The sequence below is a fragment of the Bradyrhizobium shewense genome, from assembly GCF_900094605.1.
GTDB lineage: Bacteria > Pseudomonadota > Alphaproteobacteria > Rhizobiales > Xanthobacteraceae > Bradyrhizobium > Bradyrhizobium shewense.
This window is the reverse complement of record NZ_FMAI01000009.1, coordinates 1-57,671: the sequence shown is the minus strand read 5'-3', so window position 1 is coordinate 57,671 and position 57,671 is coordinate 1. Positions and strand designations below refer to the sequence as shown.

Annotated in this window: 46 protein-coding genes (1 of these 46 running past the window's edge); 26 read left to right on the top strand and 20 right to left on the bottom strand. The window is 66.0% G+C overall.

The window, feature by feature from the left end; genetic code table 11:
- On the bottom strand, nt 1-89 hold the start of the coding sequence (locus GA0061098_RS18570) for a hypothetical protein (RefSeq protein WP_165637455.1). 1,339 nt of this gene lie to the left of the window's left edge; the window shows 89 of its 1,428 coding nt (coding positions 1-89); it begins with the start codon at nt 87-89; its stop codon lies off the left edge, out of view.
- Nucleotides 90-164: 75 nt separating this feature from the next.
- Between GA0061098_RS18570 and GA0061098_RS18565 the strand changes: the two genes are divergently transcribed.
- Nucleotides 165-1,361, top strand: coding sequence for an MFS transporter (locus GA0061098_RS18565; protein WP_091958972.1), 1,197 nt, complete (start codon nt 165-167; stop codon nt 1,359-1,361).
- Here GA0061098_RS18565 and dgcA read toward each other — a convergent pair.
- Complete coding sequence (gene dgcA, locus GA0061098_RS18560) at nt 1,331-2,326, bottom strand: N-acetyl-D-Glu racemase DgcA (RefSeq protein ID WP_091958969.1); 996 nt, start codon at nt 2,324-2,326, stop codon at nt 1,331-1,333. The two genes, GA0061098_RS18565 and dgcA, sit on opposite strands and share 31 nt — an antisense overlap.
- A 134-nt stretch (nt 2,327-2,460) precedes the next feature.
- On the opposite strand from dgcA, the gene GA0061098_RS18555 reads away from it, so the two are divergent.
- From GA0061098_RS18555 to GA0061098_RS18545, 3 genes are read left to right on the top strand one after another with little or no spacing between them, the layout of a single operon-like run.
- Nucleotides 2,461-3,594, top strand: a complete 1,134-nt coding sequence (locus tag GA0061098_RS18555; protein WP_091958966.1) for an MlaE family ABC transporter permease — start codon at nt 2,461-2,463, stop codon at nt 3,592-3,594.
- Between the two features lie 2 nt (nt 3,595-3,596).
- Entirely contained in the window at nt 3,597-4,367 is a 771-nt protein-coding gene (locus tag GA0061098_RS18550; RefSeq protein ID WP_027545159.1) for an ABC transporter ATP-binding protein, read from the top strand.
- Between the two features lie 42 nt (nt 4,368-4,409).
- Nucleotides 4,410-5,282, top strand: coding sequence for an MlaD family protein (locus GA0061098_RS18545; protein WP_091958963.1), 873 nt, complete (start codon nt 4,410-4,412; stop codon nt 5,280-5,282).
- Nucleotides 5,283-5,674: 392 nt separating this feature from the next.
- Here GA0061098_RS18545 and GA0061098_RS18540 read toward each other — a convergent pair whose 3' ends face one another.
- Nucleotides 5,675-11,581: an apolipoprotein A-IV repeat region-like domain-containing protein gene (locus GA0061098_RS18540; protein ID WP_091958960.1), complete on the bottom strand. Its 5,907-nt coding sequence runs from the start codon at nt 11,579-11,581 to the stop codon at nt 5,675-5,677.
- Between the two features lie 398 nt (nt 11,582-11,979).
- Between GA0061098_RS18540 and GA0061098_RS18535 the strand changes: the two genes are divergently transcribed.
- A complete protein-coding gene (locus GA0061098_RS18535; protein ID WP_091959514.1) occupies nt 11,980-12,354 on the top strand; it encodes an Hpt domain-containing protein in 375 nt (124 codons plus the stop codon).
- Between the two features lie 164 nt (nt 12,355-12,518).
- Nucleotides 12,519-12,839, top strand: a complete 321-nt coding sequence (locus GA0061098_RS18530; RefSeq protein ID WP_091958957.1) for a 2Fe-2S iron-sulfur cluster-binding protein — start codon at nt 12,519-12,521, stop codon at nt 12,837-12,839.
- 36 nt (nt 12,840-12,875) lie between these two features.
- Here the strand turns inward: GA0061098_RS18530 and GA0061098_RS18525 are convergent, their stop codons facing one another.
- The gene (locus GA0061098_RS18525; protein WP_091958953.1) at nt 12,876-13,343 is read right to left on the bottom strand and encodes an acyl-CoA thioesterase; all 468 of its coding nucleotides are present in this window, start codon (nt 13,341-13,343) and stop codon (nt 12,876-12,878) included.
- Nucleotides 13,344-13,525: 182 nt separating this feature from the next.
- On the opposite strand from GA0061098_RS18525, the gene GA0061098_RS18520 reads away from it, so the two are divergent.
- From GA0061098_RS18520 to GA0061098_RS18510, 3 genes are all read left to right on the top strand, one after another.
- Nucleotides 13,526-14,554, top strand: a complete 1,029-nt coding sequence (locus GA0061098_RS18520) for an NAD(P)/FAD-dependent oxidoreductase (protein ID WP_091958950.1) — start codon at nt 13,526-13,528, stop codon at nt 14,552-14,554.
- Between the two features lie 106 nt (nt 14,555-14,660).
- Entirely contained in the window at nt 14,661-15,254 is a 594-nt protein-coding gene (locus GA0061098_RS18515) for a DUF2147 domain-containing protein (protein ID WP_091958947.1), read from the top strand.
- A gap of 271 nt (nt 15,255-15,525) precedes the next feature.
- A complete protein-coding gene (locus tag GA0061098_RS18510) occupies nt 15,526-15,882 on the top strand; it encodes a hypothetical protein (RefSeq protein ID WP_091958944.1) in 357 nt (118 codons plus the stop codon).
- Between the two features lie 53 nt (nt 15,883-15,935).
- Here the strand turns inward: GA0061098_RS18510 and GA0061098_RS18505 are convergent, their stop codons facing one another.
- The 3 genes from GA0061098_RS18505 to GA0061098_RS18495 form a co-directional block, all read right to left on the bottom strand.
- The gene (locus tag GA0061098_RS18505; RefSeq protein ID WP_091958941.1) at nt 15,936-16,205 is read right to left on the bottom strand and encodes a hypothetical protein; all 270 of its coding nucleotides are present in this window, start codon (nt 16,203-16,205) and stop codon (nt 15,936-15,938) included.
- 195 nt (nt 16,206-16,400) lie between these two features.
- The gene (locus tag GA0061098_RS18500; protein WP_091958937.1) at nt 16,401-17,765 is read right to left on the bottom strand and encodes a sensor histidine kinase; all 1,365 of its coding nucleotides are present in this window, start codon (nt 17,763-17,765) and stop codon (nt 16,401-16,403) included.
- Complete coding sequence (locus tag GA0061098_RS18495; RefSeq protein ID WP_091958934.1) at nt 17,762-18,442, bottom strand: response regulator transcription factor; 681 nt, start codon at nt 18,440-18,442, stop codon at nt 17,762-17,764. The genes GA0061098_RS18500 and GA0061098_RS18495 overlap by 4 nt, the downstream gene beginning before the upstream one ends.
- Nucleotides 18,443-18,791: 349 nt before the next feature.
- Between GA0061098_RS18495 and GA0061098_RS18490 the strand changes: the two genes are divergently transcribed.
- Nucleotides 18,792-19,670: a MipA/OmpV family protein gene (locus tag GA0061098_RS18490; protein ID WP_165637454.1), complete on the top strand. Its 879-nt coding sequence runs from the start codon at nt 18,792-18,794 to the stop codon at nt 19,668-19,670.
- Between the two features lie 6 nt (nt 19,671-19,676).
- Nucleotides 19,677-20,417 carry a hypothetical protein gene (locus tag GA0061098_RS18485; protein ID WP_091958932.1) on the top strand — a complete coding sequence of 247 codons (741 nt, stop codon included), beginning with the start codon at nt 19,677-19,679 and terminating at the stop codon, nt 20,415-20,417.
- 15 nt (nt 20,418-20,432) lie between these two features.
- On the opposite strand, the gene garD is transcribed toward GA0061098_RS18485, so the two are convergent.
- From garD to GA0061098_RS18445, 8 genes are all read right to left on the bottom strand, one after another.
- Nucleotides 20,433-21,974, bottom strand: a complete 1,542-nt coding sequence (gene garD, locus GA0061098_RS18480; protein WP_091958929.1) for a galactarate dehydratase — start codon at nt 21,972-21,974, stop codon at nt 20,433-20,435.
- A gap of 142 nt (nt 21,975-22,116) precedes the next feature.
- Complete coding sequence (locus tag GA0061098_RS18475; RefSeq protein ID WP_091958927.1) at nt 22,117-23,565, bottom strand: aldehyde dehydrogenase family protein; 1,449 nt, start codon at nt 23,563-23,565, stop codon at nt 22,117-22,119.
- Nucleotides 23,566-23,646: 81 nt separating this feature from the next.
- The gene (gudD, locus tag GA0061098_RS18470) at nt 23,647-24,990 is read right to left on the bottom strand and encodes a glucarate dehydratase (RefSeq protein WP_091958923.1); all 1,344 of its coding nucleotides are present in this window, start codon (nt 24,988-24,990) and stop codon (nt 23,647-23,649) included.
- Between the two features lie 24 nt (nt 24,991-25,014).
- Nucleotides 25,015-25,959, bottom strand: a complete 945-nt coding sequence (kdgD, locus tag GA0061098_RS18465; protein ID WP_091958920.1) for a 5-dehydro-4-deoxyglucarate dehydratase — start codon at nt 25,957-25,959, stop codon at nt 25,015-25,017.
- A 129-nt stretch (nt 25,960-26,088) separates the two neighbouring features.
- Nucleotides 26,089-26,994 carry a LysR family transcriptional regulator gene (locus GA0061098_RS18460; protein ID WP_091958917.1) on the bottom strand — a complete coding sequence of 302 codons (906 nt, stop codon included), beginning with the start codon at nt 26,992-26,994 and terminating at the stop codon, nt 26,089-26,091.
- 124 nt (nt 26,995-27,118) lie between these two features.
- Nucleotides 27,119-28,471, bottom strand: a complete 1,353-nt coding sequence (locus GA0061098_RS18455; protein WP_165637453.1) for an MFS transporter — start codon at nt 28,469-28,471, stop codon at nt 27,119-27,121.
- A 411-nt stretch (nt 28,472-28,882) separates the two neighbouring features.
- Nucleotides 28,883-30,835: an SGNH/GDSL hydrolase family protein gene (locus GA0061098_RS18450; RefSeq protein WP_091959507.1), complete on the bottom strand. Its 1,953-nt coding sequence runs from the start codon at nt 30,833-30,835 to the stop codon at nt 28,883-28,885.
- A gap of 86 nt (nt 30,836-30,921) precedes the next feature.
- Nucleotides 30,922-32,004, bottom strand: a complete 1,083-nt coding sequence (locus GA0061098_RS18445; protein ID WP_091958914.1) for a lysylphosphatidylglycerol synthase transmembrane domain-containing protein — start codon at nt 32,002-32,004, stop codon at nt 30,922-30,924.
- A gap of 429 nt (nt 32,005-32,433) precedes the next feature.
- On the opposite strand from GA0061098_RS18445, the gene GA0061098_RS18440 reads away from it, so the two are divergent.
- The 3 genes from GA0061098_RS18440 (at nt 32,434) to GA0061098_RS18430 (ending at nt 37,198) form a co-directional block, all read left to right on the top strand.
- The gene (locus tag GA0061098_RS18440) at nt 32,434-32,940 is read left to right on the top strand and encodes a YciE/YciF ferroxidase family protein (RefSeq protein WP_091958911.1); all 507 of its coding nucleotides are present in this window, start codon (nt 32,434-32,436) and stop codon (nt 32,938-32,940) included.
- Nucleotides 32,941-33,276: 336 nt separating this feature from the next.
- The gene (locus GA0061098_RS18435; RefSeq protein ID WP_091958908.1) at nt 33,277-34,686 is read left to right on the top strand and encodes an MFS transporter; all 1,410 of its coding nucleotides are present in this window, start codon (nt 33,277-33,279) and stop codon (nt 34,684-34,686) included.
- Between the two features lie 112 nt (nt 34,687-34,798).
- On the top strand, nt 34,799-37,198 hold the full coding sequence (locus GA0061098_RS18430) for an EAL domain-containing protein (RefSeq protein WP_091958905.1): 2,400 nt from the start codon (nt 34,799-34,801) through the stop codon (nt 37,196-37,198).
- Between the two features lie 23 nt (nt 37,199-37,221).
- Here the strand turns inward: GA0061098_RS18430 and GA0061098_RS18425 are convergent, their stop codons facing one another.
- Nucleotides 37,222-37,695: a hypothetical protein gene (locus GA0061098_RS18425; protein WP_091958902.1), complete on the bottom strand. Its 474-nt coding sequence runs from the start codon at nt 37,693-37,695 to the stop codon at nt 37,222-37,224.
- A gap of 93 nt (nt 37,696-37,788) precedes the next feature.
- Between GA0061098_RS18425 and GA0061098_RS18420 the strand changes: the two genes are divergently transcribed.
- Nucleotides 37,789-38,376 carry a hypothetical protein gene (locus GA0061098_RS18420; protein WP_091958898.1) on the top strand — a complete coding sequence of 196 codons (588 nt, stop codon included), beginning with the start codon at nt 37,789-37,791 and terminating at the stop codon, nt 38,374-38,376.
- 8 nt (nt 38,377-38,384) lie between these two features.
- On the opposite strand, the gene GA0061098_RS18415 is transcribed toward GA0061098_RS18420, so the two are convergent.
- Complete coding sequence (locus GA0061098_RS18415; protein ID WP_091958895.1) at nt 38,385-39,728, bottom strand: aminotransferase-like domain-containing protein; 1,344 nt, start codon at nt 39,726-39,728, stop codon at nt 38,385-38,387.
- A gap of 187 nt (nt 39,729-39,915) precedes the next feature.
- Between GA0061098_RS18415 and GA0061098_RS18410 the strand changes: the two genes are divergently transcribed.
- A complete protein-coding gene (locus GA0061098_RS18410; protein ID WP_091958892.1) occupies nt 39,916-40,152 on the top strand; it encodes a DUF1127 domain-containing protein in 237 nt (78 codons plus the stop codon).
- A gap of 858 nt (nt 40,153-41,010) precedes the next feature.
- Here GA0061098_RS18410 and GA0061098_RS18395 read toward each other — a convergent pair.
- Both GA0061098_RS18395 and GA0061098_RS18390 read right to left on the bottom strand, forming a co-directional pair.
- Nucleotides 41,011-41,436 (bottom strand): universal stress protein, encoded by a 426-nt coding sequence (locus tag GA0061098_RS18395; RefSeq protein ID WP_026201824.1) that lies wholly within the window; start codon nt 41,434-41,436, stop codon nt 41,011-41,013.
- A gap of 47 nt (nt 41,437-41,483) precedes the next feature.
- Nucleotides 41,484-42,020: a SixA phosphatase family protein gene (locus GA0061098_RS18390; protein WP_091958889.1), complete on the bottom strand. Its 537-nt coding sequence runs from the start codon at nt 42,018-42,020 to the stop codon at nt 41,484-41,486.
- A gap of 91 nt (nt 42,021-42,111) precedes the next feature.
- Here GA0061098_RS18390 and GA0061098_RS18385 point away from each other — a divergent pair, with 91 nt between their 5' ends.
- The 9 genes from GA0061098_RS18385 (at nt 42,112) to GA0061098_RS18345 (ending at nt 55,763) form a co-directional block, all read left to right on the top strand.
- Nucleotides 42,112-43,581: an NAD(P)/FAD-dependent oxidoreductase gene (locus tag GA0061098_RS18385; RefSeq protein ID WP_091958886.1), complete on the top strand. Its 1,470-nt coding sequence runs from the start codon at nt 42,112-42,114 to the stop codon at nt 43,579-43,581.
- A gap of 84 nt (nt 43,582-43,665) precedes the next feature.
- Nucleotides 43,666-44,178 (top strand): peptide-methionine (R)-S-oxide reductase MsrB, encoded by a 513-nt coding sequence (msrB, locus tag GA0061098_RS18380; RefSeq protein WP_091958883.1) that lies wholly within the window; start codon nt 43,666-43,668, stop codon nt 44,176-44,178.
- A 268-nt stretch (nt 44,179-44,446) separates the two neighbouring features.
- A complete protein-coding gene (locus GA0061098_RS18375) occupies nt 44,447-46,702 on the top strand; it encodes a flagellar hook-basal body complex protein (protein ID WP_091958880.1) in 2,256 nt (751 codons plus the stop codon).
- A gap of 34 nt (nt 46,703-46,736) precedes the next feature.
- Nucleotides 46,737-48,620, top strand: coding sequence for a flagellar hook-associated protein FlgK (gene flgK, locus GA0061098_RS18370; RefSeq protein ID WP_091958877.1), 1,884 nt, complete (start codon nt 46,737-46,739; stop codon nt 48,618-48,620).
- A 21-nt stretch (nt 48,621-48,641) separates the two neighbouring features.
- The gene (locus GA0061098_RS18365; protein WP_091958874.1) at nt 48,642-50,525 is read left to right on the top strand and encodes a flagellar protein; all 1,884 of its coding nucleotides are present in this window, start codon (nt 48,642-48,644) and stop codon (nt 50,523-50,525) included.
- Between the two features lie 71 nt (nt 50,526-50,596).
- Nucleotides 50,597-51,373: a hypothetical protein gene (locus GA0061098_RS18360; protein WP_091958871.1), complete on the top strand. Its 777-nt coding sequence runs from the start codon at nt 50,597-50,599 to the stop codon at nt 51,371-51,373.
- Nucleotides 51,363-53,012 (top strand): hypothetical protein, encoded by a 1,650-nt coding sequence (locus GA0061098_RS18355; protein WP_165637452.1) that lies wholly within the window; start codon nt 51,363-51,365, stop codon nt 53,010-53,012. The genes GA0061098_RS18360 and GA0061098_RS18355 overlap by 11 nt, the downstream gene beginning before the upstream one ends.
- Nucleotide 53,013: 1 nt before the next feature.
- A complete protein-coding gene (locus tag GA0061098_RS18350) occupies nt 53,014-54,267 on the top strand; it encodes an ATP-grasp domain-containing protein (protein ID WP_091958865.1) in 1,254 nt (417 codons plus the stop codon).
- Nucleotides 54,264-55,763 carry a pyridoxal phosphate-dependent decarboxylase family protein gene (locus GA0061098_RS18345; protein ID WP_091958862.1) on the top strand — a complete coding sequence of 500 codons (1,500 nt, stop codon included), beginning with the start codon at nt 54,264-54,266 and terminating at the stop codon, nt 55,761-55,763. The genes GA0061098_RS18350 and GA0061098_RS18345 overlap by 4 nt, the downstream gene beginning before the upstream one ends.
- Before the next feature lie 105 nt (nt 55,764-55,868).
- Here GA0061098_RS18345 and flbT read toward each other — a convergent pair whose 3' ends face one another.
- The gene (flbT, locus tag GA0061098_RS18340) at nt 55,869-56,306 is read right to left on the bottom strand and encodes a flagellar biosynthesis repressor FlbT (protein WP_028144338.1); all 438 of its coding nucleotides are present in this window, start codon (nt 56,304-56,306) and stop codon (nt 55,869-55,871) included.
- A 322-nt stretch (nt 56,307-56,628) separates the two neighbouring features.
- On the opposite strand from flbT, the gene GA0061098_RS18335 reads away from it, so the two are divergent.
- A partial coding sequence (locus tag GA0061098_RS18335) for a DUF1522 domain-containing protein (RefSeq protein WP_129590883.1) occupies nt 56,629-57,671 on the top strand: 1,043 nt, incomplete at its 3' end.

Below are 57,671 nucleotides of genomic sequence, written 5' to 3'. Positions count from 1 at the left end.
AAGGCTTCGCGGATCGCATCGTAATCCTGCTCGTTCGGCTCGGCCGCGCGGGCAGACATGGGCGAAAGGGCGAATGCTTCGTTGGCCATTGCGATCTCGTCGCGCAAATCACCGCGCGTTACAGTAACGATCACCACGATATCGACCGAATCGCAATTGGTTTGATGGCACCCGAATCACAAATCCCCACACCAGCATCGGCGAAACGGCGATTCGCCGTCAGCCTCGCCCTGTTCTATTCGGCCGTCTTCGCGGTCTCGGGCACGCATCTGCCGTTCTTTCCGGTGTGGCTGAAGGCGATCGGCATCGACGCGGCCTGGATCGGCCTCATCAACGCGCTGCCGGCGATCACGCGCTTCACCACGCTGCCGCAAGTGACCGCCTTCGCCGAAAAGCGACATGCCATTCGCGCCGGCATGATGGTGTCGGTGCTGGCGACCGCGATCGGCTTTACGGCGATCGGCCTGCAGCAGCAACCGCTGGCGCTGTTCCTGATCTATGCGATGACCTGCATGATGTGGACGCCGACGATGCCGCTGACCGATGCCTATGCGCTGCGCGGCGTCGCCCGTTACGGGCTCGATTACGGACCCTTGCGGCTGTGGGGCTCGGCGGCCTTCGCCGCCGGCTCGCTCGCCTGCGGCTATCTCGTAGACCACATCGCCGCGCGCGATCTGATCTGGGTCATCGTCGCATGGGCCATCGTTGCGGTCGCAGCCGGCCTGCTGCTTCAGCCGCTGGACGATGTCAGGCGCAAGACGACGGAGAGGCATGCCGGCAAGGCGCTGCTGCGCGATGCCGGCTTCTGGGCCGTCATCGTCTCGGCCGCGCTGATTCAGGGCAGCCACGTCGCCTACTACACCTTCTCCGCCATCAACTGGCAGCTCCATGGGATCAGTGGGCTGACGATCGCGGGCCTGTGGACGCTGGGCGTGATCGCGGAGATCGTGGTGTTCGCGCTGTCGCCGCGCTTCTCGCTGCATCCGTCCACCATGATCGCGATCGGAGGGCTCAGCGCCGTGCTGCGCTGGATCGTCACCGCGAGCGAGCCGCCGCTCGCGCTGCTCGCGATCGTCCAGCTTGGCCACGGCCTCAGCTTCGGCATGACCATCGTCGGCACGATGAATCTCCTGGTGCAGCGCGTGCCCTCGCATCAGATCGCGCGGGGGCAAGGCTATTACGCCGCGTGCAGCGGACTGCTCGGCGCCGCGACCTCGATCGCGTCAGGTGCGATCTACGCCCGCATCGGCGATGGATTGTACTACGTGATGGCTGCGATGGCGGCGGCCGGCGCGCTTCTGATCTGGTCGGCGCGGCACCGGCTCAAGCCTCAGCCCCAAAGCGAAGCGTCCGGCGGATAGACCAGGCTGTCGTCATAACGCAGGCCGTGATCGCGGTCGTGCGCCAGCAGCAGCGGGCCGTCGAGATCGACGAAGCGCGCCTGTGGCGTCACCAGCATCGCGGGCGCCATCGACAGCGAGGTTGCGACCATGCAGCCGATCATGATCTCGAAGCCGAGCGCCTGCGCAGCGTCCGCCATCGCGAGGGCCTCGGTGAGGCCGCCGGTCTTGTCGAGCTTGATGTTCACGGCGTCGTAGCGGTCGCGCAAGGGGGCAAGCGACGAGCGGTCATGCACGCTCTCGTCGGCGCAGACCGCTAGCGGCCGCTTGATCCGCGCCAGCGCCTCGTCCTTGCCCGCGGGCAGGGGCTGCTCCACGAGGGTGACGCCGACGGCGTCGCAGGCGGCGAGATTGTGCGCCAGATTGGCCTCGGTCCAGGCCTCGTTGGCATCGACGATCAGCTCGGATTCGGGAGCGGCCTTGCGCACCGCCGCGATCCGCTCCGGATCGCCGTCGCCGCCGAGCTTGATCTTGAGAAGCGGCCGGTGCGCCGCCTTGGCGGTGGCGGCGGCCATGGCCTCGGGGGTCCCTAACGAGATCGTGTACGCCGTGGTGCGCTCGCCCGGCACCGGGCGGTCGAGCAGGTTCCAGGCCCGCTGGCCCGCCGCCTTGGCCTCGAGATCAATCAGGGCACAATCCAGGGCGTTGCGGGCGGCCCCGGGCGCCATGGCGGCCTGGAGGGCTTGCCGCGTCAGCCCGTCCGCCACGGCCTGCTGCATGGCCTGGATGGCCGCCAGCGTCGCCTCGGGTGTCTCGCCATAGCGGGGGTAGGGCACGCACTCGCCGCGGCCGGTCAGGCCGTTCCGGCTGACTTCGGCCACGACCGTCACGGCCTCGGTCTTGGCCCCCCGGCTGATGGTAAAGCTGCCCGCGATCGGGAAGCGCTCGATTCGCGCCGCCAAGGCAGCAAATTTGATGGAAGTCATTTTGAACTCTGGCGAAATCTGAACCTGCTAGTTACCTCTAGCAACTAACATTAACCACTTGGGGATACCTTCTCTGGGTAAGGGCGCGTGCGCAACACTCTGATTTTCTCCGCCCCGGCACGGGAGCGGACATCTTGAGCAGCGATCCGAAGCTGGAGCGGATTGCCAAGGGCAACGCGCTGGCACTCTGCGCCACCGGGACATGGACCGCGAGCTTCGCGCCGGTCCTGGAGCGGATGGTGGCCGACGCCGAGAAGCTCGCAGGCGGCCAGCAAAGCATCTTCATCGACGTCTCCGAGGTCGCCAAGCTCGACACTTTCGGCGCCTGGCTGATCGAGCGGCTGCGCCGCAGCCTGACGAACGGGCCCGTCGAGGCGCAGATCGCGGGTCTGTCCGCCAATTATTCCAGCCTCGTGGACGAGGTGCGGCGGGTCAGGGCGACGGCCGTGGTCGACAGCGGCACGGTGACCATCACCGGCATGCTGGAGCAGATCGGCCGGACCGTGGCCGGCATCGGCGGCACCGTCGCAGGCCTCGTCGACATGCTCGGCGCCGTGCTCGCGGCGGGATTTCGCGTCCTGATCCATCCGCGCTCGTTCCGCCTGACCTCGACCGTGCATCACATGGAGCAGGTCTGCTGGCGCGCGGTGCCGATCATCGTGCTGATCACGTTCCTGATCGGCTGCATCATCGCCCAACAAGGCATCTTCCATTTCCGCCGCTTCGGCGCCGACATCTTCGTGGTCGACATGCTGGGCGTGCTGGTGCTGCGCGAGATCGGCGTGCTGCTGGTCGCGATCATGGTCGCCGGACGCTCGGGCAGCGCCTACACCGCCGAGCTCGGCTCGATGAAGATGCGCGAGGAGATCGACGCGTTGCGCACGATGGGCTTCGATCCGATCGAGGTGCTGGTGCTGCCGCGCATGATGGCCCTGGTGCTGGCGCTGCCGATCCTGGCATTCCTCGGCGCGATGGCCGCGCTCTATGGCGGCGGCCTCGTCGCCTGGCTCTATGGCGGGGTCGAGCCCGAGGCCTTCCTGCTGCGCTTGCGCGACGCCATCTCGATCGACCATTTCATCGTCGGCATCGTCAAGGCCCCGGTCATGGCGGCCGTGATCGGCATCGTCGCCTGCGTCGAGGGCCTCGCCGTGCAGGGCAGCGCGGAATCGCTGGGCCAGCACACCACGGCTTCCGTGGTGAAGGGCATCTTCTTCGTCATCGTGATGGACGGCGTGTTCGCCATCTTCTTCGCCTCGATCGGGATGTGACGATGGCTGGCGAGATCCAAAATCCGATCATTCGCGTCCGCGACATCACCGTGCAGTTCGGTAGCACACGCGTGCTCGACGGCCTCAACCTCGACGTCAAGCGCGGCGAGATCTTGGGCTTCGTCGGTCCTTCCGGTGCCGGCAAGTCGGTGCTGACGCGCACCATCATCGGTCTGGTGCCGAAGGTCGCGGGCTCCATCGAGGTGTTCGGCGTCGACCTGGATTCCTCCAACACGTCGCAGCGCCGCAACGTGGAGCGGCGCTGGGGCGTCTTGTTTCAACAGGGCGCGCTGTTCTCCTCGCTGACCGTGCGGCAGAACATCCAGTTTCCGATGCGCGAATATCTTCGGGTCTCGCAGCGGCTGATGGACGAGATCACCATGGCCAAGCTCACCATGGTCGGCCTCAAGCCCGAGGTCGCCGAGCGCTTCCCGTCCGAACTCTCCGGCGGCATGATCAAGCGCGTCGCGCTGGCGCGTGCGCTGTCGCTCGATCCCGACCTCGTCTTCCTGGACGAGCCGACCTCGGGCCTCGATCCGATCGGCGCCGGCGATTTCGACGAGCTGGTCAGGACGCTGCAGCGCACTTTGGGGCTGACCGTTTTCATGGTAACCCACGACCTCGACAGCCTTTACACAGCGTGTGACCGCATCGCCGTTTTAGGGAACGGTAAGATCATAGCGGCAGGGTCGATCGCCGACATGCAGGCCTCGCAGCATCCTTGGCTGAGGCAATATTTCCATGGCAAGCGCGCCCGCGCGGTCATGGGTTGAGTGGCTGGGTTGAATAGCCGTGATGAGTAGCCGGAGCACCTGATGGAAACGCGGGCAAACTACGTCTTGATCGGGTCGTTCACGCTGGCGGTGATCGCCGCGGCGATCGGCTTCGTGCTCTGGTTCCAGTCGCTGCACACCACCAAGCAGCGCAGCCCTCTGCGCGTCGTGTTCGAGGGCCCGGCGGCGGGCCTGCGCAACGGCGGCAGCGTCAATTTCAACGGTATCAGGGTGGGCGAGGTGGTCTCGGTGAAGCTCGACAACCCGCGGCGGGTTGTCGCACTCGCCATGATCGAGAACAACGCCCCGATCCGCAAGGACACCCTGGTCGGCCTCGAATTCCAGGGCCTCACCGGCGTCGCCGCGATCTCGCTGAAGGGTGGAGACGAAGCCGCAGCCCCGCCGCCGCTCGATCAGGACGGCATCCCGACGCTGACGGCCGACCCCAACAAGCTCCAGGACGTCACCGAGGCGATCCGCGGCACGCTGCAGAACATCAACAAGATCGTCGCCGACAATCAGGAATCGGTGAAGAACTCGCTGAAGAATTTGGAGACCTTCACCAACTCGCTCGCGCGCAATTCCGAGAAGATCGACGGCGTGATGGCCAAGGTCGACGGCGTCATGGTCAAGGCCGATAACCTCATGCTCGGCCTCAACACGCTTGCCGGCGGCAAGGACGGCGGCGAGCTGTTCCAGGCGGTGAAGTCGATCCGCGAGCTCGCCGACGATTTCGACAAGCGCTCCGGCGCATTGATGAGCGACGGCCGCCGCACCCTCGGCGACATCAGCCGCGCCGTGAACAATTTCGACCGCAACCCGACCCGCGTGCTGTTCGGCGCCAGCAACAGCAGCGCCCCACCGCCCCCGCCGCCCGAGCCGCCGAGGTCGGCCGCGCCGGAGCGCAGGCGGTAGGAGGCGTTTGGTCCACGAACCTCTCCTCCGTCATTGCGAGCAAAGCGAAGCAATCCAGACTGTCTCTGCGGAGGTAGTCTGGATTGCTTCGTCGCAAGAGCTCCTCGCAATGACGAAGAGTGCAGCCGCCGCAGCGCAATCACTCTCGTGTCCCGGACGCGCTGCAACGCTCTTCGCATAGCTGTGCAGAGCCGGGACCCAGAAGGCAACACGGTACACGTGGAGAGATGGGCCCCGGCTCTGCAGCGCACCGCTGAACCGGACGATGCTTCGCATCGCCGGGGGAAGCGCTGCGCTGCGTCCGGGGCATGGGAGCGCGGATGACTGCCCAAACAAAACGGAGGCCGTGAGGCCTCCGTTTTCATTCGCTGTTCGTTGTCGCTGCGAGCCGCTTATCCCAGCCGTCCCGCCGCGTGCGCGAGCAGCGTGTAGACCAGCCCCGTCTCCGAGGTCAGGTGGCTGCGCAGCTCCTGCGGGCCGCGGCCGTCGCGGGCGACTTCGTCGAGCAGGCGTTCGAACTCGGCGACGTAGCGGTCGACCGTGCCCTTGAAGTTGCGGTCGGCGCGGTACTTGCGGGCGACCTCGTCGAAGGCCTTCTGGCCGGCGGGCGTGTAGAGGCGCTTGGTGAAGGCCTTGTTCTCGCCGCGCTGGTAGCGGTCCCACATCTCGGCGGCGAGGTTGCGGTCCATCAGCCGGCCGATGTCGAGCGACAGCGATTCCAGCGGATTGCCGCTTGCCTGCGGCGCCTGCGGCTGTGGCGCGGGTGCGGCGCGGCCACGCGGAGCCTCACGGCCGGTCGGGGCGCCCTGATTGGCGTCCGTGCGGTTGAGGAGGTCCGACAGCCAGCCGTCACGGCCCTGGTCGTTACCGGCGGGCGCGACCGGCGGTGCGTCGGCGCGGCGCGCGGCCGGCACGCCGAGGTCCGGCGGCGGCAGCGTGGAAGCGCTGCCGGTGTCGCGCATGCGGGTCTCGGCGCTACGTCCGCTCGCAGCTGCCATGATCGGCTCCTCCTGGCGCTGGACCGCGACGGACGCGCGGCCCGTCGTGGTGACGTCGAGGCCGCGGCCATGCTGGGCCACGATGCGGTTGAGCTCGGCGAGGGCCTCGATCTGGTCGACGATCACCTTGCGCATCTGCGCAGTGCTCTCGGCGGCCTCCTGCGGCATCTCGAGCACGCCGCGGCGCAGCTCGTTGCGGGTGGCTTCGAGCTCGTTGTGCATCTCGAAGGCCATCTGCTTCATGCTGGAGACGAGGTTGGTGAACTTCTCGGTCGACTGCTTGAACATCGTATCCGCCTCGTCCGTGGTCTGGCGGTAGATGTCGTGCATGGCCTCGATGGTCTGCCGGTGCTCTTCCTCGGATGCGACGCGCACCGCCTCGAACTGGCGGGTGATCGCGGCCGAGCCTGCGCCGGCGGTCTCGGCGACGACGCGGGCGATGTCGCGGGCACGCTCTTCGGCGGCGGCCAGCGATTCATCGAGCAGGCCGGTGAAGCGCGACAGGCGCTGATCGAGATCGGCCGTGCGCAGATCGATCGTGGTGACGAGCGATTCCAGCGCCTGCTTGCGCTCGGCGAGCGAGGCGGTGGTGTTCTTGTTGCTCTGCTCGACGACTTGCGCGGCGTCGACCAGGGCCTTGCCGTGCGCGTCGAACTGGGTCGACAGCTCGCCGAGATCCTGCAGCGCCTTCGTGGTCTTGCTGTTGAAGACGTTGAGCTGCTCTTCCAGGTTCTGCGTCGCCGCGCCGTTGCGCGAGGTGACGTCGTTCATCGCCGAGACGAAGTCGGCGACGCGCGTCACCAGCGCCCGCTCGAGCGAGTTGAGGTTGTCGTGCGCACCGGTTAGCACCTCCTGAAGCAGGATGTTGCCTTCGCGCAGGCGCTCGAACAGCGCCACCGTGTCCGTACGCAGGATCTTGCTGGTCTCCTGCATCTCGGTGACGGCCGCGATCGAGACCTGGCGCGACTGGTCGATCGCCGCGCGCGAGGCCTGCTCGAGGTCCTTGAGCGACTTGCCGACCGCGCCGGTGGCGATCTCGCTCGCCGCGTTGATGGTGCGCGCGACTTCCGAGCCGTTGCCCATCATGGTCTGCGAGAAGGCCTGGCCGCGCGTTTCGATCGACTTGAGCGCGTCCGAGGTGACGCGGTCGATGTCGAGCGTGAGCTGGCTGGTCTTCGAGCCGATCGCGTCGACCAGGGCGCCGCGCTTGGAGTCGATCATGTTCGACAGACGGTCGGCCTGCTGCTGCACGTAGGTGACGATCTCGTCGGTCTTGCCGGTCATGGCCTGGCCGAAGCTGGAGCTGGCGGCGAGCACCGAACGCTCGACGTCGGACGAGCTCGACTTGACCCGCGAGCTCGCCTCGTTGGAGGCCGAGATCAGCGCGTTCTGGGCGTTGAGCGCGCTGGTCTGGATGTCGTTGGTCGCGTTCGCGGTGGCCGCGCTCAGCGTCCGCTCGATCTCGGTCGAGATCGTGCGGATCTGGCTCGCGGCGTCCGCCGAGGTCGAGGTCAGCGAGGTCTGGGCCTCACGCGCACTGTTGAGGATGGTCGAGGCGGTGTCGGCGCCGACCGCAGTCAGCGTGCGCTCGATGTCCGTGGTCAGCGACTTGATCTGGCTGGCCGCATCGGTCGAAGCGGAGATCAACGAGCCCTGGGCTTCGCGCACGCCGCTGGTGAGCGCCTCGATGGTGGCGCCGCCGGCGGTCGCCAGCGCGCGCTGCATCTCGGCCGCGAGCGAACGGACCTGGCTGGTCTGCTCGGCCGAGACTGAGAGCAGGGTGGTCTGAGCGTCGCGGGCGCTGGTGGTGATCGTCTCGGCGGTCGACTGGCCGACCTGCGAGAGCGAGCGATGCACTTCGGCCGCGAGCGACTTGACCTGGCTCGCCGCATCCGAGGATGCCGTTACCAGCATGTTCTGCGCCTCGCGCGCGCCGGAGGTGATGGTTTCGGCGGTCGAGGTGCCGGCCATCGAGAGCGAGCGCTGCACATCGGCGGTGAGCGACTTGACCTGGGCCGCCGCATCCGCAGACCCGGCAACCAGCGTGTTCTGCGCCTCGCGCGCGCCGGAGGTGAGTATCTCGGCGGTCGAGGTGCCGGCCATCGTCAGCGAGCGCTGCACGTCCGAGGACAGCGCCTTGATCTGGTTGGCGGTCTCGGTCGAGGCCGCGATCAGCGCACTCTGCGCGTCGCGGGCGCCGGCGGTGATCGATTCCGCCGTGGTGGAGCCGGCCTGCGACAGCGAACGCTGCACGTCGGCGGTGAGCGTCTTGACGTGGTTGGCCGCGTCCGAGGACGCCGTGACAAGGGTGGTCTGCACCTCGCGGGCGCCGGCCAGGATCGAGGCTGCGGTGGCAGAACCTGCCGCCGAAAGCGTACGCTCGACGTCGGCCGCGAGGCCCTTGATCTGGTTGGAGGCTTCGCCCGAGGCTGCGACCAGCGTCGACTGCGCCTCGCGGGCGCTGCTCAGGATCGAGTTCGCCGAACCGGTGCCGACCGCGGTCAGCGCGCGCTCGACCTCGACAGAGGTCATCTTGAGCTGAGCGTTGACGTCGGAGGAGACTGTCATCAGCGACTGCTGGGCGGTGCGCGCGCCGGTCTGGATCGTCTCGCTGGTGTTGACGACGAGGTTGGTGAGCGAGCGCTCGGCGTCCTCGACATGCGAGCGGATCGCGGTCGAGATCATCTCGGCGCGGGACATCATGTCCTCGCTGGCCTGGCGACCGCTGCTTTCGATGCGGCCGGCGACGGCCTCGACGCGGGAGCCGAGCAGGTCCTCGAACTGCGCCACGCGCACGTCGATGTCGCTGGCCACCGAGCCGACCCGGGTCTCGATGACCTGATGGATCTCCTGGAAGCGCGCCGTGACCGTGTCGGTCAGGTGCGTGCTGCGGCCGTCGATGATCTCGGTGACGCCGGTGATGCGGCGGTCGACCGCCTCGATCGCCTGCGCGGTGCCGTCCGTGAGGGTGGAGGTCAGGAGGGTCAGGCGCGTGTCGATCGACTGTACGGCCTGCGAGGCGCCGTTGGTGACCGCGGTGGTCAGGTAGGTGAGGCGGGAGTCGATCGACTCGAGCGCCTGCGTCGCATTGCCCGTCAGCGTCGTCGTGAGGTGCGTCAGGCGGGTATCGATTGACTGGATGGTCTGCGAGGCGTCATCGGTCAGCGTGGTGGTGAGGTTGTTGAGGCGCGCATCGATGGTCTCGATGGCCTGCGAGGCGCCGCCGGTCAGCGAGCTCGTGAGATGGTTGAGGCGCGCATCGATGGTTTCGATGGCCTGCGATGCACCGCCGGTCAGCGACGTCGTGAGGTGGGTGAGGCGGGAGTCGATCGACTGGATCGCCTGCGCGGCGCCATCCGTCAGCGAGGTCGCGAGCGTGTTGATGCGCCCGTCGATGGTCTCGGTCATGGATTGCGCGCGGGTGTCGAACGACTGTTCGAGCGCGGCGACGCGGCCGACGAGCTGCTCGTCGAAGGTCTTGATGTGACCATCGATCGTGCCGTCGAGGCTGGCGATCTTGCCGTTCAGCGAGGCGTCGAGGTGGTTGACGCGTTCGCCGACCGTGGTCTCGAACTGCACCAGGCGCTGGTCGAGCAAGGCCGTGATCTCGCCGCCGTTCGCGGTGAAGCGGGTGTCGAAATTCTCGACATAGGTCTTCAGCGACTCGTGGATGTCCTGCGTGCGCTGGCCCATGCGCTCGACGATCTCGCCGCCGAAGGTCTTCACGGTGCGGTCGAACTCGGAGATGTGGCGCGTGATCAGCGCGCCCAGCGTGCCGGAGTCGCGGGCGAACTTCTCGACCAGCTCGGTGCCCTGGTTCCTGACCAGCTCGTCGAACGCGCTCATCTGCAGCGACAGCGAGTCGTGCGCGGTCTCGGTCTGGCTGACGACCTTGGCGACGAGGGTGTTGACGGTGGCGTCGAGCGCCTCGCTTGCCTTGTCGCCGCTCGTCAGGATCTGGCCGGCGAGGCGGTTGCCGGCGTCGTCGATCTTGGCGGAGAGGTCGTTGGAGCGCAGCTCGAGCTCGAGCAGCAGCGAGTCTGAGGAATTCTTCAGGCTGTCGTGCACCTGCTCGGTGCGCTCGGAGATGCCGTCGACGATCGCGGCGGAGCGCTGCTCGAATTCGCCGGTGATCCGGTCGATGCGCTCGTTCAGCATCTCGTGGACGCGGTCGGCGAGGTCGACGAACTCGTCGTGGACGTGGCCGGTCTTGAAGTTGAGGCTGGTGGTCAGCCGCTCGCTGGCGTCGAGCACGGCGCGCGTGGTCTCGTTGCTGGCTTCCTCGAGGCGGTCGAGCAGGTCGCCGCCGCGCTCGCCGAGCGCCAGGATCATGTTGTCGCCGGCATTGCTCAGAGCGCTGGTGATGTGGGCGCCGCGCTCTTCCAGCGCGCCGGTGATGGACTTGGCGACCTCGTCGACGCGCGAGGCGATCGCATCCGAGATCAGCGCGATGTCGTGGCGCAAATCGATCTGCACGCCAGAGATGGCGCTGCGGACCTGCTCGGCCTGGCCGACCAGATTGTCGCGCTGATGCGCGATGTCCTGCAGCAGGGCGCGGATGCGCACTTCGTTGTCGGAATAGGCGCGTTCGAGCGCGGCGACCTCGTTGGCGACCAGCGTCTCGAGCTCGCCGGCGCGCGCGATGGCGCGCTCGATGCCGTCGCCCATCGCCGCGACCTCGCGGCGGATGGCCTGACCGACGGTGACCATGGAATCGGAGGCCGAGCCCTCGGGTTCGGAGAAGCGGATCGCGACCTGCGCCATCGCCTGCGCGATCATGCGCATTTCCTGGCCGCGCCAGACAAGGCTCGCAAGGAAGTAGAACAGCATGATCGGCGCGAAGAACATCGCGATCAGGCCGGCGATGACGAGCACGCCGCCGCTCTGGCCCATGGCGGCCTGGATCGAGGGCAGGAAGCCGAACGTCAGCGCGGCGCAGGCGGCGAGCCAGACGCCGGCGAAGATGGTGGCGAAGGTGTAGACGTTGCGGGCAGGGCGGCCCTTCTGCAGGGCCTGGAGCAGCTGGCCGATGGTCTCGCGGTCGTCATTGGCGGCGCGGCGCGAAGAGCGCGGCTCCTCGACCGGATCGAACACGGTCGAGCGTTCGTTGGCGGCAGGGCGCGGCTCGAAGCTCGGCTCGTCGAAGATGGGGGGCGGCGGCGCCACCGAAGGCGCGGTTTCGTTGCGCATCGCGGCGTTGCGGCTGGTGTCGGCAGCCGTGTCGCTGATGTTCAGGGCTTCCTGGATCGCAGAAAGCGCAACTTCTGTGGGGTCTTTGACCTTTTTCGGAGTGTTCGCCATGTTCAGTCCGAGCCCTCGTTACTTGTACGCGTCCCCCCGCGAGCCCTGCGCGCTGCGCAAGCCCACAGACCGGATCATGCCGCTTGCGCGGATCTCCGAGCCGTCCCCACCCGGACGGCTTGTCCGCCAATTTCCGCAACATCCTATTGGCAGAGCGTGGCGAATGAAATGCCCGCGATTAAGACAATCTTAATCATCGTTAACAGGATCGCGCCGTAAGACCTTAGCAACAAATGCAATTCTCCACCGGACTCGGCTGATTGCGGCAACTTTTCGTCAATAAGCCGGCGGAACTGCGTTCAAGACCCCAAACATTTCGTTAACCATTTCCGTGCTTGGGTGAGGTCAATCTCACCGCCGAACCGGCGGAACCGTCGCGCGATGCCGGGGCCTGCGCCATGACGCCTGAACTGCAACGGATGGACTGGATGCCCTCGCCCCCGCTTGCACCCATCGACAGCCCGCTCGACCTCGACCATCTCTCCCGGATGACGCTCGGCGACGCGGAGCTGGAACAGGAAGTGCTGGCCATGTTCGCCGAGCAGGCGGTCCGCCTGATCGCGGCGATGGTGGCGCTGCCGGCCGAGGCCGGCGCACTGGCCCACAAGCTCAAGGGCTCGGCGCGCGGGATCGGCGCTTTTGCGGTGGCGGATGCGGCCGCAAGCCTGGAGATCGCGGTCCAGACCGGCCATGACCAGCGCCACGCCTTCGCCGCGCTGAAGGAGGCGGTGACCGAGGCCCGCGCCGCCATCGAGGCGATGCTGAAGCCTTGAGGCCACGCGGCCGAGCCGGACTCTAGTCTTTTGTTTTGACGCGTTTTCTTACCGCAAAGCGGGATTCACTTCGCCTGAAAACCCTATGGCGCCGGCCTGATCGACCCGTTATAGGACAGCCCGGACCCTCCTTCATTCCCAGCACCGCGTCAGCACGAGCACACATGGCCAAGATTCACTTTGTCGACCACAAGGGCGAAACCCGCACGGTGGAAATCGAGAACGGCGCAACCGTGATGGAAGCCGCGATCCGCAACAGCGTTCCCGGCGTCGAGGCCGAATGCGGCGGCGCCTGCGCCTGCGCGACCTGCCATGTCTATGTCGACGAAGCCTGGCGTGAGAAGGTCGGCAGCCCGACGCCGATGGAAGAGGACATGCTCGACTTCGGCTTCGACGTGCGCCCGAATTCGCGCCTGTCCTGCCAGATCAAGGTCTCCGACGATCTCGACGGTCTCGTCGTGACGACGCCGGAACGCCAGGCCTAATTCTGGCAGGCCTGATCCTGACGCTTCTGAGTTGAATTATATGTTTGGCATCGCGACCGCGATGCCGCGCTTGTGCCAGGGTCTGAGCTTCTCGACGATCTCCGCGCTGAGCGGTGCTGGCCGCCGCGTCGCCTCGTCGAGCATGACGCCGACCGACATCGCCGAGGCGATACACTTTCCTTGCGAGAACACGACCTGCTCGAAGGTCACTGACGTCCGTCCGAGCTTCACCACGCCGAGGCCGAGCTCGATCGTGTTCGGCCAGTGCAGCTCGGCGCGGAAATGGATGTCGAGGCGCACCATGATCCAGGCGAGCCCTGGCGGCGTCAGTCCGTACTCCGGCAGCTTCATCAGCGTGACGCGGCCGGTCTCGAAATAGGTGGCGTAGACAGCGTTGTTGACGTGCTGGTTGGGATCGAGATCGCCGAAGCGGACGTTGTCGCTGAGGCGGTAGGGATAGTCCTCCAGGCGCGGCGTCGTATCGAGGCGGCTTGGTGCGTTCACCGATTGATCTCCGTCGTATCCTTCCTCGTTACAGCCCAGTTATTTTGCCCCGGCAAGTGGGCGCGGCTGCGGGGCGCTCCCGCTTTTATGCCTTCCCTGATCCATCCCCGTTGGCTAGACAGGCGGGGTCACCTCTGCCCGCCGGGCGCCGTCCAACCGATAACGACCGATAAAGAGACGACATGAGCGATGTGATCAAAACCGATGTGCTGATTATTGGCGCCGGCCCCTGCGGTCTGTTCGCCGCTTTCGAGCTTGGCCTTCTCGACATGAAGGCGCATTTCGTCGACATCCTCGACAAGATCGGCGGCCAGTGCGCCGAGCTCTATCCGGAAAAGCCGATTTACGACATTCCCGGCATTCCGCAGGTTTCGGGCCAGGGCCTCACCGACGCGCTGATGGAGCAGATCAAGCCGTTCCATCCGACCTTCCATCTCGGCGAGATGGTGGAGACGGTGGAGAAGATCGGCGATCCCGCCTTCCGCTGCACCACCGACGCCGGCAAGGTGTTCGAATGCAAGGTGCTGGTGATCGCGGCCGGCGGCGGCTCGTTCCAGCCCAAGCGTCCGCCGGTGCCGGGCATCGAGGCCTATGAAGGCACTTCAGTCCATTACGCCGTGCGCAAGATGGAGACGTTCCGCGACAAGAACGTGCTGGTCGTCGGCGGCGGCGATTCCGCGCTCGACTGGACGCTCAATCTGCATCCGATTGCGAAGCGCATCACGCTGTTGCACCGCCGCGACGAGTTTCGCGCCGCGCCCCACAGCGTCGAGCAGATGCGCGCGCTGGTTGCCGGCGACAAGATGGATCTCCGGCTCGGCCAGGTCACGGCGCTCTCCGGCGCTGAGGGCAAGCTCACCGGCGCCACCATCAAGGGCAACGACAACAACGTCACGGATATTGCCTGCGACACCATGCTGCCGTTCTTCGGGCTGACCATGAAGCTCGGCCCGGTCGCGAACTGGGGCATTGCGCTGGAGAACAATCTGGTGCCGGTCGAGACGTCCGCGTTCGAGACCAATGTTCCCGGCATCTTCGCGATCGGCGACATCAACACCTATCCCGGCAAGATCAAGCTGATCCTGTGCGGCTTCCACGAGGGCGCGCTGATGTCGCAAAAAGCCCATCGCTACGTCTATCCGGAGAAGCGGCTCGTGTTCCAGTACACGACCTCGTCCTCCAGCCTGCAAAAGAAGCTCGGTGTCAACTGACGGCGGCGGGGTGGAGAGGGGATGCCCCATGTTTCTGGCGCTGGAACCGTTCGCGAAATCGCCGTAGTCTGCGGCCATTCCGGTCGTGGAATAACAAGGTGATCTAATGCGGATTTTTTCCAGCTCTCGGCTGCTCCCCTTCCTCGCGCTCGCATTGTCGCTCGCGACGGTGACGCCGTCTGCAGCACAAATCGCCGAGCCCACGGCGGCGGGCCTTTGGCAGAAGGTCGAAGACGGCAAGACGGTCGGATGGTTTCTCTTCGTCGACCACAACGGCATCTTCGAAGGCGTGATCGCAAAGACCTTCCCGCGGCCTGGCGACGATCCGAACGAGATCTGCAGCAAGTGCACCGACGATCGCAAGAACGCGCCGGTGCTCGGCATCTCCTTCGTCCGCAACATGAAGCGCGACGGATTGAAGTACGAAGGCGGCAACGTGCTCAATCCGCGGGACGGCCAGATCTGGAAGGCCAACATGAAGGTCAGCCCTGATGGACAGACCCTGACCCTGCGCGGCTATCTCGGCATCGCGTTGCTCGGCAAGGACGAGGCCTGGACGCGCCTGCCTGACACCAACATCGCTCAGGTTGATCCCGCCATCGTCGCAAAATATCTCCCTGCGCAGGCCGCGGCCACCAAGCCGCCGGCCCCGACGAAGAAGAGCGGCGGCACGATGATGGCGCCGGCGCCGAAGCAGTAGGCTCGAGTTCTGTGCTGCCTGATCGGCGGTAGCCTCCGCTCACGGTCATTCCCCGCATGAGCAGACGGTCTTCGCGGCGACGTTCGCCGAAAGGCGAATGCGTGCCGCGCCTGCTCCAGTAGTTCCCCGGAATGCGCGCTGGCGCCGGATTTGCATAGCTGTCCGCAAAGCTGCTGGGGAGCGAGTCGCCGTCTCCATGTCCGCCGTGCGCGGTGCTGCGGGCAGACGGCAGCGTTTGCCTCGCGGCGATCACTTCGACCGCGGAGACGACATGAGACCTGCAAGACAGTGTGCCGCCGTGCTGCTGGGGCTGACGGTTCTGCTGACAAATTCGGCGCTGGCGCGCGACGACGGTCGCTACGCCAACTCGCCGCTAAAACCCTGGTTCGAGAGCCTGCATAGCGAATACGGGCAATGCTGCACCGATGCGGACGGCTATGTCGTCGCCGATGTCGACTGGGAGTCCAACCAGGGACGCTACCGAGTCCTTATCGACAACGAGTGGGTCGTGGTGCCCGAGGGTGCTGTCATCACCGTGCCCAACAAGATCGGTCGCACCATGGTGTGGAAGCACTATATCGACGGCCACCCGCGGGTGCGCTGCTTCATGCCGGGCAGTATGACTTGAAAATGCTGACGGCGCCCGCATCAGATGCAGGCGCCCTAAGCGATGCGAAAGGCTCAGCGCGCTTCGCTGCCCGAACCGGCGCTCGCAAGCCGCTTGACGCGCGGCGACAGCACTGAAACCTGCGCGGGCGAGGCGGGCATGCCGGCGACGATCATCGAGGGCGCGGTCGACTGCTCCTCGACGCCGGCGCCGCCGAGCACCTGCACCTGCGTCGCCGAGATCGGCAGCGACTTCACTTCGTAAGTGGGAAGCTCACTGGCGAAAGCACCGGTTGAGCTCGCAATCACAGCGCTGGCGACGGCAATCATTGTGAGAACACGCATTGGAAAATCTCCGTTGAAGATGTCAAATCGGAGGTTTGGTCGTCTCGATGCCGGACCAGGTTCGCTTGTGCGAGAACATTCCCGTGGCCGTCGGCGAACATATTGGTTGCTTGATGCGCAACGGCGAAACGAGAAAGAAGTTTTTGGCGCCAATGTTTCCGGACGGTTTCACGGATCGACTGGCGCAGCTTGCAGTCAGCCCGCTTGCAGATCCAAATGCGGAGATCTGGTCGGCCCGGCGGCGACGGGAAAGCGCAGGCTCATGGTCGTGCCGCGGCCGGGCTTGGAGGAGATGACCAGCTCGCCACCGTGGGCGGCCATGATCTCGCGGACGATCGACAGGCCGAGGCCCGCGCCCTCGCCGGCAGTGTTGCCGGTCTGAAACGGCTCTGTCAGCCCGTGCTCCACGCCGTCCGGCAGGCCCGCGCCGTCGTCGTCAATCGAGATGCCGTCGCGGCCGAGCGTGGCGACGATGCGTCGCGCACCATGGGCGTGGATGAGCGCATTGCCGACGAGATTGGCGAGCGCGCTGCGAATCGCGGCGTCCACGCCCTGCACCAGGAGCGGACCCTTCTCTGCCTGTTCCAGCGCGAGCTCGATGCCGGCGTCCAGTGCCGAGGGGCTGAAATCGGCGAGCACGTCCAGCGTGATCTGGGCGAGATCGATCGGCCGTTTTTCGATCGCATGGTTTTGCAGCCGGGCCAGGTCGAGCATGGCGGAGACCAGCGACGTCAGGCGCCTGACGTCGCGCACCAGTTCGGCCTTCAGGGCAGGCTCGGGTACGTCTTCGATCTTGGCGCGCAGCAGCGTCAGCGGCGTGCGCAGCTGATGGGCGGCATTGCCGAGGAAGCGGCGCTGCATCCTGATATAGGCATCGATCTCGCCGAAGGCGCGGTTTAGCGCCTCGACCAGCGGCTTCAGCTCGCGCGGGACCTCGGACAACGAGATCAGGCCCTGCGGGGCCGATGGATCGATCGCGAGGGCGCGACGCGCGACCCGCTCGATGCCGCGTGAGACGAAACGCGCAGCAAGCGCCGACCCGATCGCGACGGTGGCCGCAAAGGCCAGCGCTACCACGAGGATCGAAAAGAAGCTGCGGGCGAGGAAGCTTCTTGCGAGCCGCCCGAAGCGGACCTGAGGCTCGCCGACCATCGTCGTGAGTCTCAAGGCGCCCCGCTGCGCAACCGCGAGACAGAACGTGCTGTTCTGGTCGGGTGTGCTGAAGACCGACAGGCCGACAGGCCCGCGATAGGGAAAGGCGAAGGGAAGCTGTGGCCGGTGCTCGCTGCCGTACTCGCTGACGAGATCGCCCACGGAGACGACGTACCAGAGGTTTGGGCTGTCCGCCTTCAGCTCCTCGAGCGCGGGAGTGGGGCGCACCACCAGGTCTTGCCCATCGACAACAGTGGCGCGATCGAGAACGGCGGCCACGACCCGGCACGCCCTGAACTCGCGTTCCTCCATCGGGTACCTCGAGACGAAGATCGCGACCATGATCAGGAAGATCGTCGTCGCGGCGATGCCGAGCGAAAGCGCAAACGTCTGGGCGATCGACCTCATCGCGGCGTTGCCAGCCGGAGGATATATCCGATGCCTCGCATGCTGCGGATCTCGACGTCGCCGCCGAGCTCGAGCAATTTCTTCCTCAGGCGCGAGACCTGAGCTTCGAGCGTGTTGGATTCGATCTCGTCGTCGAAGCCGTAGATCTCTTCGATCAGGGCGGCGCGGGTGATGACGCGGTCACGCCGCATCAGCAGCGCGCCCAAGATCAGCGCCTCGCGCCGTCGCAGCAGGATTCTGGTGTCGGCGACGACGGCCTCGTTGCTGCCGAGATGCAGCTCCACATTGCCGAGCGACAGCACCGAGGGGGCGAGCAGTCGGGGTCGCCGCAGCACCGCGCGCACCCGTGCAATCAGCTCCTGCGGCTCGAACGGCTTGCCGAGATAGTCGTCGGCGCCGCCATTGAGGCCCTCGACGATGTCTTCCTTGGCGTCCTTGGAGGTCAGCATGATGATCGCGGGGCGGTCGGGCGATTGGCTCAGCGCTGTGACCACCTGGAGCGCATCGCCGTCGGGCAGCATCCGGTCGACGATCGCGAGATCATATTTGAAATTGTCGAGCGCCTGGCGGGCATCGGCGATCGAGCCGACAAGGTCGACGATCCCGTGCAATTGCCCGAGCAGGCGGCTGACATAGGCGCCGATCTGCGGTTCGTCTTCGATTACGAGGGAACGCACGCGGGTCGTCCTTGACTCTGCTGGGCAACAAAACCCCGAGCGTGACGCTCCCTGGCCGAAGTCTGGCGTTTCGGCTCCTGCGCAGGGTTCCCATAAAGGCAGCGAGCTTGGCGAATAAAAGGCAGATGCGAGTGGGGTGACCGGCAGTGCCGGCCAAAGTTTGGGCGCGTGAGCGCCTCCCGGCAATGTTCGGGCAATGTTGGTTCGGCGACGCCGCGCCCTGCGGATACCGGCAACGGATTGGCCAGCGGTTTCGCCTTGCAATCTTGGGGCAATTTTGCCGGACCACATGCTGGAGCTCCAACCACACGAGTCGACCAGGCCAGGAAGGCCGGTCCGGGGCCCTGTAATGAAGCATTTTGACGACGCCGCTCTTCGCCTCACGGTGAATGTGCGGCTCACGACCACCTTGCTCGGCGTGATCATGGCGATCCCTCAATCCGCATCGGCGCAGACCGCGTTCACGCTGCCGGCGCCGCCGTTCGAGCTGCCGATGCTGCCTTCGCCCTCCGGCAATTGGACGGTCATGGTCGGCATCGGTGGTGAGTACACACCGGATTTCGTCGGATCCAAGAACGGCAAGCTCATGCCGATCCCGATCTTCTCCATCCGCCGCGCCGGATCGATCGATCAGTTTCGCGGACCGCGCGACAGCGCCAGCATCGCGCTGCTCGACGTTGGCAATTTTCGCGCAGGGCCTGCGTTCAAATACGTCACCTCGCGCAAGGCCGACAAATATGCCGAGCTGACAGGCCTTGGCGACGTCAAGGCCGCCTACGAGATCGGCGGCTTCGTCGAATATTATCCGGTCGACTGGCTCCGTCTGCGCAGCGAATTGCGCCAGGGCGTGGGCGGCCACACCGGCACCGTCGCCGACATCTCCGCCGACGTCATCGTGCCGCTGATCCAAAGGCTGACGATCTCGGCCGGCCCACGCTTCACCTGGAAAAGCACCAACGCGACCGCGCCGTATTTCGGCGTCGATGCCGCGCAGGCGCTGGCGTCGGGACTGCCGACATACAATGCCAAAGGCGGCGCGCACTCGGTCGGTTTCGGCAGCCAGATCTCCTATCGCATCAATCCGCAATGGGAGGTCCATGCCTATGTCGAGTACGAGAAGCTGCTGGGCGATGCCGCGGACAGTCCGCTGGTGAAGCTGCGGGGATCGTCGAACCAGACCACCGTTGGCCTCGGCGCGTCCTATTCGTTCGATTTCAGGATCAGATGAGCCGCCATGCGACGCATTGCTTTTCTATGGATTGGCCTCGCAGCCGCTTGCGTCGCTCTCGGCGCCGCCGCGGCGTTCGAGACGCGCGCGAGCCGGCTCCAGGCGATCAAGACCGTCGGCATCGTCTCCGCTATCGGCGAGGAGATGAGCCTTTCACAGGCAGGCCTTACCAAGCTCGGCTCCGCCGGGCAAAGCGCTTCGATCAGTGCATGGGGACTGGACGAGCTGATCGTCCAGCAGGCGACCAGGCTGCTGGGCGCACGCTATCGCGTTCAGGCCGTCAACTATACCCGCGCCGGGTTTGCCGCGATCCGGGATTCGGCGGTCACGCCCGTCAATCTGCTGCGGACCGATCCGTTCAAGGAGCTGGTTCGCACCGATGTCACGCCCCAGGGACTGGATGCGTACATCGTCATTACCCGCGCGAAATCGAAACTCGGAAACGGCCGCAACGTCGAGGGTGTCGGGCTCGCTGAGTACCGGACGCTGCTTGCGGACTACGGCCTGATCCACGCGCTGTACGAGGTCCGCGTCATCGACGGCAAGACGTTCGACGTGATCGAAAAGCGGGCGGCCGCGCCGCTCGACAACACCGGGACCATGAGGATCGCAGGCCCCAGCGGGCCGATCGACGGGACATTTGACGGTCCGGCTTCGAGCGAACGGCTACGCGCGGCCATCGCGGACCTCATCACGCGCAGCCTGCCCGTCACGCTGGACGACATGCACCTGATCGGTGGTCAGTGAAGCCGGCCGGCGGCCTCAGGTCACCGGCGCGGGGTTGAACAGCGTCAGATCGTTGTGGATGCCCCAGCGGTCCGACCACGGCTTGGTGCGGCCGGAGGCGACGTCGAGGATTAGCCGGAACAGGTCCCAACCGGCCTCCTCGATGGTCTTCTCGCCGGTGGCGATGCTGCCGGCGTCGAAGTCGATCAGGTCCTTCCAGCGGCGGGCAAGCTCGGTGCGGGTCGCGACCTTGATCACGGGCGCGGCCGCAAGGCCGTAAGGCGTGCCGCGGCCGGTGGTGAACACTTGCAGCGTCATGCCGGAGGCGAGCTGGAGTGTGCCGCAGATGAAGTCGGAGGCCGGCGTTGCCGCGAACAGCATGCCCTTCTGCGTCGCCTTCTCGCCGGGCGAGAGCACGTCGGTGATGGCGCTTGATCCGGATTTGACGATTGAGCCCAGCGACTTCTCGACGATGTTGGCGAGGCCGCCTTTCTTGTTGCCGGGCGTGGTGTTGGCGCTGCGATCGGCACCGCCTCGCGCGAGATAGGAATCGTACCAGGCCATCTCGCGCACCAGCGCGCGGCCGACGTCCTCGTTGATGGCGCGGCGGGTGAGGAGCTGGATGGCGTCGCGCACTTCCGTCACTTCCGAGAACATCACGGTGGCGCCGGCGCGTACCAGGAGGTCCGCGGCAAAGCCGACGGCGGGGTTCGCGGTGACGCCAGAGAACGCGTCGCTGCCGCCGCATTGCAGGCCGATGACGAGATCGGAGGCCGGGCAGGTCTCTCGGGTGCGCTTGTTGAGGATTTTCAGCCGCGCTTCCGCCTGGGTCATGATCGCATCGACGATTGCCCCAAAGCCGTCGAAGGCTTCGTCCTGCATGCGCACGATGGCATCGCTGACGCCTTCCGGCACCAGCCGCTCCGGTGCGAGCTTCTCGCAGCCGAGGCCGACGACCAGGATCTCGCCGCCGAAATTCGGGTTCAGCGCGATGTTCTGCAGCGTGCGGATCGGCACCACCGCGTCGGGCGCGGTGATGGCGACGCCGCAGCCATAGGCGTGCGTCAGCGGCACGACGTCGTCGACGTTGGGGTATTTCGGCAGCAGCTCGGCGCGGATTCGCTTCACCGCATATTCCATCGTGCCCTTGACGCATTGCACGGAGGAGGAGATGCCGAGGATGTTCTTGGTGCCGACCGATCCGTCCGGATTGCGGTAGCCTTCGAACGTAAAGCCTTCGAGCGGCGGCAGCGGCGCGGGGACTGCGGTGGAGATCTCGAGCTTGTCGAGGTCAGGGGCGTCCGGCATGCGAATGCGTGCCTCGTCGACCCATTCGCCGGCCAGGATCGGCGACAGCGCGTAGCCGATCACCTCGCCGTAGCGGACGATCGGCTGATCTAGCGCGATGTCGACCAGCGCCGTCTTGTGCCCCTGCGGCACGAAGGCGCGCAGCGTCAGGCCGCTGGCAAAGCGGGAGCCGGCAGGAAGCCCAAAATCATTGACCACGATCGCGACGTTGTCGCGCTCGTTGAGCTTGATGTAGCGGGGCTGCTCTTTCGCTGCGACGTCCTGGTCCATGGGAGGACTCCGTCTTGTAGGGCGGGTTAGCCGAAGGCGTAACCCGCCACGGTCTCTATCCGCGGAGGCAGAAGAGGTGGATTACGCCAGCGGACTGCGCTTCGCGCAGCCGCGGGCAAATCCACCCTACGATATCGGCCCATCAGCCCGGGAACGTATAAGCCGTCTTCACCGTCGTGTAGAACTCGCGCGCGTAGGAGCCCTGCTCGCGGGCGCCGTAGCTCGAGCCCTTCCGGCCGCCGAACGGCACGTGATAGTCGACGCCGGCGGTCGGCAAATTGACCATCACCATGCCGGACTCGCTGTTGCGCTTATAGTGCGAGGCGTATTTCAGGCTGGTGGTGCAGATGCCGGAGGCGAGGCCGAACTCGGTGTCGTTGGAGATCGCCAGCGCCTCTTCGTAATTCTTGGCGCGGATGACGGCGGCGACCGGGCCAAAGATTTCCTCACGCGCGATGCGCATGTTGTTGTTGGCTTCGGTGAACAGCGCCGGCTGCAGGTAGTGGCCGGGCGTCTCGCGCTTGAGCAGCTCGCCGCCGAACGACAGCTTCGCACCCTCGTCCTGGCCGATCTTGATGTAGCGCAGGTCCTGGTCGAGCTGGCTCTGGTCCACGACGGGGCCGATGTGCACGCCGGCCTTGAGCGCGTCGTCGACCGACAGGCCGTTCAGGCGCTCGGCCACCGCCGCGACGAAGCGGTCATGGATGCCTTCGGTGACGATCAGGCGGGAGGAGGCGGTGCAGCGCTGGCCGGTGGAGAAATAGGCGCCGTTGACGGCGACCTCGACCGCGGTCTTGAGGTCGGCGTCGTCGAGCACGACCAGCGGATTCTTGCCGCCCATCTCCAGCTGGAACTTCTTCATCGGGTTCGACAGCACGCAGGCCTGCGCGATCTTGCGGCCGGTTTGCACCGAGCCGGTGAAGGAGATCGCCGCGACGTCAGGGTGATCGAGCAGGGTCTGGCCGACGACGGAGCCGGAGCCGACCACGAGGTTGAATACGCCGGCGGGAATGCCGGAGCGGGTGATGATTTCGGCCAGCGCGTGACCCGAGCCCGGCACCAGCTCAGCCGGCTTGAACACCACCGTGTTGCCGTAGCAGAGCGCGGGCGCGATCTTCCAGGCCGGGATCGCGATCGGGAAATTCCAGGGCGTGATCATGCCGACGACGCCGACCGGCTCACGGGTGAGCTCGACGTCGAGGCCGGGACGCACGGAGGCGCCCTTCTCGCCGATCAGGCGGAGCGCCTCGCCGGCGAAGAACGCAAAGATCTGGCCGGCGCGGGCGACCTCGCCGATGCCCTCGGGGAGCGTCTTGCCTTCCTCGCGGGCGAGCAGGCGGCCGAGCTCTTCCTTGCGGGCGAGGATCTCGAGGGAAATCTTGTTCAGCGCGTCATAGCGAACTTGCGGGGTCGACTGCGCCCAGGCGGGGAAGGCGGCCTTGGCGGCTGCAATGGCCTTCTCGGTCTGCGCCTTGTCGGCCTTGGCGTATTCGCCGACGACGTCGTTGGTGTTGGAGGGGTTGATATTCCTGGTGACGCCGGAGCCGTCGACCCATTCGCCGCCGATGAAGTTCTTCAGGATCGCAGTCATCTCATTCCTCCAAGTCATTTAAGGGGCATGATCCCTATCGGAAAACCGGTGTCCACTTTTCCGGGATCATGCCTGTAGTTTCTAACGCACGAGGCACGGACGCTTGTCGTCAAAGGTCCAGCCGGGGATCAGATCCTGCATGGCAATAGCGTCATCGCGGGCACCGAGTCCATGCTGCTTGTAGAGGTCATGCGCCGCGTCGATGGCGGCCCTGTCGATTTCGATACCCAGGCCCGGCCGGTCCGGGACGGCAATCTTGCCGCCCTTGATCTGGAGCGGCTCTTTGGTGAGCGCCTGGCCATCCTGCCAGATCCAATGGGTGTCGATCGCGGTGACCTTGCCGGGGGCGGCGGCGCCGACATGGGTGAACATGGCCAGCGAGATGTCGAAATGGTTGTTGGAATGCGAGCCCCAGGTCAGGCCGTTGTCACGGCAGGTCTGGGCGACCCGCACCGAGCCCTGCATGGTCCAGAAATGGGGATCGGCGAGCGGAATGTCCACCGCGCCGAGACGCAGCGCATGGGAAAGCTGGCGCCAGTCGGTGGCGATCATGTTGGTCGCGGTCGGCAGGCCGGTGGCGCGGCGGAACTCGGCCATGATCTCGCGGCCGGAGAAGCCGCCTTCCGCGCCGCAGGGGTCCTCGGCGTAGGCGAGGATGCCGTGCATGTCTTTGCAAAGCCGGATCGCCTCGTCGAGCGACCAGGCGCCATTGGGGTCGAGCGTGACGCGCGCGTTCGGGAAGCGCTTTGCGATCGCGGTGACGGCCTCGATCTCCTGCTCGCCGCGCAGCACGCCGCCTTTCAGCTTGAAGTCGGCGAAGCCGTAATGGTCGTGGGTGGCTTCCGCGAGCCGCACCACGGTCTCCGGGGTCATCGCCTCCTGATGGCGGAGGTTGAACCATTCGGGTTTGCCGGCCTCGCCCTGGACGTAGTTCAGCTTCGACTTGCGCCGGTCGCCGACGAAGAAGAGATAGCCGAGCGTCTCGACGCTCTTGCGTTGCTGGCCTTCGCCGAGCAGCGCGGCGACCGGCAGGTTGAGATGCTGGCCAAGCAGATCGAGCAATGCGGATTCGATCGCGGTGACCGCGTGGATCATGACGCGAAGATCGAAAGTCTGCTTGCCGCGGCCGCCGGCGTCGCGGTCGGCGAAGGCCGTGCGGACGTCGGCGAGGATGTTGTTGAGCGCGCCGACGGTCTTGCCGATCACGAGATCCCGCGCGTCCTGGAGCGTCTGCCAGATCTTCTGCCCGCCCGGCACCTCGCCGACGCCGGTGTGGCCGGCATTGTCGGTGAGGATGACGATGTTGCGGGTGAAGAATGGCGCATGCGCGCCGCTCAGATTGAGGAGCATGCTGTCGCGGCCCGCGACCGGAATCACCTGCATCGCCGTGACGACAGGTGCGCCAGAGATATCGGTCACGGCCATCGCTTGCTCCTCGCTGTTGTCGCCCTATTCTGCCGCTTGTTGTGTCGATCGGATGGCGGGCAGATTCTTCACCAGCGCGGTCACTTCGTCGATCTCCTGCTCGGTGAGGTCGGTGAGCGGCGCGCGGACCGGGCCGGAGTCGCGGCCGATCACCTTCATGCCAGCCTTGATGATCGAGACGGCATAGCCCTTCTTGCGGTTGCGGATCGCGATCAGCGGCAGGATGAAGTCCTTCAGCCCGGCCTGGATCGTGGCATGGTCGCGCTTGCGCACCGCGGCGTAGAAGTTGGTGGCGAATTCGGGCACGAAATTGAACACGGCCGAGGAATAGGTCGTCACGCCCATGTCGAGATAGGGCAGCGCGAAGGTCTCGGCGGTCGGCAGGCCGCCGACATAGGTGAGACGATCGCCGAGCTTGGTGTAGACGCGGGTCATCAGCTCGATGTCGCCGATGCCGTCCTTGTAGCCGACGAGGTTCGGGCAGCGCTCGGCAAGCCGCGCGAGCGTGTCGGGCTGCAGGATCGCGTTGTCGCGGTTGTAGACGATGACGCCGATCTTCACGGCGGCGCAGACCGCCTCGACATGGGCGGCAAGACCCTCCTGCTCGGAGTGGGTGAGGTAGGGCGGCAGCAGCAGCAGGCCGTCCGCGCCGGCCTTCTCCGCGCCGATTGCGATCTCGCGGGCGATCGCGGTGCCATAGCCGGTGCCGGCGAGCACGGGCACGCGGCCCTTGGTCTCGTCGACGGCGACCTTGACGACTTCAGGGACCTCGGTCGGCGTCAGCGAGAAGAATTCGCCGGTGCCGCCGGCGGCGAACAGGCCTGCGACATCATAGCCGCACAGCCAGTCCATGTTGGCGCGATAGGTCGCCTCGTCGAAGGAGTAGTCAGCCTTGAAGGGCGTGACGGGGAAAGACAGGAGGCCGGATCCGATCTTCTGGGCCATTTCCTGCGGGGTCATCTTGCTCATGGGCGCGGCTCCCTCATTGCGTGTTGTGGAGGACGCAAGCAGAAGGCTGCGCGTCCATGCGCCGTGGTTTAGGAGACCGTTCGATGCGGGTCCAAGCCAAAGCCTATATCGACCGATGCGAAATCAGCATCAATCTTCCGCGGGCTCCGCAGAGGCCAGTTCGCCGGCGATTTTGACGAGCGCCGACAGCAGCGGATTCTCGTCGTCGCGGCGCCAGACCATGAACAGCTCGACGGGAACACGCGTGCGCAGCTTCAGCGGGCGCAGGCGCACGTCGGCGATCTTCAGGCTCGCGGCTGCCGCGGGCACGATGGCGAGGCCGAGGCCGGCGCGGACCATGGCGAGGATCGAGTGGATCTGGCTCAGGTGCTGGACATAGCGCGGCAGAATGTCGGCGCGGGTGAACAGCGCCACCAGCAGATCGTGGAAGTAGCGGCTCTCATAGGGCGAATACATCACGAAGGGCTGGTCGTCGAAATCCTTGATGGTGATGCTCTCCGCATTCGCCAGCGGATGCTTCTTCGGGATCGCGGCGAGCAGGGGTTCGGCGACGACGCGGCGGCTGGTGAGTTCGGGCCGCGCGATCGGCGGCCTGAGCAAGCCTGCGTCGATCTGGCCCGAGGTCAGCGCCTCGAACTGGTCGCCCGACACCATCTCCTTCAGCGAGAAATCCACCTCGGGCAGTTTTGCGCGGCAGGCCGCGACCAGTTCCGGCAGGAAGCCATAGGCCGCGGCCGCGGTGAAGCCGATCTTCAGCGAGCCGGTCTTGCCGAGCGCGATGCGGCGGGCGACCTGCGAGGCGCTCTCGGCAAGCTTGAGGATGCGCCGCGCCTCCGGCAGAAAGCTGCGCCCCGCCGGGGTGAGGCGCACCGAGCGGCTGGTGCGCTCCAGCAGCGGCGCATCGATGATGTGCTCAAGCACCTGGATCTGCCGGGACAGCGGCGGCTGGGTCATGTTCAGCCGCGTCGCGGCGCGGCCGAAATGCAGTTCCTCCGCCACCGTGACGAAACAGCGGAGCTGGTTGAGGTCGAACATCGATACATGCCTTAGATGGATAAGGCGTTTCCCCGGTACTTCTAGCATCGATCATCCCCAAAACAAAGACGGCGGCTTTTTGGGCCGCCGTTGAGTTGCCTGGTCAAGCTCCCACCGGGAGCCCTCAGGAGGAACGTTTGAGCGTCACCCGCTCGATCTTGCCGACGATGACGAGATAGGCGAACGCCGCCACCAGCGCGTTGAGGCCGACGAACACCAGCGCGCCGTTGAACGAGCCGGTCGCGGCCAGGATGTAGCCGATCACGATCGGCGTGGTGATCGAGGACAAATTGCCGAAGCTGTTGAACAGGCCGCCGGAGACGCCGCCGGCTTCCTTTGGCGAGGTATCGGAGACGACCGCCCAGCCGAGCGCACCGATGCCCTTGCCAAAGAAGGCGAGCGCCATGAAGCCGACCACCAGCGCCTGTCCGTCGACATAGTTGCAGGCGATGATCGACATCGACAGCAGCATGCCGCCGACGATCGGGAACTTGCGCGCCATGGTCAGCGAGCCGGTCCTGCGCAGGATCGCATCGGAGATGATGCCGCCGAGCACGCCGCCGATGAAGCCGCACAAAGCCGGCAGCGTCGCGACGAAGCCGGCCTGCAGGATCGACAGGCCGCGCTCCTTGACCAGATAGACCGGGAACCAGGTCAGGAAGAAATAGGTCAGCGTGTTGATGCAATACTGGCCGAGATAGACGCCGAGCATCATGCGGTTGGAGAGCAACTGGCGGATGTGGTCCCAGCCGGAGCCGGCCTCTTGCGCACGCTCGCGCAGCTGATCGTTCTTGGGCGCGTCGAGATCGACCAGCGCGCCGCCTTCCTTGATGTAGTCGAACTCGGCATCGTTGATCGAAGGATGCTCCTTCGGGCCGTAGATGGTCTTGAGCCAGACGAAGCCCATGACGATGCCGAGCGCGCCCATCACGAAGAACACGAAGCGCCAGCCGTAGGCATGCGCGATCCAGCCCATCAGCGGCGCGAAGATAACGGTCGCGAAATACTGTCCCGAGTTGAAGAAGGCCGACGCGGTGCCGCGCTCGTTGCCCGGAAACCACGCCGCGACGATGCGGGCGTTGGCGGGGAAGGAGGGCGCTTCCGCGACGCCGACAAGGAGGCGGAGCGCGAACAGCACGACGATCGCCGTGCCGGCGCTGAGGAAGCCGACCCAGCCCTGCATCAGCGTGAACAGCGACCAGATGATGATGCTGAAGGCATAGACGAGGCGCGAGCCATAACGGTCGAGCAGCCAGCCGCCCGGGACCTGCGCCGCGACATAGGACCAGCCGAACGCCGAGAAGATCCAGCCCATGGCGACGGGATCGAGATGCAGCTCCTTGGACAGCGCGGGGCCTGCGATCGACAGCGTGGCGCGGTCGGCATAATTGACGGTGGTGACCAGGAACAACATGGTCACGATGAGCAGCCTGACGCGAGACCTTCTCACGTCCGCTGCGGACACCACTGCGCTCATCAGGCGCCTCCTCAAGTCGAAATGTTTCCTCGATCCGACTCCTAGAGGTGCGCGCGGCAAAGTGTCCAAGCTCAAGGGGGTATCGATCGATACCGTTTTTGGATTGATGAAACGGCAGGTAGCAGGGAACGATGCTGGTTTGGAGTGAATGTGCGAGGGATGGTGATGTGCGAATTGCGCCAAGTGCTCCGCCGTCATTGCCCGCGAAGGCGGGGAATCCAGTACGCCGCAGCCTCTCGATTCAAGACTGCCGTCGCGGCGTACTGGATCGCCCGGTCAAGCCGGGCGACGACACCGAGTGCGAGGACGTTGCGCGTAGCCCGCATGATCGAAGCGATATGCGGGGAGAGCGGCCCCGGATGTCGCTGCGCTCATCCGGGCTAGGACTCGTAAAACGGGACTTCGGGCGCGCTACTGCTTTGCGCTCGGTAACAGCTGCGGCAGAAATCCGCGCGTGACGCCCGGTGGCACTGCGTCCAGTCCAAGCACCGCGCTCGCGGCCGGCAGCGCCGCATCCGCCATCGCCGCATGCCCTTCCGCGCTCGGATGCACCGCGCCGCCATAGACGGCGGAGAGCACGCCCCAGGTCGCGTCGTGAATGTCGGTCGGCTGGCTCGCCGCCGGCAATCCCTGCGGATAGGTCATCGCGGCAAAATAGCTGTCATTGGCGTCGCGGATCCAGCGCGCGCGGGGCAAATAGGCGCGGTATTCCGAGGCGCCGCGGCCGCACAGCATCGGCTGGCTCGCCGCGCTCACGATATCGGGATTGAAGCTCTGGCCGTTCTCCGCAAAGCAGCTGCGGTCGAATTCGGGGTCGTTGCCCGAATGGGCGCAGAAGCCGTGATCGGCAAACGCCGCCTGATGCGCATCGACGAAAGTCATGCGGTCGGCTTCGGGATCGCGGCACAGCGCGCCGCGGGTGCAGGTGGCGAGCCCCTTCAGTTGCGGCAAGAACTCGGTATCGACGAAGGTCGAGACGCGGGCAAGGCGCTGCGGATCGGCGTTGAAGGCCGGATGGATGTCGAAGCCGGCCCGGCCGCCGCGGCAGGGCACGCCGCCGTCGGCGAGCGCGGGGTTGGCGTAGGAGACATAGACGACATGCGAGAGGTCGCCGCCGACCAGCGGCTTGAGCGCCTCGCGCAGCTTGACGAAGTTCTGCGGCAGTTCGCGCGTCAGCGCATCGCGGGAATCGTCGACGCTCGCCATCACGCCGGAGCGGCGGAAAAGCGCGCGCTCGGTCGCGGTCTCGACGATCACGTCGGCGACGAGACCGGAGAAGTAGACGTCATTGGCGCCGACCGAGAGCAGCACGAGATCGAGCGTGCGGTCGGGCTGGCGTTTCTTCGCCGCGGTGAGCGCCTCGCGCAACTCGGCGACTTGCGCGTTCACGCTGGTGTTGCAGACACCGGTCTTGCCGGGCGGGCATTCGCGGGCGCGCTGCGAGCCGAGCAGGCCGTCGCCGATGCTGGCACCGGTGCAGGCGAGCGGCAGGTAGGTCACTGCGATGTGGGTGTAGCGCACCGCGAGTGCGAGGGCGGTGCGCGTCTGGTAGCTGTAGAGCGAGCGGTGGCAGGGCGAGTTGAACCAAAGCGCGCTGTAGCGCTGCCAGTTGGCGAGCGTGTCCGGCGCCTCGCAGGCGCGGCCGCCCTTGAAGCCGTGGCGGCTCGGCCGGTAGTACTGCGCGCCGGCGGTGCCCAGATAGGAGCGGAAGCAAAAACCTTCGTCCGACAGCGCCAGCGGCCGGTCCGGATTGCCTTCGCCGGAGGCGATGCTGTCCCCGAGGCCGGCGACGAAGATGTCGCGGACCTGGATCTCGGTCTGGACGCGCTGTGTCGGATCGGAGCCGGAGGAGACGTCGACGGTCGCGACCGTCTGCTTGCCGTAGCGGACGCGCAAATTGATCGGCTCGGCGCAGTCGAAGGTCGATTGTTGCGGTCCGTCGCCGTCATCGAACGACCAGGCGCAGGTGGCGCCGACCGGCACCGCGCCAACGAGACGGACGGTGACGGGGTGATCGATCGGGGTGAGGTAGTTTTCCTTGGTGTTGTCGCGGGTGCAGGGCTGGTTGACCCGGCCCTGGAGGTCGATGCAGAGCCGATTGACCATGTTGCGCGCCCAGCCGCGGCCCTCGCTCTGGAGCTCCAGCGATTGCTCGGCGGCCAGGATGCTGCGGTTGCGGGCGTTCTCGACATGGAGCAGGAAGTCGCGCTCCTCGCGGAACAGCCGGAAGCGGTTACGCACCTCCCAATTGATCTGCAGGGCGCCGGCGTCCTGAGCGCTCGCGCTCTCGGGCGGCATGGCCGTCAGAATCCCGGCAAGCAACAGGGCGCCTGCGGAGAGGGTACGAAGGAATACAGGGATCATGGCCCGCGTCTTCAACGGCAAAGTTGAGGCGGAAATAAGAGAGCATTGCTCTGCCGCTCGCAACCCCTCCGGGTCCAGATCGCGGCCTACCGCTTGTTGGCCTGCCGCAGTATCCGCTCGCGCTCCATCGGCGTCACCTGCTTGGGCAGATTGGCCTGCGCGCAAGCCTCCGCCAGCCGCCGCCGCTCCTGCCAGGGCTCGACCACGTTCATCCAGAGCTCGCGCGTGCCCATGATCGAGATGGCAAGGCCGAACGGGATCACGAAATAGAGAAGGCGGAACACCAGCAGCGTCGCCAGGAGCTGCTCGCGGCCGAATTCGGGCAGTGCCAGCAACATGGCGGCATCGAACACGCCGATCGAGCCGGGGGCATGGCTGGCAAAGCCGAGCAGCGTCGCCAGGATGAACACCACGGCCAGCGACATGAAGTCGATCGGCGGATTGGCCGGCATCAGCAGGTACATCGCCGTGGCGCAGAAGCCGAGATCGACCACCCCGATCAGGATCTGGACCAGCGTTAGCGGCGCCGACGGCAGCACCACCTTCCAGCCCTTCTGGCCGAGCTCGCGCCGCTTCTCGCCCATGCAGAGCCAGACCAGATAGGCGCCGATCGAGGCGAGGCCGCCGAGCGCGATCAGCCGGTTGATCGAGGAGGGGAGCTGGTCCATCGAGGACGCCGCATCCGGATGGATCGCCATGCCGATCGAGAGCACGAAGATGTTACCGAGCCAGAAGGTCAGGCCCGACAGGAAGCAGATCTTGGCGACGTCGATCGCGTTCAGCCCGTAGTCCGAATAGATCCGGAAGCGGATCGCGCCGCCGGTGAAGACCGTGGCGCCGATGTTGTGGCCGATCGAATAGGACGTGAAGCTGGAGAGCGCCGCAATGCGGTACGGCACATGCTTCTTGCCGATCGTTCGCAGTGCAAAAAAATCGTAGAAGGTCAGCGTACAGAACGCAAAGAACACGCAGATCGCCGCCAGCCCGATGCTCCCGCGCGGAATCTCGGTTAACGCAGTCAGGATGACCCCGGTATCGATGCCCTTGAGGGTCCGCACCAGCGAGGTGATCGCGAAGGCGATAATGAACACGCTCGCGGCTACTCCGAGCCGTCGCCAGCCGATCCATCTCGTGAAGCCGCGTTTCAGCGCGGGCAGCAGTCCGTGCATTCATCCTCCCGGCGGGGGGCAAGACCGACCAGGCCAGACATTGGCCAGTCGGGTACGATCACGGCCAAAAGCAGGCATCGATCGCTGGGCATGATCCAGCTCATTTAAGGCAAAAACACCGGCTTGTGCAGCCCTTGACAACAATAGGTTCTGCGCCGGACCGGTCACTTTTGTCATACGCGGTTCACATCGGCGGCGCGTTAAGCATATGAGTCGTGAAACCGGCTCGGCCCCGCGCGTTTCGTAATGCCGACATGATTTCAGATGCCGGCGCCGTCCGCATTGTTCCAGCGCAAGCCATCCGGTCTTTTTGGAACGTCGATGCCACGTGCTCGTTGGGCCCCATCAGCAACCGAACATGGCGGAATAAGCGGCTTTTCGTGCAAGCCGCGGCCTTCGTGTTCCACAAAACCGAAAGAGGATGGAACGATGGGACTGTTCACAAAAGACATCAAAACCATGAACGATCTGTTCGTGCACCAGCTCCAGGACATCTATTACGCCGAGCAGCAGCTGACCAAGGCGCTGCCGAAGATGGCCAGTAAGGCCACCGATCCGCAGCTGAAGCAGGGCTTTTTGACGCACCTCGAGGAAACCAAGCAGCACGTCGCGCGGCTCGAAGAGGTGTTCAAGATGCACGGCGTCCCCGTGAAGGCGGTCGACTGTCCGGCGATCGACGGCATCATCGAGGAGGCTGACGAGACCGCCGGCGAGGTCGCCGACAAGGCGGTGCTCGATGCCGCCCTGATCAACGCGGCGCAGGCCGCCGAACATTACGAGATCGTACGCTACGGCAGCCTGATCGCCTGGGCCAAGCAGCTCGGCCGCAACGACTGCGCCACCGTGCTCGCCAAGACGCTGGAGGAGGAGAAGGCGACCGACAAGAAGCTGACCACACTCGCCGAGAGCAAGGTGAATCTGCGCGCGGCGAGCTGACGCAACTCTGCTCTTCCTTTGGGAGCGATTTCGCCGATGGCCATCCTTCGAGACGCCCGCCGTTGGCGGGCCCTCAGGATGAGGACCGCGTGCGGCACTCGTTTCAACGAGCACCGAGGCTGCTTAGCCTCATCCTGAGGAGACCGCGAAGCGGTCGTCTCGAAGGACGAGGCGCGCGGTCAGGACGTGCAAAGCGCCATATGCGATTGCCCTGCCCGCAAGGGGAGAGGGTCAAGTGCACCACGCCAAATCGCCGCATCCATTCTTCGGTCATTATCGAAACATGCTGGCGCGCCGATCGCCTATATTCCGCATGGGGCTGCAACCGAGGGCAGCATGCGAGCGAGCACCATCAAATTTGAAACTTCACACGCCGCCGCCGGCGCGTCGCGTGCCGGTTCGCGTCTTGCGACCTCGCTCACGCTCGCCGCGATGAGCCTTGGCTACGGTGTGGTGCAGCTCGACGTCACCATCGTCAACACCGCACTCGATGCGATGGGCAGGACGCTCGGCGGCGGTGTCGCCGAGCTGCAATGGGTGGTCAGCGCCTACACCATCGCGTTTGCCGCCTTCATCCTGACCGCAGGCGCGCTCGGCGACCGCATCGGCGCCAAGCGCGTCTTCATGGCGGGGTTCGCCATCTTCACCGCGGCCTCGCTCGCCTGCGCGCTGTCTCCCAATGCGACCGTGTTGATCGCAGCGCGGCTGGTGCAGGGGCTGGCGGCGGCGATCCTGGTGCCGAATTCGCTCGCGCTGCTCAATCATGCCTATCCGGACGAGCGTGCGCGCGGCCGTGCCGTCGCGGTCTGGGCTGCCGGCGCGAGCCTTGCGCTCACCGCGGGGCCCTTTGTCGGCGGCGCACTGATCACGCTGGTCGGCTGGCGCGCGATCTTCCTGGTCAATCTGCCGATCGGGCTCGCCGGCCTGTGGCTGAGCTGGCGCTACGCCAGCGAAACCACGCGGGCTCGCTCGCGCGAGATCGATCTGCCCGGCCAGCTTGCCGCGATCGGTGCGCTGGGAGCGCTGGCCGGCGCGATCATCGAAGGCGGTGCGCTCGGGTGGAATCATCCCGCCGTGATCGCAGCCTTCGTCGGGGCCGCCACTTTCGCCGCCCTCTTCATATGGCGCGAGAGCCGCGCGGCGCAACCGATGCTGCCGCTGTCGCTGTTCGGCCAGAGGCTGTTCGCGCTGACCTCGCTGGTCGGCCTGCTCGTCAACATCGCGATCTACGGCCTCATCTTCGTGCTCAGCCTGTATTTCCAGCGGATCAACGGGCTGTCGGCGTGGTGGACCGGGCTCGCCTTCGTGCCGATGATGGCGGCGGTGCTGCCGGTCAATCTGCTGGCGCCGCGCCTCGCCGAGCGCATCGGTCCGTGCCCGACCATCGTCGTCGGGGCCAGCGTGTCGGCGCTCGGGTGTCTTGGTCTGCTGTGGATCGAAGCCGATACCAGCTATTGGATGATCTGCGCGCAGATGATCGCGATCAGCGGCGGACTTGGGCTGCTGGTTCCGCCGCTGACCTCGACCTTGCTGGGCAGCGTCGACAAGGCGCGCTCCGGCATCGCGGCGGGCGTCCTGAACGCGACGCGGCAGACCGGCAGCGTCCTCGGCGTCGCGCTGTTCGGTTCGCTGGTGGCCGCCGAGGGGGCGTTCATGGCGGGGCTGCATCTGTCGCTGGTCGTGTCCGCATCCGTCCTGCTGCTCGCTGCCGTCGTGATCGGCCTCGGTGCGCCGGCGCGAGGATGAACAATCCGAGTGAATGGGCACATCTTCCGTTCACCATTGCCGCAACAGGCGCGTAGCCAGTTACCACCTGTCCACCTCTGTTGGTTCAACTGCGGGTCCATAGGGGCCCGCGATGTATCAAGTTCTCTACTGTCTCACCGAAGAGCACGATTGGCGGCTCGTCGCGCTTGGCGGCGCGGTGTGTCTGCTCGCCAGCGCGGCGGCGATCAGCCTGTTTCACCGGGCGCGCGCGACGAACGGTGTCGGACGCCTGGCCTGGCTCGGCCTCGACGCCGCCGTCAGCGGCTGCGGCATCTGGGCGACGCATTTCATCGCGATGCTCGCCTACGGGCCGGGCGGCGCCGGCGCCTACAACATCCCGGTGACGATCCTGTCGTTGATCTTTGCGATCTCCGTGACCTTCGTGGGGCTGAGCATCGCCGTATCGTCCTTGCGGGCGGGGTGGATCGTCCTCGGCGGCGCCATCGTCGGCACCGGGGTCGCGGCGATGCACTACACCGGCATGGCGGCGCTGGAGCTACCGGCGCGCGTGGACTGGATCGGAAGCACGGTCGCAGCCTCGGTGCTGTCAGGAATCGTCTTTGCGGCAGTTGCACTGTTCGTGGCCGCGCGGCGCGACGACCTCTTCCATGCGCTGATGGCGACGGTGCTGCTGACGATCGCCATCGTCGCGCATCATTTCACCGCCATGGGCGCGGTGCTGCTGACACCTGATCCGACGCTCGCGATCGGGGGCCTGTCGATCCCGCCGGCCTCGCTGTCCTTCCTCACGGCCAGCGCCGCGGTAGCGATCATCGCGATCGCGCTCGTGGCTGCGTTGCTCGACCGCCGCGCCAAGGGCGAACTCGGCGCCCAGCAGATGGTGCTGGATACGGCGCTCGAGAACATGTCGCAGGGTCTGTGCATGTTCGATGCCGACGGCAAGATCATGCTGTTCAACGAGCGTTATGCGGCCATGCTTCGTCGCACCGACGTCGCGCTGACCGGCCGCCTGCTGGTCGACGTGCTCAGGGAAGAGCAAGCCAAGGGCCAATGGCAGGGCGATGCGGATCAATTCTTCGCCCGCCTCGTGGCCGACGCGCGCGAGGGGCGCACCACGACCGACATCGTCAGCCGGTTCGGCCGCTCCATCCGGGTCGTCAACCAGCCGATGCAGGGTGGCGGCTGGGTTGCGACCTTCGAGGACATCACCGAATGGCTCGAAGCGCAGGCCAAGATCTCGCACATGGCGCGCCATGACGCGCTGACCAGCCTGCCCAACCGCGTGCTGTTCCACGAGCAGCTCGAGCAGGGACTGCGGCGCACCAGGTCGGGCGATCAGCTCGCGGTGCTTTGTCTCGATCTCGATCACTTCAAGGACATCAACGACTCGCTCGGCCATCCCATCGGCGATGCGCTGCTGAAGGAGGTCGGCCGCAGGCTGACGGCCGCCGTCGGCGAGAGCGACACGGTGGCGCGACTGGGCGGCGACGAGTTCGCCGTGGTCCAGATCGGTCGTTCCGAGGAAACCGCTGCGAGATCGCTCGCCGGCCGCCTCGTCGAGGTCATCTCGGCGCCCTACGAGATCGACGACCATCAGATCGTGATTGGCGTCTCGATCGGCATCTCGCTGTCGCCGCAGGACGGCAGCGATCCGAGCGAACTGTTGAAGAACGCCGACCTCGCCCTCTACCGCGCCAAGGCGGACGGCCGCGGCACCTATCGCTTCTTCGAGACCGGCATGGATGCACGCGCGCAGGCGCGGCGCCTCTTGGAAATGGACCTGCGCGCGGCGGTGCAGCGCGACGAGTTCGAGGCGTATTACCAGCCGATCCGCGACGTCGCCAGCGGCCGCGTCGTCGCCTTCGAGGCGCTGCTGCGCTGGAACCATCCGCAGCGTGGCCTGATCGCACCCATCGACTTCATCCCGCTGGCCGAGGAGACGGGACTGATCGTCCAGCTCGGTGAATTCGTGCTGCGCTCCGCCTGCATCGATGCGGCGACCTGGCCAGATGATGTCGATCTCGCCGTCAATTTGTCGCCGGTGCAGTTCAAGAATCCGAATCTGATCGCATCCGTGATCGCGGCGCTGGCTGCCTCGGGACTCGACGCGCGCCGTCTCGAGCTCGAGATCACCGAATCCGTGCTGCTGCAGAACAGCGAGGCGACGCTGACCACGCTGCATGAGCTGCGCGCCATGGGCGTGCGCATCTCGCTGGACGATTTCGGCACCGGCTATTCGTCGCTGAGCTATCTGCGCAGCTTTCCGTTCGACAAGATCAAGATCGACCGCTCCTTCGTGTCGGAGCTGGCGACGCGCGAGGATTCCATGGCGATCATCCGCGCCGTGACCAGTCTCGGCCGCAGCCTCGGCATCGTCACCACCGCGGAAGGCGTCGAGAACGACGCACAGCTCGAGCTGCTCAGGCGCGAGGGCTGCACCCAGGCGCAGGGCTATCTGTTCAGCAAGCCGCGGCCGGCCTCCGACGTGGCGGTGATGCTCAACCGCCCGCGGCTGCTTGCGTCGGCTTGAGGACCCTATTGTTTGAGCATGATCTATTTGGAAAACCGCTTCGCACTTTTCCGGATCACGCTCCAGCCGCGGCGCAGCGCGAAATGGGCGCCGCAAAATGCCATGACGGCGCCGAGGCACAGCGCGGCGAGCCCGGCCAGCACGCCCGAGACGGTCGGGATCGGACTCGGCGCCGAGGCCACCTGGCCGGCACCCGCGAGCAGCAGCACGCCGACCGCGATCAGGAACTGCCGCATCCGTTGCGGGATCTGGCCGGAGACGGCGCTCTGCATCAACGTCGCCGTGAAATAGCCGCCGGAGAAGCCGACGGTCGCGATCAACCACCACGCGATCGCCGCGCCGGCGGGTATGAACTCATGCGTGTCGGAGCGCCAGAGACCGCCGAGGTCGAGCCCGTAGCGCGCGCCCAGCATGTGCACCGCGAGCGCGAGCAGCACGCCTGATATCACGGCGGCGCCGAGAATCAGGCGGCGCGGAAAAAAGGTCGTCTCAGCCATGCCTCGCTTGTAGGATGGACGAGGGCGATCGCGCAAGCGGATCGCGGGCGGGATGGCGCGGACGGGATTGCGCAGACGGGATTGATTGTCGGGATGCAGGAGTCGGAAGCTGAGACCACGCCGGTCACGAGCTATGCCTACAAGGCGTCGCTGATCGGCTCGGCGCATCGCTTCGAGCTGACGGAGCAGGGGCTGTCCTGGCACATCGGCGGCCGCACCTCGCTGTGGCCTTATGACGAGATCAGCGCGATCCGGCTGTCGTTCCGCCCAGTGTCGATGCAGCAGCACCGCTTTCGCGCCGATGTCACTCACAGCAGCGGCCGCCGCATCGCGATCCTGTCGACGAGCTGGCAGACGGCGGCACTGATGGCGCCGCAGGACAATGGCTTTCGCGCGTTCATCCTCGCGCTGCACGAGCGGATGGCGAAGGCGGGCAGCCGCGCGGTGCTGACGGCGGGGCTCGGCCGCACGGCCTATGCGGCGGTGCTGGCGTTCCTGGCGGTGCTGACGGTGGCGATGGTCGGCCTGTTAATCCGCGCCCTCGTGAGCGGCGAGTTCGCCGGCGCGCTGTTCATCCTCGGCTTTGCCGCGCTGTTCGCCTGGCAGGTCGGCGGCTTCGTGCGGCGCAACCAGCCGCAGAGATACAGCTTCGATCAGGTGCCGAGGGCCTTGCTGCCTTAGACCGATCGCTACTCCGTCGAGTCGAAATCCTCTTCCTTGGTGCCGAGCAGCGAGACGATGGTGCGCAGGCCGGAATCGAGCTGCTCGAAGGTGGGCGGGGCGAGGGCGAGGCGCACCGCGTTCGGTGCATGGCCGTGGGCGATCGCGAAGGTGGAGGAGGGCGTCAGCGCGATGCCGCGCCGGGCCGCGGCCGCGACGAAGGTCTGCGAGCGCCAGTGCGACGGCAGCGTCAGCCAGAGATGGTAGGAGCGCGGATCGGCGGCGTGCTGGTAGCCCGCGAGCAGCCTTGCCGCGGTCTGCTGCCGGCGCACGGCGTCGATGCGCTTCAGCCGTGTCAGCTCGGCGACGGTGCCGTCGGCCATCAGCCGCTGGCCGGCCGCCAGCGCGTGGCCCGAGGCGATCCAGCCGCCGGTGCGGACCGCGCTCATCACGCTTTCGCGCAAATGCGGCGGCGCCACGAGGATGCCGAGCGCAAGGCCCGGCGCGACCTTCTTGGACAGGCTGTCGAGCACGATGCAGCGGTCCGGCCCGAGCGCGGCCAGCGGCGTGTCGTCGGCGAGGAAGCCGTAGACGGCGTCCTCGATGATGGTGAGGTCGAGCTTTTCGGCGACACGCATGATGTCGGCGCGGCGCGTCGCGTTCATGGTGACGCCGAGCGGGTTCTGAATGATGGGCTGCAGATACAGCGCCGACAGATGCGCCTCGCGATGCGCTTTCTGGATCGCGTCGGGCCGTGCGCCGAATTCGTCCATGGGAATCGGGACCAGCGTGATGCCGAGCCGCGCCGCGATGCTCTTGACGTAAGGGTAGGTCAGCGCTTCGACGCCGCAGCGGCCGCCGGTGGGGACGAGCGCCGCGAGCGCGGCCGCGAGCGATTGCTTGCCGTTGGCGGTGAAGACGATCTGCTCGGCCTGCGGCGCGAAATCCTTGCGCGCGAGATAGGCGGCGGCAGCGTTGCGCGCGCTCTTGGTGCCGGTGCTGGTCGAGACGCGCAGCGCGGATTCGAGCGCGTCGACGCGCTCCAGCCCTGCGAGGCTCTTGGCGATCATCGCCCATTGCTGCGGCAATAGCGGATAATTGACCTCGAAATCGATCCGCGCATCGCGCGGCTCGCTCAACGCCTCGACCTCGCGCCTGATGTCGCCGGAGATGAAAGTGCCGCGGCCGACCTCGCCGACGACGAGCCCGCGGCGGAGCAACTCCGTATAAACCCGGCTCGCCGTCGAGACTGCGATGCCGCGGTCATAGGCAAAATTGCGCTGCGGCGGCAGCCGATCGCCGGGCCTTAACGTGCCGTTAGAGATATCCGAGGCAATGGCATCGGCAAGCTTCACGTACTCGAACTTTGACATTATTGCACCGAGAGCAATGTTTTACTTGCTCCGAGAAGTGTACTGGAGCATTTAAGTTCCATCAAGTTCCACGATTGAGCCGAGGAGAGCGAGAGCAATCCGACGGCAAATGAGGTGCAGGCGCCCACAAGCGTCGGCGCCAACGGCACCTGCTTCGCCGCGCGGGACAACAGGCCGGAGAAGAAACATGACCACGATCTCGCAAACTGCCGGGCGGAGCTTACGCCCATCCTCAACGGGCGGATTTTTTGCAACGCTCGCCCAAGGCGCCTATGCGCTGTTCAACCGCCTCGAGCGCCGCTCGGCCGTCAAGACATTGAACGAGCTCGACGACCGCGCCCTGCGCGACATCGGCATCACCCGCGGCCAGATCGAGGACGCCGTCTACGGGCAGGTCAAGGCCGAGCTGACGCGGTATCTGTGAGGCGCTTCTGACGCGCTCGCTCCTTCCGTGTCCCGGACGCGCCGCAACGCTCTTGGCGTTGCGGTGCAGAGCCGGGACCCAGGAAGCCACAGCACGTGCTGCCACATGGGCCCCGGCTCTGCAGCGCACCGCCGAAGAAGCGCTGCGCAGCGTCCGGGGCACGAGACCTTTGTTCAACGAAAGACATAGTTCGTCATCCTCGCGGCGCATCTCGCCCGAGCTTTGCTTCATCTCTTCACCCTCATAATTGAAAGAGGGCGCAGGGAAGACCGGGAGCCCGCCGGCACCCGAGGTCAACTGTGCGAAATTGGAGTAAGAAGCTGCACAGCGGCATACAGGTGTAGCCAGGACATCCCGGCCTTCCCTGCGCAGTGGTTTTACGGCTTATGTCGTGCTCTCCCCGGGGAGCGATGCACCATTGCCCCCGTCGCCTTGCGGATGGCTGATGCGCGGTTGGGCCGCCACATCACCGCAACACTTGACGCACAGACCCCGGGCGTCAGGACCACACGATTTTGCCGTACGCCGATCACACCGGTCGTGTGCGCGAGGTCTTCGCTCACGGCTCTCCGCCCTGCGAAGCTTTTCGCGCCGATGTCACCTGCGTCCACCGCCGCCCGGCCCGCGTTCGTGACGATCGCGATACGCCCCTCTTCCTTGGGCCGGGTTCAGGGGATGAATACGTTATTTCAGAATTTCGGTAGGGTGGGTTAGCCCCGGGCCGCGCGAAGTGCAGCCCCAAGCGTAACCCACCTCTTTGCCGCCGCGGATAATAAAGTGGTGGGTTACGCCGAGCGGTCAGCGCTTCGCGCAGTCCGCACGGCTAACCCACCCTACGAGACCGGGCTATGACGATCCTCAATGCCTCACCACCAGCACCGAGCACTTCGCGTAGCGCACGACGTGGCCGGCGTTTGAGCCGAGGAAATAGGTGCGCATTGCCGGCCGGTGCGAGGTCATCACGATCAGATCGGCCTTCATGTGCACGGCTTCCTCCAGGATCTCGTGATAGATCCCGCCCTGGCGCACCACACTGGAGATGCGGGACGCCTCGATGCCGGATTCGCGTGCGACGATGGCGAGGGCTTCTTCCGAGGTCTGGCGCTGCTGCTCGTCGAAATCGGCCGGCACGTATTCGGCCAGCATCACCGGCGTCATCGGCAGCACGTTGAGCAGGCGCACCTGGCCGCTCCAGGTCTGCGACAGCGTTGCCGCGGTCGCGATCGCCGGCTTGGCGAGGTCGGTGTCGGCGAGGTCGATGGGCACGAGGATGGACTTGAACATCTGCGCCTCCAAATCTTCCAGTCAGCACGTTTTGCCGGCCGTCGCGATCATCCCGATCGAAGCAGCTTGGGGCTGGTGAATCGCACCAGCTTGCCGCGGCGGTAGCCCACGTCACCCCAATCCTTGACGTCAAAGTCGAAGATCGCAAGCCCCGCGGTGGGCAGATTGTCACTGAGCGCCCTGGCGCCATCATGATCGCCGCCGCCCATCAGCATCAAGGCGGCCTCGTGCATGCCGGGATTATGGGCGACCAGCAGCAATTGCTTCGGGTCGGCCGGGGCGGTTGCGGTGCGAATGGACTCCAGGATCTGCGCAGGATCGGCGCCATAGAGTTCCGGCAGAATCTCGACCTGCGGCGTCGGGACGCGGTGCTTCATCGCCTCCCAGGCGATGTCCCAGGTCTGCCGGGCCCGGACGGCGTGCGACACCAGCACGGTCTCGGGGAAGGGCGGATGGGCGGCGATCCAGTCGCCGATCCGGGCGGCATCCTTGTGGCCGCGATCGTCGAGCCGTCGGTCCTGGTCACGGCCGCTCGGCGCGTCGGTCTCGGTTTTGGCGTGACGCAGCAGCATCAAACGGCGCATGGCATTCTCGAATCGTTACGGTCGCGGATAATGTACAGACGCGGGTGAGGACAAGGTGACAAGCGCCCGCTCAGTCCTCTAAGAAAACGGCATGAGCGAGACTTTCACAAGCATGTCCCAGGAAGAAGCCGGCTTTCGCGACCGTGTACGGCTGTCGTTCGATCTCGACGCCGACATCTGCGTCATCGGGGCCGGGCTTGCCGGGCTTTCCATCGCGCTCGAGGCGGCCCGGCTCGGGGCCAGCGTCGCGGTGCTCGAGGGCCGTCATATCGGCTGGAACGCTTCCGGCAACCAGCTCGGCACCGTGCTGCCGGGCTTTGCACTGCCGCTCACCGACCTGATCGAGCGCATCGGCTTCGAGGACGCGCGCGAATTGTGGACGCTGTCGAAGGAGGGCGCCGAGTTCGTCCGCGCCAATGCCACGGAAGAGAACATGCCGGGGATCGCCCCGAGCAACGGGGTGCTCGAGGTCTCCAACGTCGACGCCGGCGACCGACTGATCAGCCGGTTGCAGATGCTGAACGAGGATTTCGACACCGAGGTCGAGGGCTGGCAGGTCGATCGCGTTCGCGAGGTGCTCAAGACCGATCGCTACTTCCACGGCGTGTATTATCCCAAAGCGTTCCAGGTCGACGGCCGCAAATATGTGCACGGCCTCGCGGCGCTGGCGCGGCGGGCAGGCGCCCGCATCTTCGAGGACACGCCGGTCGTCAGCATCGATCATTCCGGCATCCGCAAGCGCATCGTCACGCCCTCGGCGCGTATGCGCGCAACCCACATCGTGCTTGCCGGCAACATCCATCTCGGCGCGCCCTTGCGGCGGCTGTCGGAGACGCTGCTGCCGGTCTGGCGCTATGCCGGCATCACCGCGCCGCTCGGCGAGCGCGTGCACGAGGTCATCGCCTTCAAGGGATCGGTGATGGATTCCGACGGCGTCGACCATTTCCGCATCTTCGACGGTGACCGGCTGATGTGGGAGAGCCCGGAGACCACCTGGGCCGCGCGGCCGCAGCGCTTTGCAGGCAGCATCAGGCGGCGGATCCGCACGACCTTTCCGGAGCTCGGCAATGTCGAGATCAGCGAAATGTTCGGCGGCGCCACCGGCCGGACCGTGCACGGCATGCCGCAGATCGGCCAATTGCGCAAAGGCCTGTGGGTGGCGAGCGGGTTCGGCCGCCAGGGCATGAACATTTCGGCCATGGCCGGGCAGATGATCGCCCGCAGCATCCTGTGGGGCGACGAGAGCTGGAAGCTGTTCTCGCCGTTCGAGCTGGTCTGGGCGGGCGGCGCCACCGGGCGGGTCGCGGGCCAGCTGGTCGGGATCTGGGGCAGGGCGAGTTCCGCCGCCGCGGGTTCGCTCGCCCGCTACCGCGAACGTGCCAGGGTCAAGGACCGGCAGCGCGAGGCGCGTCTGGCCGAAGCCAATCGGGCCGCCGGCACCGGTCCGCGCCGCCCACCGCCCGCCGTCAGGCCGCGGCCGGCCCCGCCGTCGAAACCCGCAGTCCGGGAGGCAGAGCAGGCCGTGGAACCGGCCTCGGAAGATGGCGTCACCTCCCAATAAGTTGAGAGAAATTCCGTCCGCCAGTGTAACGTCGGCCGACAGAGCCCGTATCTCAGGGCGTGGAGCTCCCGCACGGAGAATGAGATGTTTGACCGCCGCATCCTGTTGACGACTGCCGCCGGCCTGTTCGGCCTTGGGGCCTTCCGCTGGCTGAGAGGAACGCCTGCCGAGGCTGGCGAGAAAGCCGCGGAAAAGTTCGAGATCACGAAGACGGAGGCTGAATGGCGCGCCCAGCTCACGCCGCAGCAATATGAGATCCTGCGCAACCACGGCACCGAGCGGCCCGGCTCCAGCCCGTTGCTGAAGGAGCACCGCAAGGGCATCTTCGCCTGCGCCGGCTGCGACCTGCCGCTGTTTGCCTCCGAGACCAAATTCGAAAGCGGCACCGGCTGGCCGAGCTTCTACCAGCCGATCGAGGGCAATGTCGGCAAGACCGAGGACCGCGCCTACGGCATGGTGCGCACCGAGGTGCATTGCCGGCGCTGCGGCGGCCACCTCGGCCACGTCTTCGACGACGGTCCGAAGCCGACCGGATTGCGCTATTGCATCGACGGTTTCGGGCTGGTCTTCCGCCCGGCGGCGGCGTCCGCGACGTAGTGAGTTGAAGTGTCATTCCGGGGCGGTCCGCAGGACCGAACCCGGAATCTCGAACTTCCGGATTCGGTCCTGCGGACCGCTCCGGAATGACCCCATCTCCCGGCAATTGTTGCCGGTCCCGGCAAATGTGCCCCGGTCGTCGGGCCGGGGCTTTTTCATTAAGTCATTGATTTCCTGAGCATACCCGCATTGGCATAGCCCTTGCGACTGTCTCCTCCGACTGCGGCCATGTCGACCCGCCGCCGAGATCGGATTTGGAGACAAAGTTATGGGTATCTTCGATGCAATGAACACCTCGGTGGGTGGCCTGCAGGCGCAGTCCTACGCGCTGCAGAACATTTCCGGCAACATCGCGAACTCATCCACCACCGGTTACAAGGGCATCGGCACCAGCTTCGTCGATCTCATTCCCGACTCCTCGGTCCCGAGCAAGCAGGTCGCGGGCGGCGTGACGGCCAACGCCAAGGCCACCATCACCACGCAGGGCACGATCTCCGGCTCCACCGTCGCCACCAACATGGCGATCACCGGCGACGGCTTCTTCTCGATCCAGAAGGCGAGCGGCGTCGTCGACAACGTGCCTGTCTTCACCGGGGTCACCTACTACACGCGGCGCGGCGACTTCCAGCTCAATGCCAACGGCAATCTGGTCAACGGCGCCGGTTATTACCTGATGGGCGTCACGGTCGATCCGAAGACCGGTAACCCGACCGGCAGCGTGGCCAACGTGCTGCAATTCCAAAACAACTTCATTCCTGCGCAGGCGACCACCTCGATCCAGTACGCTGCGAACCTGCCGACGCAGCCGAACACGGTGGCGAAAACGACCGCGTCGAGCGGCACGCTGCTGGCGGCCGGCGGGCTGAATCCGTCCGATTTCGCAGCCAACCCGCTGCCGGTCGGCACACCTCCCGCGCCCTATGCCAACGCATTGGTGTCCGGTGCGGCTGCAACCGGCAACATCCGTTCGGCCTACTCGTCGACGACGGGCACGGGCACGGTCGCACTGCAGAACAATTCGGCGGCGGTGGCCTCGACCACCACATCGCTCGACAACGCGGTCGGCACCCATCTCGCCTCCAGCATCCTCACCGCCTTGAGCGGCCAGACGCTGACCATCAATGGCAACACCATCACGTTCAACGGCGGCACGACGGTCTCGACCGTCGGCAACAACACCACGATCGGTCTCGGCGCGGGCACGACGGCGACGGTTGCGGACATCCTGAACGGGATCCAGACCGCGGGCGGCGCCGGCGTCACGGCCTCGCTCTCCGCCAGTGGCAACATCGTGATCTCCAGCGGCACCGGCACCGACGTGGCGGTCGGCAGCGGTACGGCCGCCACCGCGCTCGGGATCAGCAGCGTAACCCGCGGCGGCAACGTGCTGTCCTCGCCCGCGATCTCGGGTGCAACGGTGCTGAGCGGCAGCGCGACCGCCGGTGGCGCCCAGGTGCTCTCGTCCGGCTTCGCCGCCGGCGATACCATCACCGTCAACGGCCAGACACTGACTTTCGTCTCGCCGCCCACGGTTCCCAGCGCCGCTCAGATCCTCACCACCGACAATGTCACGACTCTGCTCGGCAAGATCGACACGCTCTCCGGCGCCTCTGGATCGTCGGTCAGCAGCGGCGGCGTCATCACGCTGAACACCGGCACCGTCTCCAACCTCTCGGTGTCCAGCTCCAACAGCGCTGCCTTCTCGGCGCTCGGCTTCACCTCGACCATCACCAAGAACCGCGACGGCGGCGGCACCGCCGGCACCGGTGGCGTGATCGGCAACGACATCGCGACCTTCACCAAGGAATCGATCAGCGGCGGTGCGGTGACTGCCTACAACGCCGCCGGCACGCCGGTGAACCTGCAATTGCGTTGGGCCAAGACCGACAGCGCCTCGCTGGGCGCGGGTCATTCGGATAGCTGGAACCTGTTCTACCAGACCGATCCGAACGCGACCGGCACGACCGTCGGCTGGGTCAATACCGGCCAGACTTTCACCTTTGCCAGCGACGGCTCGCTGACCTCGCCAAGCGGCTCGGGCATCACCATCAACAATGTCAGTGTCAGCGGCCAGTCGCTCGGCTCGGTCGCCTTCAACATCTCCTCCGGCGGACTGACGCAATATGCCAGCACCAGCGGCGCGGTGACCATCAACACCATCACGCAGAACGGCTATGCCGCCGGTCAGCTTCGCTCGGTCGCCGTCAACAACAACGGCATCGTGGTCGGCACCTTCTCCAACGGCCAGAACCTCAACCTCGCTCAGGTTCAGCTGTCGCACTTCAACGGCACCAACTATCTGAAGGCGATGGACGGCGGTGCCTATGCCGCGACCGAGCAGTCGGGTGACGCGATCGACGGTGCTTCAGGCACCATCAGCGGCTCGTCGCTGGAGGGATCCAACACCGACATCGCTGACGAATTCACCAAGCTGATCGTGACCCAGCAGGCCTATTCGGCCAACACCAAGGTGATCACGACCGCGAATTCGATGGTGCAGGACCTCTTGAACGTGTTGCGCTGATCGGCGCGTAACGTAACCAAAGGCGGCAAGTAACATGGGTTTGAGTTCAGCCCTCGCCAGTGCGATGAGTGGTCTGCGTGCCAACCAGGCCGCGCTCTCGATCGTTTCCTCGAACGTCGCCAATGCGCAGACGCCGGGTTACGTCGTCCAGACCCCGAACCAGATCGAGGTCACCACCGGCGATTTCGGCTCGACGGCGATGACGACCGGCGTCAGCCGGGAGCTCGACGCCTATGTGCTGAACCAGCTGCGCACCGAGACCGGCGGCAGCGGCTACGCCGATCAGATGGCCAACATCCTGAAGCAGCTTCAGAATGTCTATGGCACGCCGGGCAACAGCGGCACGCTCGAAACCGCGTTGAACAAGTTCACCACGGCGCTGCAGGCGCTGTCGACCAGCTCGGGCGCCTCATCGGCGCAAACCGTGGCGCTCGGTGCGGCGCAGGCGCTGGCCACGCAGCTCAACGTCACCACCAAGGGCATCCAGTCGCTGCGCTCCAATGTCGAGCAGGATCTCGGCAATTCGGCGCAAGCGGCCAACGTCGCTATGCAGCAGATCGCCGACATCAACACCAAGCTGCAGGGCCTGTCGGCCAACGACCCCTCGGCTGCGACGCTGATGGACCAGCGCGACCAGGCCATCAACACGCTGTCGAAATATGTCGACGTCCGCGTCACCACCGACGGTTCGAACCAGGCCAACATCTACACCACGACGGGCATCCAGCTCGTCGGCGCCGGGCTTGCCTCGCAATTCACCTTTGCTTCCGCCGGCGCACTGTCGGCGACCTCGCTCTACAACATCGATCCAGCCAAGTCCGGCGTCGGCGCGCTCAACATCGTGCTGCCGAACGGCTCGAAGGTCGACGTGGTCGCCAACAACGTGGTCTCCTCGGGCCAGATCGCGGCCGATCTGAAGCTGCGCGATGAGACGCTGGTGCAGGCGCAGAACCAGATCGACCAGCTCGCTGCCACGATGTCGAGCGCGCTGTCGGACAAGACCACCGCCGGCACCACGGTGTCGGGCCCACCGGCCGGCTTCGACATCGACCTTGCCGGTGCGCTGCCGGGCAACACCGCCACCTTCACCTACACCGACACGGCGACCAACACGAAGCGCCAGGTCACCCTTGTCAACGTCACCGATCCGGCGGCGCTGCCACTGCAGAACGCGGCCAACGCCAACCCGATGCAGATCGGCGTGAACTTCTCCGGCGGCATGGGCGCGATCGCTGCGGCGCTCAACACGGCGCTCTCCACCTCGCATTTGACGTTCTCCGCCGCGCCGTCGCCGGCGACCGCCACGACGCTGCGGATCACGGACGACAACAGCGGCCTCGCCAAGGTCAATTCATCCTCGATCACCAAGACGATCTCGTCGCTGACCTCGGGCAATCCACAACTGCCGCTGTTCACCGACGGCGGACAGGCGCTCTACACCGGCGCGATCACCGCCTCGGGCTCGCAGATGACCGGCCTTGCCGGACGCATCGCCGTGAACACGCAGCTGGTCTCCGATCCGACACGGATGTCGGTGTACAACACCTCGCCGGTGACGCCTTCGGGTGACACCGCGCGTTCGGACTATCTCTACTCGCAGCTCACCTCGGCGGTGTTCTCCTATTCGCCAGCGAGCGGTCTCGGCTCGGCGAGCCAGCCCTTCTCCGGCAGCGTCTCGAACTATCTCCAGCAGTTCCTGAGCGTCCAGGCCAATTCCGCGACCCAGGCCACCCAGCTCCAGCAGGGCCAGAGCGTCGTGGTCTCGACGCTCCAGGCCAAGTTCGACTCAACCTCCAAGGTCAATCTGGACTCGGAGATGTCGAACCTGATCCAGCTCCAGAATGCCTATGCCGCCAACGCCCACGTCATGTCGGTGGTGCAGAGCATGATGAATACGTTGCTCCAGGCTCAAGTGTAACAAGTAACAGGGCTCTGAAACATGTCGATCAGCAGCATCAACTACTCTTCGTCGATTCTCGGCTCGCAGATCCGCAACATCAATCAGCAGCTCACCGACCTGTCGACGCAGCTCTCGACCGGCAAGCTGTCGCAGAACTATTCCGGGATGGGCACCAACGAGGGCTTTGCGATCGCCGGGCGCGCGCAGCTCTCCAACATCGCCGCCTATACCGACACGATCACCAACGTCAATGTCAGCATCAACCTCGCCAACACCGCGCTGCAGTCGCTGACCAAGATCCGCAGCACGGTGCAGACCGGCGCGGCCAACACTGCGCAGGATCTCAACGTCAACGGCCAGACCATCGCGCAGAACACCGCCGCCGCCCAGTTCGGCTCGATGGTCGGCGTGCTCAACACGCAGACCGGCAACCGCTATCTGTTCTCCGGAACCGCCATCAGCACGCAGTCGGTTGCGGATGCAGGCGACATCATCAACGGCACCACGACGCAGGCGGGGTTCAAGACCGTGATGGCGGAGCGCCAGGCCGCCGACCTCGGCGCCAACGGCATGGGCCGCCTGGTGCAGACGCAGCCGACGCCCAGCTCGATCCAGGTGTCGGAAGACGCCGCCGGATCGCCGTTCGGGCTGAAGCTCAAGGCGGTGTCCTCGACCCTGACGGGCGCGACCATCACCGGCCCGAGCGGCTCGCCGGTGTCGTTCTCGGTCGATCTCAACGGCGTCAATCCGAACAATGGCGACAAGCTGAGCGTGCAGTTCACGCTGCCGGACGGTTCGACCGAGCAGATCGATCTGACCGCGTCGACGGCCACGCCGACGCCGCTCGGCAGCTTCGCGATCGACGCCAGCACCCCCGTCAACCCGACCAACACCGCGAACAACCTCAACACCGCGCTGAACACGGCGATCACGAAGCTCGCGGGCACCTCGTTGGTGGCAGCATCCGCGGTTACCGCTGGCGACAATTTCTTCAACACCGCGAGCTCTGCGATCGGCGCGCCCAAGACCAGCCAGGCCGGCCCGACCGTGCCGATCAGCGGTGCAACGGCGCTATCCGGGGCCGGCCCCACCGACTCGATCTCGCCGGGCTTCGTTGCGGGCGACACCATCACCGTCAACGGCACCACGCTGACCTTCGTGGCCTCGGGCGCGACCGGCAACCAGCTCAACGTCGGCGACAGCATCCAGAATTTGCTCGGCAAGATCGACCAGATCACGGGGACGTCGAAGCCCTCGACGGTCCACGGCGGTTCGATCACCATCAACACCGACGATGCGGCGAGCTTGAATATCACCAGCTCGAATACCGGCGCGCTGGGTTCGGTCGGCTTTGCCTCGACGCCGGTGACCGCCACCCAGCCGCCGCTGCGCGTCGGCTCCTCGCCCGCGAGCTCGGCGACGACGCTGGTCAACGGCTCGGCCACCACCGTGGAATGGTACCTTGGCAATGACGGGCCCGGCTCGGCGCGCTCCACCGCGATGGCGCGGGTCGACGATTCCGTCACGGTGCAGTACGGCGCCCAGGCGAACGAGGACGCGATCCGCCGGCAGCTGCAGGCGATCGCGGTGTTCGGAACCTTCTCGACCTCGCCGACCGGACAGTATTCGGGCGGGCAGGTCGCCGCGCTGAGCCTGCGCACGACCCAGGCGCTGACCCAGCAGCCCGGCCAGCAGCGCATCGAGGACATCCAGACCGACATCGCGATGGCCCAGAACACGATGAAGGACGCGAGCACGCGCCAGACCCAGGCCAAGGCGCAGCTCCAGACCATCATCGACCAGGCGGAATCGGCCCCGCCCGACCAGGTCGCGAGCCAGCTCCTGGCGCTGCAGAACGCGCTCCAGGCGTCCTACCAGGTAACCTCGAACCTCGCGCAGCTCTCGCTCGTCAAGTTCCTGTAAGGATGCGTTAAGGCGCCGTTAACCATGCCTCTTTACCTCTTGGTGAGGATTGGAGCGGGGCGGAGCTGCCGATGTCGGACAGGATGCAACTGGTGGTGGCAACGCCGTGCTTCGGCGGGCAGGTGTCGAGCATCTATGCGAGCTCGATCTTCGCGCTGCAGCGGGCCGTGCACGGCATGTCCAATCTCGAGCTCAAGGTGCTGCTGCGCGACGGCGATGCGCTGATCACCCGCGCGCGGGCCAATCTGGTCGCGATGTTCCTGGACGATCCCAGGGCGACGCATTTCCTGTTTATCGACGCCGATATCGGCTTCAAGCCGGAGCAGGTGTTCCGGCTGATCGAATGCGGCGCGGACGTCGTCGCCGGCTGCTATCCGATCAAGCGGGTCAATTGGGACAAGGCCGCGCGGGCGATCCAGTCGGGCCGCAGCGACGTGCCGGCCGCCTCGCTCGACTACGTGCTCGAGATCGAGGATCCCGACCGCATCGTCGTCGTCAACGGCTTCACCCGGGTGCGCTATGCCGGCACGGGCTTCCTGATGATCCGGCGCCAGGCGCTGGAGGCGATGTGCCGTCATCCGGACTATGCGGCCTTGCAGTTCTTCCGCGAGCACTCGCACGACACGCTGGCGGCCAGCCAGAACCGGTTTGCGCTGTTCGAATGCATGATCGATCCGGCAACCGGCACGTATCTGTCCGAGGACTTCGCCTTCTGCAAGCGTTGGACCGGTATCGGCGGCGAGATCTGGGCCGACATCCAGAGCTCGCTCGATCACGTCGGGCCGTCGGTATTCCACGGCGATATCGCCTCGCAATTCGCGCCGGCGGCTGCGGCCGATGCGGCGTGAGCCTTCCGGGATGAGCGCCGGCGCATCCCGTCTGTCAGGTCAGGAGCGCGCTCCCGACGGCGGCTCGCGTTATCGCCTGCGCGATCTCTTCACGCCCCTGGACACGCTGCTCGTCTCCGGCGGCGATCCGCGGCTGGCGCTCGACGCCAGGGATCGCGTCAACGGCTATGGCTGCGCGGCTTCGCCGGAGCCGGAGATCTGGAATTTCGCCTCCTTGACCGCATCGACGATCTCGCAAACCGCTTACGACCGTGCGGCGCTGGCGCGCGAAGAGCTGATGCACAAGTGCCTGTTCGACGAGGTCGAGATCGCCTTCGATGCGCGCTGCGAGGACATGCGGGACGAGCTGCGCGGCCATCTCCAGCTCTCGCCGCGCGTCGACGTCGTGTTCTCGCCCTCCGGCACCGACTCCCAGCTCCACGCCCTGTTCCTGGCGCGCGCGGTGCTCGGGGCGCCGCCGGTGACGATCGTGGTCGGCGCCGACCAGACCGGAAGCGGGACGATCCATACCGCCCGCGGGCACCATTTCAGCTCCATGACGGCGAGCGGCCTTGCGGTTCGCAAGGACGGTGCGGTTGCGGGGCTCGCCGGCGCCAGCCTCGCATTGCCGCTGCTCGGGACCGTGCCCGGGATTGCGATGCGCGCGGACGCGGATGCCGCGGTGCTGCATGCGATCGAGGCTACGATTGCGCAAGGCGCGCCCGTGCTGCTCCAGATCATGGATGCATCCAAGCTCGGCTGGCGCGCACCGAGCGCGGCCTGTCTCGACGAGATCGCGCGGCGCTGGCCGCGCAAGGTCCAGATCGTCGTCGACGCCTGCCAGGCCCGGCTCGGCCGCCGCCGGCTGCGCTCCTATCTCGACCGCGGCTATATGGTGCTGATGACAGGCTCGAAATTCTTCGGTGGACCCGCTTTCAGCGGCGCGGTGCTGGTGCCGAAGGGCCTTTCGCGGTCGCTCGACCGGGTCGAGGGGATCGCGCCTGGTATTTTCGACTATGCCGGCCGTTGCGATTGGCCGGTGGCTTGGACGGCGCTGCGTTCGCGCTTCGAACGCCGTCCGAACTTCGGTCAATGGCTGCGCTGGGAAGCGGCGCTGGCCGAGATCGGCCGCTACTACGCCGTATCAGGGGCTTTCCGCGCCGAGATGCTCGCCGAGCTCGCCGCCGGCATCGACAGCATGATCGCGCTGTCGCCGTCGCTTCGCCCCGTCCCATCCGCGATCGGGACCGCCGGCGTGGATGATGAGGAATTTGCACAAGCCACGATCTTTCCGTTCATCCTGCTGCGCGACGGCAAGCCGGTCTCGATCGCCGAGATCGCGGCCGTTCATCGCGCGCTGGCGCGTGACATGAACGAGGCGATCGGCGGCAGTGCGGCGGACCGGCAGGTCGCCGTGCAGCGCTGCCTGATCGGCCAGCCGGTCCGGCTGGAGCGGCAGGACGAGGCACCGCAGGCGGTGCTGCGCCTCTGTGTCGGCGCGCGGCTCGTGACCGAGGCCTGGTCGCCCGACATCGCGCAGGCGCAACGCAACGTGCAGCAAATTCTCGATCGCATCGCCCATGTCCTGGTAAAGATCGAGCTGCTGCTTGACCGTGGCGCGGTCGCGGCGGTGCCGGTAAACTCCGCGTTCGAGGTGTGAGATGCAGCATCCGGTTTCCGCGCCGCTTCGCATGACGGCGGCGAACTACGCCGATCGCATCGGCTTTGCGCAGCTGACGCGCCAGGCCTTCGAAGGTGTCAACCTGCATCCGTTGCGCGACCAGCTGCTGGCGCGGATCGCGGCGGGGACCGCACTGGCGGGCGAAGGGCTGGATCTGTCGTTGATCACCCAGCTACTCGGCGACAAGGATCGAGGGCTTGCGATCCAGTCGGAGGTGCTGTCCTTCCACCAATTGTTTCGCACGCCGAGCGCTGCTCCGAAGCCGGGCCTGCGCGTGCTCGCGCTTGCAGCCGACATCGACATGGGCGGCAACACGCCGATCGATTTTCTGCTCGAAGGCTCCGATATCGAGCTGTTGACGCTCTACGTTGTCAAGGGCGTCGGTCTGCCTGAGAATTTGCCCGAGCACGACGTCGCTATCGTGGTCGCCTCCGATTCCGAGGAATGCCGCGAGGCGCTCGCCTCGATCGAGAAGGCCGCGCCGCACTGGCCGCGGCCGCTGCTCAATCGTCCCGATCGCATCGGCAACCTCGATCGCGACAAGCTGCATCGGCTGCTGGCCGGCGTGCCGGGTCTCGACATTCCCGCGACCATTCACGCGACGCGCGCGCAATTGTCGGATCTTTCGCGAGGGCAGATCGCCTGCCGCGACATCGCGGCTGAACTGCGCTTTCCGATGATCGCGCGGCCGCGCGGCTCGCATGCCGGCGTCGGACTCGCGAAACTCGACGATGCGGCCGCGCTCGCAGCCTATCTTGCCGAGCGTGATGAGCAGGATTTCTTCGTCGCGCGCTTCGTCGACTATGTGAACCCCGACGGGCTCTACCGCAAATATCGTCTCGCGATGGTCGACGGCAAACCCTACGCCTGCCACATGGCGATCGCCGACCGCTGGGACATCTGGTATCTCAACGCCTACATGGCGTTCAGCGAGGAGAAGCGGGCAGAAGAAGCGATCTTCATGCGCGACTTCGATCACGCCTTCGCGGCGAGCCACAAAAGCGCGCTCGGCGAGATGAGCAGGCGCGTCGGCCTCGATTATTTCATCGTCGATTGCGCCGAGAACCAGGACGGCGAGCTCCTGGTGTTCGAGGCCGACAACACCGCCGTCGTGCACAACATGGATTCGCCGGTCGTGTTTCCTTACAAGCCGCCACAGATGCGCAAGATCTTTGCGGCGTTCTCGGCGATGCTGTCGCGGCATGCAAGAGCAGGCGAGGGGAGTGCAGCATGAACGAGATCATCCGCGACGCGCAAAGCTCCGTCGCGCGCAGCTCGCTCGACCCGCAGGACTGGAGCGAATTTCGCGCGCTCGCCCATCGCATGCTCGACGATGCGATCGACGGCATCGCCAACGTTCGGGCGCGCCCGGTCTGGCAGCCGATCCCTGATAACGTCCGCGCGACCTTCAAGGCCGACGTGCCGCGCGAGGCGAGCGACCTCGCCGAGGTCTATCGCGAATTCGCCGAACACGTCGCGCCCTATGCGACCGGCAACGTCCATCCCGGCTTCATGGGCTGGGTGCATGGCGGCGGCACCGCGGTCGGCATGGTCGCGGACATGCTCGCGGCCGGTCTCAACGCCAATCTCGGCGGACGCGACCACATGCCGATCGAGGTCGAACGTCAGATCGTCGACTGGATGCGCCGCCTGTTCTCGTTTCCGGACAGTGCGAGCGGCATCTTCGTCACGGGCACGTCGATGGCCAATCTGATGGCGGTGCTGGTGGCGCGCACGGCTGCGCTCGGCACGCTGGCGCGACAATACGGCATCGGCAATGACGGCGCGGTGCTGACGGCCTATACGTCGCAGGCCGCGCATGGCTGCGTCTCCAGGGCGATGGATATCGCCGGGCTCGGCACCGATGCGCTGCGCAAGGTCGACGTCGATGCCGATCATCGCATCGACGTAGCAGCGCTGCGTGCGCAAATCACAATCGATCGCGAGGTCGGCTTCAAGCCGTTCCTGGTCGTTGCGTCTGCCGGCACGGTCGACATTGGTGCGATCGACGACCTCAAGGCGATCGCGGAGCTGTGCCGCGAGGAGGGAATCTGGTTTCACGTCGACGGCGCTTTCGGTGCGCTTGCGATCTTCTCGCCCGAGCTCGCGCCGCTGCTCGGCGGCATTGAGCTCGCAGATTCCATTGCGCTCGACTTCCACAAATGGGGACAGGTACCCTACGATGCCGGCTTCCTGCTGGTGCGCGATGGCGAGCAGCATCGGCAGGCCTTCGCGCAGCCCGCGGCCTATCTGCGCCGCGAGGCGAGGGGGCTTGCGGCGGGCGCGGTCTGGCCCTGCGATCTCGGCCCCGATCTGTCGCGCGGCTTCCGTGCGCTGAAGACGTGGTTCACGCTGAAGACATTCGGTACCGATCGGCTGGGTGCGACGATCACGAGAAGCTGCGCGCTGGCGAAATATCTGGAGGCCCGCGTAATGGCCGAACCGCGGCTGGAATTGCTGGCGCCGGTCAACCTCAACATCGTCTGCTTCCGCTATCGTGCCGATGATGCGGTCAATCGCGAGATTGTCGCCGACATCCAGGAGTCCGGAATAGCAGCGCCCTCGAGCACGACGCTGGGCGGCAGGTTTGCGATCCGCGCCGCGATCGTCAATCACCGCACCGAGGAGGCGGACATCGATGCGCTGGTCGCAGCTGTGCTGGAGTTCGGCGGCCGGCGGTGCGGCGACGGGATGATCGAGGTCGAGGCACCGCCGCTCGCGGCGCCATAGCACTGGTGCATGGCTGAAACGACAACGGCCCCGGAGATGATCCGGGGCCGTTGTCGTTTGCGGGGCGAGGCCGTTCGCGTGGCTTCGGCACGCGAACGTCGATGGTCAGGCGGCGGAGCTCACGTCCTTGGCCGCTTCCGTCTGGGGATGGGTGGCCTCGAATTGGCTCCGCAGCTTCTCTTCATAGGCGATCAGCTTGCGGGCATCCTTCAGCGCCCGGTAGAGGTCGCCGTTCAGGATGTTGTTGTTGATGCCCTCGATGATCGGCCAGGCGCTCGGCACCGCGGTGACGATATCGCGCACCAGGTTGAAATAGGTGCCGTGCTGGCTCTGCGGATCCGGCGAGATGTACATGAGCTGGACCGCCAGATAGACGAGCTTCGCCGGCGAATCCGCGGTCTCCGGCGTGAGGATGTCGCGCTCGCGCAGGATCGGCACGTTGTCGCCGTCGATAAGAAGGCGGGCGCGCTGGTCCGTGTTGGTAATCACGCAGTTACCGACGATGATGCGTTCGTGCGGTCTGAGCTCGACCTTGAGGGCCATTGCCTGTTCTCCATCAACGCTTTCGTAACCGAGCGTTCGTTGCGGCCTATTAAGACGTGATTCTCGCTCGCAATTAGTTAACGAGCTGTAAATTCCTGCCGTTCACGCGGGAAACCGCAATATTTTCAAGGTCGTACCCCATGCGGTTGCGCGGCGGTCTGCGCGGCGTCCCCGGCCGAATCACGCGAAACCCGGCAAAGGCACGGATTTCATTTCATGTTTCGTTAGAGGTCTCGGCGCCACGGTCCGCCAGTCGCTGGGTCACTCTCGATCCAAGCAGACGAGTAACAGTAGCGTCGTTTACCAGAAAGGTAACAGAGTTATGTCAGGCATCGTCCTCTCCTCGTCGGTTCGCCAGAACCTCCTCTCCCTCCAGTCCACCGCTGATCTTCTCGCCACCACGCAGAACCGTCTGTCGACCGGCAAGAGCGTCAACTCGGCCCTGGACAATCCCACCAACTTCTTCACCGCTCAGTCGCTCGACAACCGCGCCAGCGACATCAACAATCTGCTCGACGGCATCGCCAACGGCGTGCAGGTGCTGCAGGCTGCCAACACCGGCATCACCTCGTTGCAGAAGCTGATCGACAGCGCCAAGTCGATCGCCAACCAGGCGCTGCAGACCACGGTGGGTTACTCCACCAAGTCGAACGTCTCCGCCACGATCTCCGGTGCGACGGCGGCCGACCTGCGCGGCACGACTTGGTTCGCCAGCGCGACCGCGAGCAGCAACGTCGTGTTTAGCGGCGCTGCCGGCGGCACCACGGCTGCGAGCGGCACCACGACGCTCGGCGCCACCATCGGCACCTTCACGGGCACCGCGGGAACGGCCGGCGACGGCACCACGGCCCTGACCGGCGCCATCACCCTGATCGCGACCAACGGCACGACCGCCACCGGCCTGGCCAGCAACGCCCAGCCCGCCGACGGCGACACGCTGACCGTGAACGGCAAGACCATCACCTTCCGCTCGGGCTCTGCTCCGGCCTCGACTGGTGTTGCGTCCGGTTCGGGCGTCAGCGGCAACCTCGTCACCGACGGCAGCGGCAACTCCACGGTCTATCTCGGTACCGCGGGCACGCCGGCTGCGACCGTCAGCGATTTGTTGACCGCGGTCGATCTGGCCAGCGGCGTCAAGACGGCATCCATCACTGCCGGTGCTGCGACGCTCGCCACCAGCTTCAACCAGACCGCTTCGAGCGTTGGTGGCGGCGCCGTCACGCTGAAGAGCTCGACGGGTGCGGATCTGAGCGTCACCGGCAAGGCCGACCTGCTCAAGTCTCTCGGCCTGTCCACGTCTGTGGGCGGCGGCAACGCCACCGTGAGCGTCAACCGGACCACAAGCTCGGGCTCGCTCGGTGCGAC

What these genes read in the sequence shown, in the direction of transcription:
- GA0061098_RS18565 (WP_091958972.1), top strand. Translation starts at nt 165, where the DNA reads ATGGCACCCGAATCACAAATCCCCACACCAGCATCGGCGAAACGGCGA.
- dgcA (WP_091958969.1), bottom strand. Translation starts at nt 2,326, where the DNA reads ATGACTTCCATCAAATTTGCTGCCTTGGCGGCGCGAATCGAGCGCTTC.
- GA0061098_RS18550 (WP_027545159.1), top strand. Translation starts at nt 3,597, where the DNA reads ATGGCTGGCGAGATCCAAAATCCGATCATTCGCGTCCGCGACATCACC.
- GA0061098_RS18545 (WP_091958963.1), top strand. Translation starts at nt 4,410, where the DNA reads ATGGAAACGCGGGCAAACTACGTCTTGATCGGGTCGTTCACGCTGGCG.
- GA0061098_RS18540 (WP_091958960.1), bottom strand. Translation starts at nt 11,581, where the DNA reads ATGGCGAACACTCCGAAAAAGGTCAAAGACCCCACAGAAGTTGCGCTT.
- GA0061098_RS18535 (WP_091959514.1), top strand. Translation starts at nt 11,980, where the DNA reads ATGACGCCTGAACTGCAACGGATGGACTGGATGCCCTCGCCCCCGCTT.
- GA0061098_RS18530 (WP_091958957.1), top strand. Translation starts at nt 12,519, where the DNA reads ATGGCCAAGATTCACTTTGTCGACCACAAGGGCGAAACCCGCACGGTG.
- GA0061098_RS18520 (WP_091958950.1), top strand. Translation starts at nt 13,526, where the DNA reads ATGAGCGATGTGATCAAAACCGATGTGCTGATTATTGGCGCCGGCCCC.
- GA0061098_RS18515 (WP_091958947.1), top strand. Translation starts at nt 14,661, where the DNA reads ATGCGGATTTTTTCCAGCTCTCGGCTGCTCCCCTTCCTCGCGCTCGCA.
- GA0061098_RS18510 (WP_091958944.1), top strand. Translation starts at nt 15,526, where the DNA reads ATGAGACCTGCAAGACAGTGTGCCGCCGTGCTGCTGGGGCTGACGGTT.
- GA0061098_RS18505 (WP_091958941.1), bottom strand. Translation starts at nt 16,205, where the DNA reads ATGCGTGTTCTCACAATGATTGCCGTCGCCAGCGCTGTGATTGCGAGC.
- GA0061098_RS18500 (WP_091958937.1), bottom strand. Translation starts at nt 17,765, where the DNA reads ATGAGGTCGATCGCCCAGACGTTTGCGCTTTCGCTCGGCATCGCCGCG.
- GA0061098_RS18490 (WP_165637454.1), top strand. Translation starts at nt 18,792, where the DNA reads ATGAAGCATTTTGACGACGCCGCTCTTCGCCTCACGGTGAATGTGCGG.
- GA0061098_RS18485 (WP_091958932.1), top strand. Translation starts at nt 19,677, where the DNA reads ATGCGACGCATTGCTTTTCTATGGATTGGCCTCGCAGCCGCTTGCGTC.
- garD (WP_091958929.1), bottom strand. Translation starts at nt 21,974, where the DNA reads ATGGACCAGGACGTCGCAGCGAAAGAGCAGCCCCGCTACATCAAGCTC.
- GA0061098_RS18475 (WP_091958927.1), bottom strand. Translation starts at nt 23,565, where the DNA reads ATGACTGCGATCCTGAAGAACTTCATCGGCGGCGAATGGGTCGACGGC.
- gudD (WP_091958923.1), bottom strand. Translation starts at nt 24,990, where the DNA reads ATGGCCGTGACCGATATCTCTGGCGCACCTGTCGTCACGGCGATGCAG.
- kdgD (WP_091958920.1), bottom strand. Translation starts at nt 25,959, where the DNA reads ATGAGCAAGATGACCCCGCAGGAAATGGCCCAGAAGATCGGATCCGGC.
- GA0061098_RS18460 (WP_091958917.1), bottom strand. Translation starts at nt 26,994, where the DNA reads ATGTTCGACCTCAACCAGCTCCGCTGTTTCGTCACGGTGGCGGAGGAA.
- GA0061098_RS18455 (WP_165637453.1), bottom strand. Translation starts at nt 28,471, where the DNA reads ATGAGCGCAGTGGTGTCCGCAGCGGACGTGAGAAGGTCTCGCGTCAGG.
- GA0061098_RS18450 (WP_091959507.1), bottom strand. Translation starts at nt 30,835, where the DNA reads ATGATCCCTGTATTCCTTCGTACCCTCTCCGCAGGCGCCCTGTTGCTT.
- GA0061098_RS18445 (WP_091958914.1), bottom strand. Translation starts at nt 32,004, where the DNA reads ATGCACGGACTGCTGCCCGCGCTGAAACGCGGCTTCACGAGATGGATC.
- GA0061098_RS18440 (WP_091958911.1), top strand. Translation starts at nt 32,434, where the DNA reads ATGGGACTGTTCACAAAAGACATCAAAACCATGAACGATCTGTTCGTG.
- GA0061098_RS18435 (WP_091958908.1), top strand. Translation starts at nt 33,277, where the DNA reads ATGCGAGCGAGCACCATCAAATTTGAAACTTCACACGCCGCCGCCGGC.
- GA0061098_RS18430 (WP_091958905.1), top strand. Translation starts at nt 34,799, where the DNA reads ATGTATCAAGTTCTCTACTGTCTCACCGAAGAGCACGATTGGCGGCTC.
- GA0061098_RS18425 (WP_091958902.1), bottom strand. Translation starts at nt 37,695, where the DNA reads ATGGCTGAGACGACCTTTTTTCCGCGCCGCCTGATTCTCGGCGCCGCC.
- GA0061098_RS18420 (WP_091958898.1), top strand. Translation starts at nt 37,789, where the DNA reads ATGCAGGAGTCGGAAGCTGAGACCACGCCGGTCACGAGCTATGCCTAC.
- GA0061098_RS18415 (WP_091958895.1), bottom strand. Translation starts at nt 39,728, where the DNA reads ATGTCAAAGTTCGAGTACGTGAAGCTTGCCGATGCCATTGCCTCGGAT.
- GA0061098_RS18410 (WP_091958892.1), top strand. Translation starts at nt 39,916, where the DNA reads ATGACCACGATCTCGCAAACTGCCGGGCGGAGCTTACGCCCATCCTCA.
- GA0061098_RS18395 (WP_026201824.1), bottom strand. Translation starts at nt 41,436, where the DNA reads ATGTTCAAGTCCATCCTCGTGCCCATCGACCTCGCCGACACCGACCTC.
- GA0061098_RS18390 (WP_091958889.1), bottom strand. Translation starts at nt 42,020, where the DNA reads ATGCGCCGTTTGATGCTGCTGCGTCACGCCAAAACCGAGACCGACGCG.
- GA0061098_RS18385 (WP_091958886.1), top strand. Translation starts at nt 42,112, where the DNA reads ATGAGCGAGACTTTCACAAGCATGTCCCAGGAAGAAGCCGGCTTTCGC.
- msrB (WP_091958883.1), top strand. Translation starts at nt 43,666, where the DNA reads ATGTTTGACCGCCGCATCCTGTTGACGACTGCCGCCGGCCTGTTCGGC.
- GA0061098_RS18375 (WP_091958880.1), top strand. Translation starts at nt 44,447, where the DNA reads ATGGGTATCTTCGATGCAATGAACACCTCGGTGGGTGGCCTGCAGGCG.
- flgK (WP_091958877.1), top strand. Translation starts at nt 46,737, where the DNA reads ATGGGTTTGAGTTCAGCCCTCGCCAGTGCGATGAGTGGTCTGCGTGCC.
- GA0061098_RS18365 (WP_091958874.1), top strand. Translation starts at nt 48,642, where the DNA reads ATGTCGATCAGCAGCATCAACTACTCTTCGTCGATTCTCGGCTCGCAG.
- GA0061098_RS18360 (WP_091958871.1), top strand. Translation starts at nt 50,597, where the DNA reads ATGTCGGACAGGATGCAACTGGTGGTGGCAACGCCGTGCTTCGGCGGG.
- GA0061098_RS18355 (WP_165637452.1), top strand. Translation starts at nt 51,363, where the DNA reads ATGCGGCGTGAGCCTTCCGGGATGAGCGCCGGCGCATCCCGTCTGTCA.
- GA0061098_RS18350 (WP_091958865.1), top strand. Translation starts at nt 53,014, where the DNA reads ATGCAGCATCCGGTTTCCGCGCCGCTTCGCATGACGGCGGCGAACTAC.
- GA0061098_RS18345 (WP_091958862.1), top strand. Translation starts at nt 54,264, where the DNA reads ATGAACGAGATCATCCGCGACGCGCAAAGCTCCGTCGCGCGCAGCTCG.
- flbT (WP_028144338.1), bottom strand. Translation starts at nt 56,306, where the DNA reads ATGGCCCTCAAGGTCGAGCTCAGACCGCACGAACGCATCATCGTCGGT.